At 35.8% G+C, this 57671-nt stretch carries 48 protein-coding genes (1 of these 48 running past the window's edge); 29 read left to right on the plus strand and 19 right to left on the minus strand.

Features of this window, described 5'->3' with window-relative positions; all coding sequences use genetic code 11:
• From QZ657_RS08255 to QZ657_RS08265, 3 genes are all read right to left on the minus strand, one after another.
• Nucleotides 1–381, minus strand: a 381-nt coding sequence (locus tag QZ657_RS08255) for a hypothetical protein (protein WP_291966182.1), incomplete at its 3' end; no start/stop codon positions are given.
• A gap of 10 nt (nucleotides 382–391) precedes the next feature.
• Nucleotides 392–595, minus strand: a complete 204-nt coding sequence (locus QZ657_RS08260; protein WP_291966183.1) for a hypothetical protein — start codon at nucleotides 593–595, stop codon at nucleotides 392–394.
• Between the two features lie 61 nt (nucleotides 596–656).
• Nucleotides 657–2018 (minus strand): UDP-N-acetylmuramate--L-alanine ligase, encoded by a 1362-nt coding sequence (locus QZ657_RS08265; protein WP_291966185.1) that lies wholly within the window; start codon nucleotides 2016–2018, stop codon nucleotides 657–659.
• Between the two features lie 251 nt (nucleotides 2019–2269).
• Between QZ657_RS08265 and QZ657_RS08270 the strand changes: the two genes are divergently transcribed.
• The 10 genes from QZ657_RS08270 (at nucleotide 2270) to QZ657_RS08315 (ending at nucleotide 12759) form a co-directional block, all read left to right on the plus strand.
• A complete protein-coding gene (locus tag QZ657_RS08270) occupies nucleotides 2270–5122 on the plus strand; it encodes a gliding motility-associated C-terminal domain-containing protein (RefSeq protein WP_291966187.1) in 2853 nt (950 codons plus the stop codon).
• 3 nt (nucleotides 5123–5125) lie between these two features.
• Nucleotides 5126–6079 carry a type IX secretion system membrane protein PorP/SprF gene (locus QZ657_RS08275; protein WP_291966189.1) on the plus strand — a complete coding sequence of 318 codons (954 nt, stop codon included), beginning with the start codon at nucleotides 5126–5128 and terminating at the stop codon, nucleotides 6077–6079.
• Between the two features lies 1 nt (nucleotide 6080).
• On the plus strand, nucleotides 6081–8255 hold the full coding sequence (locus QZ657_RS08280) for an OmpA family protein (RefSeq protein WP_291966191.1): 2175 nt from the start codon (nucleotides 6081–6083) through the stop codon (nucleotides 8253–8255).
• A 79-nt stretch (nucleotides 8256–8334) separates the two neighbouring features.
• Entirely contained in the window at nucleotides 8335–8652 is a 318-nt protein-coding gene (locus QZ657_RS08285) for a cupin domain-containing protein (RefSeq protein WP_291963087.1), read from the plus strand.
• 68 nt (nucleotides 8653–8720) lie between these two features.
• The gene (locus tag QZ657_RS08290) at nucleotides 8721–9506 is read left to right on the plus strand and encodes an SDR family oxidoreductase (protein WP_291963083.1); all 786 of its coding nucleotides are present in this window, start codon (nucleotides 8721–8723) and stop codon (nucleotides 9504–9506) included.
• Nucleotides 9507–9804: 298 nt separating this feature from the next.
• Entirely contained in the window at nucleotides 9805–10281 is a 477-nt protein-coding gene (locus tag QZ657_RS08295; RefSeq protein ID WP_291966193.1) for a cupin domain-containing protein, read from the plus strand.
• A 150-nt stretch (nucleotides 10282–10431) separates the two neighbouring features.
• The gene (locus QZ657_RS08300) at nucleotides 10432–10893 is read left to right on the plus strand and encodes a RidA family protein (RefSeq protein ID WP_291966195.1); all 462 of its coding nucleotides are present in this window, start codon (nucleotides 10432–10434) and stop codon (nucleotides 10891–10893) included.
• A 198-nt stretch (nucleotides 10894–11091) separates the two neighbouring features.
• Nucleotides 11092–11598: a hypothetical protein gene (locus tag QZ657_RS08305; RefSeq protein WP_291966198.1), complete on the plus strand. Its 507-nt coding sequence runs from the start codon at nucleotides 11092–11094 to the stop codon at nucleotides 11596–11598.
• Between the two features lie 106 nt (nucleotides 11599–11704).
• Nucleotides 11705–12190 (plus strand): hypothetical protein, encoded by a 486-nt coding sequence (locus tag QZ657_RS08310; RefSeq protein WP_276471636.1) that lies wholly within the window; start codon nucleotides 11705–11707, stop codon nucleotides 12188–12190.
• A 101-nt stretch (nucleotides 12191–12291) separates the two neighbouring features.
• Entirely contained in the window at nucleotides 12292–12759 is a 468-nt protein-coding gene (locus QZ657_RS08315; RefSeq protein WP_291966200.1) for a type II secretion system protein GspG, read from the plus strand.
• Between the two features lie 82 nt (nucleotides 12760–12841).
• Here the strand turns inward: QZ657_RS08315 and QZ657_RS08320 are convergent, their stop codons facing one another.
• Entirely contained in the window at nucleotides 12842–14455 is a 1614-nt protein-coding gene (locus QZ657_RS08320) for a choice-of-anchor I family protein (RefSeq protein ID WP_291966202.1), read from the minus strand.
• Between the two features lie 347 nt (nucleotides 14456–14802).
• Here QZ657_RS08320 and QZ657_RS08325 point away from each other — a divergent pair, with 347 nt between their 5' ends.
• The 4 genes from QZ657_RS08325 (at nucleotide 14803) to QZ657_RS08340 (ending at nucleotide 22292) form a co-directional block, all read left to right on the plus strand.
• Nucleotides 14803–15306 (plus strand): hypothetical protein, encoded by a 504-nt coding sequence (locus QZ657_RS08325; RefSeq protein ID WP_291966204.1) that lies wholly within the window; start codon nucleotides 14803–14805, stop codon nucleotides 15304–15306.
• Nucleotides 15296–15553, plus strand: coding sequence for a hypothetical protein (locus tag QZ657_RS08330; RefSeq protein WP_291966206.1), 258 nt, complete (start codon nucleotides 15296–15298; stop codon nucleotides 15551–15553). Before QZ657_RS08325 ends, QZ657_RS08330 begins: the two co-directional genes overlap by 11 nt.
• A gap of 12 nt (nucleotides 15554–15565) precedes the next feature.
• Nucleotides 15566–15967: a hypothetical protein gene (locus tag QZ657_RS08335; RefSeq protein WP_291966208.1), complete on the plus strand. Its 402-nt coding sequence runs from the start codon at nucleotides 15566–15568 to the stop codon at nucleotides 15965–15967.
• Between the two features lie 235 nt (nucleotides 15968–16202).
• Complete coding sequence (locus QZ657_RS08340) at nucleotides 16203–22292, plus strand: alpha-2-macroglobulin family protein (RefSeq protein ID WP_366934163.1); 6090 nt, start codon at nucleotides 16203–16205, stop codon at nucleotides 22290–22292.
• Nucleotides 22293–22462: 170 nt separating this feature from the next.
• Here the strand turns inward: QZ657_RS08340 and QZ657_RS08345 are convergent, their stop codons facing one another.
• A complete protein-coding gene (locus tag QZ657_RS08345) occupies nucleotides 22463–24511 on the minus strand; it encodes a M13 family metallopeptidase (RefSeq protein WP_291966210.1) in 2049 nt (682 codons plus the stop codon).
• A gap of 257 nt (nucleotides 24512–24768) precedes the next feature.
• Here QZ657_RS08345 and QZ657_RS08350 point away from each other — a divergent pair, with 257 nt between their 5' ends.
• Both QZ657_RS08350 and QZ657_RS08355 read left to right on the plus strand, forming a co-directional pair.
• Nucleotides 24769–25500 (plus strand): carboxypeptidase-like regulatory domain-containing protein, encoded by a 732-nt coding sequence (locus QZ657_RS08350; protein ID WP_291966213.1) that lies wholly within the window; start codon nucleotides 24769–24771, stop codon nucleotides 25498–25500.
• On the plus strand, nucleotides 25497–26504 hold the full coding sequence (locus QZ657_RS08355) for a transglutaminase domain-containing protein (RefSeq protein WP_291966216.1): 1008 nt from the start codon (nucleotides 25497–25499) through the stop codon (nucleotides 26502–26504). The genes QZ657_RS08350 and QZ657_RS08355 overlap by 4 nt, the downstream gene beginning before the upstream one ends.
• A gap of 2 nt (nucleotides 26505–26506) precedes the next feature.
• On the opposite strand, the gene QZ657_RS08360 is transcribed toward QZ657_RS08355, so the two are convergent.
• From QZ657_RS08360 to QZ657_RS08375, 4 genes are all read right to left on the minus strand, one after another.
• On the minus strand, nucleotides 26507–27028 hold the full coding sequence (locus QZ657_RS08360) for a DUF4136 domain-containing protein (RefSeq protein ID WP_291966218.1): 522 nt from the start codon (nucleotides 27026–27028) through the stop codon (nucleotides 26507–26509).
• Between the two features lie 117 nt (nucleotides 27029–27145).
• Nucleotides 27146–27856: an ion transporter gene (locus QZ657_RS08365; protein ID WP_291966220.1), complete on the minus strand. Its 711-nt coding sequence runs from the start codon at nucleotides 27854–27856 to the stop codon at nucleotides 27146–27148.
• 6 nt (nucleotides 27857–27862) lie between these two features.
• Nucleotides 27863–28867 (minus strand): GTPase ObgE, encoded by a 1005-nt coding sequence (gene obgE, locus QZ657_RS08370; protein ID WP_276471627.1) that lies wholly within the window; start codon nucleotides 28865–28867, stop codon nucleotides 27863–27865.
• 57 nt (nucleotides 28868–28924) lie between these two features.
• On the minus strand, nucleotides 28925–30034 hold the full coding sequence (locus tag QZ657_RS08375; RefSeq protein ID WP_276471626.1) for an adenylate kinase: 1110 nt from the start codon (nucleotides 30032–30034) through the stop codon (nucleotides 28925–28927).
• 135 nt (nucleotides 30035–30169) lie between these two features.
• On the opposite strand from QZ657_RS08375, the gene QZ657_RS08380 reads away from it, so the two are divergent.
• From QZ657_RS08380 to QZ657_RS08390, 3 genes are all read left to right on the plus strand, one after another.
• Complete coding sequence (locus QZ657_RS08380; protein ID WP_291966222.1) at nucleotides 30170–31324, plus strand: 5-(carboxyamino)imidazole ribonucleotide synthase; 1155 nt, start codon at nucleotides 30170–30172, stop codon at nucleotides 31322–31324.
• 5 nt (nucleotides 31325–31329) lie between these two features.
• Nucleotides 31330–31818: a 5-(carboxyamino)imidazole ribonucleotide mutase gene (gene purE / locus QZ657_RS08385; RefSeq protein ID WP_099189691.1), complete on the plus strand. Its 489-nt coding sequence runs from the start codon at nucleotides 31330–31332 to the stop codon at nucleotides 31816–31818.
• A gap of 160 nt (nucleotides 31819–31978) precedes the next feature.
• Nucleotides 31979–34003: a M3 family metallopeptidase gene (locus QZ657_RS08390; RefSeq protein WP_291966225.1), complete on the plus strand. Its 2025-nt coding sequence runs from the start codon at nucleotides 31979–31981 to the stop codon at nucleotides 34001–34003.
• An 81-nt stretch (nucleotides 34004–34084) separates the two neighbouring features.
• Here the strand turns inward: QZ657_RS08390 and QZ657_RS08395 are convergent, their stop codons facing one another.
• The gene (locus QZ657_RS08395) at nucleotides 34085–36583 is read right to left on the minus strand and encodes a toxin-antitoxin system YwqK family antitoxin (protein WP_291966227.1); all 2499 of its coding nucleotides are present in this window, start codon (nucleotides 36581–36583) and stop codon (nucleotides 34085–34087) included.
• Nucleotides 36584–36959: 376 nt separating this feature from the next.
• Here QZ657_RS08395 and QZ657_RS08400 point away from each other — a divergent pair, with 376 nt between their 5' ends.
• Nucleotides 36960–41507, plus strand: a complete 4548-nt coding sequence (locus tag QZ657_RS08400) for a PAS domain-containing protein (protein ID WP_291966229.1) — start codon at nucleotides 36960–36962, stop codon at nucleotides 41505–41507.
• Nucleotides 41508–41513: 6 nt separating this feature from the next.
• The gene (locus tag QZ657_RS08405; RefSeq protein WP_276471621.1) at nucleotides 41514–41912 is read left to right on the plus strand and encodes a response regulator; all 399 of its coding nucleotides are present in this window, start codon (nucleotides 41514–41516) and stop codon (nucleotides 41910–41912) included.
• An 11-nt stretch (nucleotides 41913–41923) separates the two neighbouring features.
• Here the strand turns inward: QZ657_RS08405 and QZ657_RS08410 are convergent, their stop codons facing one another.
• Entirely contained in the window at nucleotides 41924–42277 is a 354-nt protein-coding gene (locus tag QZ657_RS08410) for a rhodanese-like domain-containing protein (protein WP_291959970.1), read from the minus strand.
• Between the two features lie 72 nt (nucleotides 42278–42349).
• On the opposite strand from QZ657_RS08410, the gene QZ657_RS08415 reads away from it, so the two are divergent.
• Nucleotides 42350–42904, plus strand: coding sequence for a sigma-70 family RNA polymerase sigma factor (locus tag QZ657_RS08415; protein ID WP_276471619.1), 555 nt, complete (start codon nucleotides 42350–42352; stop codon nucleotides 42902–42904).
• Between the two features lie 2 nt (nucleotides 42905–42906).
• Nucleotides 42907–43137 (plus strand): hypothetical protein, encoded by a 231-nt coding sequence (locus QZ657_RS08420; RefSeq protein ID WP_338089453.1) that lies wholly within the window; start codon nucleotides 42907–42909, stop codon nucleotides 43135–43137.
• Here QZ657_RS08420 and QZ657_RS08425 read toward each other — a convergent pair.
• Nucleotides 43130–43951, minus strand: coding sequence for a hypothetical protein (locus tag QZ657_RS08425; RefSeq protein ID WP_291966232.1), 822 nt, complete (start codon nucleotides 43949–43951; stop codon nucleotides 43130–43132). The genes QZ657_RS08420 and QZ657_RS08425 overlap by 8 nt on opposite strands.
• A gap of 135 nt (nucleotides 43952–44086) precedes the next feature.
• On the opposite strand from QZ657_RS08425, the gene gcvP reads away from it, so the two are divergent.
• The 4 genes from gcvP to QZ657_RS08445 all read left to right on the plus strand — a co-directional run bounded on the left by gcvP (nucleotide 44087) and on the right by QZ657_RS08445 (nucleotide 49553).
• Nucleotides 44087–46939 (plus strand): aminomethyl-transferring glycine dehydrogenase, encoded by a 2853-nt coding sequence (gene gcvP / locus QZ657_RS08430; protein ID WP_291966234.1) that lies wholly within the window; start codon nucleotides 44087–44089, stop codon nucleotides 46937–46939.
• A 161-nt stretch (nucleotides 46940–47100) separates the two neighbouring features.
• The gene (locus QZ657_RS08435) at nucleotides 47101–48159 is read left to right on the plus strand and encodes a 3-oxoacyl-ACP synthase III family protein (protein WP_291966236.1); all 1059 of its coding nucleotides are present in this window, start codon (nucleotides 47101–47103) and stop codon (nucleotides 48157–48159) included.
• Nucleotides 48160–48161: 2 nt separating this feature from the next.
• Nucleotides 48162–48683, plus strand: coding sequence for a methyltransferase (locus tag QZ657_RS08440; RefSeq protein ID WP_291966238.1), 522 nt, complete (start codon nucleotides 48162–48164; stop codon nucleotides 48681–48683).
• A gap of 15 nt (nucleotides 48684–48698) precedes the next feature.
• Entirely contained in the window at nucleotides 48699–49553 is an 855-nt protein-coding gene (locus tag QZ657_RS08445; protein ID WP_291966240.1) for a glycosyltransferase, read from the plus strand.
• 48 nt (nucleotides 49554–49601) lie between these two features.
• Here the strand turns inward: QZ657_RS08445 and QZ657_RS08450 are convergent, their stop codons facing one another.
• The 7 genes from QZ657_RS08450 to QZ657_RS08480 all read right to left on the minus strand — a co-directional run bounded on the left by QZ657_RS08450 (nucleotide 49602) and on the right by QZ657_RS08480 (nucleotide 56811).
• Nucleotides 49602–50111, minus strand: a complete 510-nt coding sequence (locus QZ657_RS08450) for an OmpH family outer membrane protein (protein ID WP_291966242.1) — start codon at nucleotides 50109–50111, stop codon at nucleotides 49602–49604.
• Nucleotides 50112–50163: 52 nt separating this feature from the next.
• Nucleotides 50164–51018, minus strand: coding sequence for an OmpH family outer membrane protein (locus tag QZ657_RS08455; RefSeq protein WP_291966244.1), 855 nt, complete (start codon nucleotides 51016–51018; stop codon nucleotides 50164–50166).
• Between the two features lie 103 nt (nucleotides 51019–51121).
• The gene (locus tag QZ657_RS08460) at nucleotides 51122–53719 is read right to left on the minus strand and encodes an outer membrane protein assembly factor (RefSeq protein ID WP_291966275.1); all 2598 of its coding nucleotides are present in this window, start codon (nucleotides 53717–53719) and stop codon (nucleotides 51122–51124) included.
• A gap of 4 nt (nucleotides 53720–53723) precedes the next feature.
• Complete coding sequence (locus QZ657_RS08465) at nucleotides 53724–54464, minus strand: isoprenyl transferase (RefSeq protein ID WP_291966246.1); 741 nt, start codon at nucleotides 54462–54464, stop codon at nucleotides 53724–53726.
• 8 nt (nucleotides 54465–54472) lie between these two features.
• Entirely contained in the window at nucleotides 54473–55159 is a 687-nt protein-coding gene (locus QZ657_RS08470; protein ID WP_291966247.1) for a DUF6089 family protein, read from the minus strand.
• Nucleotides 55160–55271: 112 nt separating this feature from the next.
• A complete protein-coding gene (locus tag QZ657_RS08475; RefSeq protein ID WP_291966249.1) occupies nucleotides 55272–56153 on the minus strand; it encodes an NAD kinase in 882 nt (293 codons plus the stop codon).
• A gap of 1 nt (nucleotide 56154) precedes the next feature.
• Nucleotides 56155–56811: a CBS domain-containing protein gene (locus QZ657_RS08480; protein ID WP_291966251.1), complete on the minus strand. Its 657-nt coding sequence runs from the start codon at nucleotides 56809–56811 to the stop codon at nucleotides 56155–56157.
• A 92-nt stretch (nucleotides 56812–56903) separates the two neighbouring features.
• Here QZ657_RS08480 and QZ657_RS08485 point away from each other — a divergent pair, with 92 nt between their 5' ends.
• On the plus strand, nucleotides 56904–57617 hold the full coding sequence (locus tag QZ657_RS08485) for a pyridoxine 5'-phosphate synthase (protein WP_291966253.1): 714 nt from the start codon (nucleotides 56904–56906) through the stop codon (nucleotides 57615–57617).
• A protein-coding gene (locus QZ657_RS08490; RefSeq protein WP_291966255.1) for an alpha/beta fold hydrolase crosses the window boundary here: on the plus strand, nucleotides 57614–57671 show its 5' portion. The gene runs 719 nt beyond the window's last position; 58 of the gene's 777 nt are visible here — the first part of the coding sequence; it begins with the start codon at nucleotides 57614–57616; its stop codon lies off the right edge, out of view. The genes QZ657_RS08485 and QZ657_RS08490 overlap by 4 nt, the downstream gene beginning before the upstream one ends.

Genomic DNA, 57671 nt, shown 5'->3' on the forward strand with positions numbered 1-57671 from the left:
ATCATCATCATCATCACCATCATCATCATCATCATCATCATCATCATCATCATCAAGACCCTTTTTTTCTTTAGCCTTTTTACCTTTCTGCTTCATTTCTTCAGCTTTACCTTTTTGGCGATTGGCTTCGTTTTCAATAGATGCTTCTACTTCCCCTTTTTTGACCTTTCCTTTTTCTTTAATTTTATCCTGACCTTTCTGTTTCATGTTTTTGGCTTTATCTTTTTGCAACTCGGCCTCATCTTCAACAGACTTTTGAAATTTTTCTTTTTTCTCTTTACCCTTACCCTTTCCTTCAGAATTCCCCTGAGAATAACCAGCAGCTGTTGCAAGTGTAAAAATGACTAATACTAATCCTATTTTTTTTAAAATAACTTTCATACCTTTTTTATTAAATGCTATCTAATTCAGATAATGCAGATTCTACCTCTTTTGCTTTACTTTCTACTTCTATTGAAGTTTCTTTTAAATCTTCTTCAACGGCTTCTATTTTATCTAACGTTGTATCTAATTGTTCTTGTTCTTTTGCGGTATCTCTACATGAGAAAGCACATAATAAAATAAAGAATACTACTGAAATGTTTAATTTTTTCACAATTTATATGTAATGATTAGTAAAAATGAAACGAAAAACATATCAATTTATTGCATCACTATTAATTACTTACGATTATGTTTCGTAATTCTTCCAAATTTAGTCCACCATAATTTCCCGAACTCATTAGCAATAAAGTGGAATTTGAGTATTTTTTGTTTTTCACAAACTCATGAAAAGACCTGGCATCCGTAAATATGTTTAAATCCTCTCTTTGAAAGGCTTCAGATATTTGTGTTGGTGTAACGGCCTCTAATTTTTTAATGGCTACAGATTCTGGCAGAAAGAAAATAACCGCTTCATCGGCAGCAGCAAGAGCACCTTTATATTCCTTTAAGAATTCCGGATTAAAACTACTGTACGTATGCAACTCTAAACAAGCAATCAATTTTCTATTTGGGTATTGTTCCTTTACGGCTTTTGTAGTAGCGGCTACTTTACTTGGGGAGTGTGCAAAATCTTTATAAGCTATACTTGTATTCCCTTCGGCTATTTTCTCTAAACGTTTAGACGCTCCTTTAAAAGTAGCAATAGCTTCGTAAAAATCATCTTCATCAACACCCATGTTTTGGCAAATCCATTTTGCACCTGCCAAATTACTTAGATTATGCTTGCCAAAAACTTCTATAGGCATAGGGCCTTCGTTAGTCTCTAACAAAGTTTCACCATCTTCAACGTTGTATTCAGGTGTAGTATAAGGCAATTTTCTAATGGCATTTTCAGAAGCTTCAACAACTTCTTTTACTACCTCATCTTCAACATTATATGTAATAGATCCGCCATTTACAATACTATCTACAAATATTTTAAATTGCTCAACATAGTTCTCAAAAGTTGGAAAAACATTGATATGATCCCATGCTATTCCACTTAGCAAGGCAATATTTGGCTGGTATAAATGAAATTTAGGTCTACGGTCTATAGGCGAAGACAAATACTCATCGCCCTCTAAAACTATAAAATCGTTATCCTCGGTCAGGTGTACCATTCTATCAAAGCCATCTAACTGCGCACCTACCATATAATCTACTTCAATATCATGAAAATTAAGTACATGAAGAATCATAGATGTAATGGTCGTTTTACCGTGACTACCACCAATGACCACTCTAGTTTTATTTTTAGATTGCTCATATAAGAACTCTGGATAAGAATAAATGGTGATTCCCAGTTCTTGAGCTTTTAGCAATTCTGGATTATCCGCTTTGGCATGCATACCTAGAACGATTGCATCAAGTTCCTTCGTTATTTTTTCAGGAAACCAACCAAATTCTAGGGGCAATAAACCTTTTGCCGCCAATCTTGATTTAGAAGGTTCAAAAATGACGTCGTCACTACCGGTAATTACATATCCTTTATGTTCCAAGGCCAGTGCCAAATTGTGCATAGCACTCCCCCCTATTGCAATAAAATGTATTTGCATTCCTAAAATTTAGGACATAAAGATACGTATTGTGCAATTAAAACTTAGCAATTCTTACAAACCTAAGACGACATAAACATGTAAGAAAATCAGTATATTATCGATGAATTACATTAAATTTTAACACTTCCTATCATTATTAATAGTATTCACCCTACATTTTTAACATTTCACAACATATAATTTCTTACAAAGAATTTGGCAAATACTTTTAACCTTCAATATTGTTTTCAACAACCAACCCCCTATTAATGAATAAATTAAAAATTAGGTTCTTAGCCATACTGTTCTTTACGTTTGGTTTCACCAACATGGTACAAGCGCAATGTGCAGGAAATGATGCCAGTGTTGTAGTTTGCGAAAAGGATGCGGACGACACCAATAGAAACTTTGCATTATTCCCAAGATTAGGCGGCTCACCTACTGCTGGCGGCACATGGTCCACCACAAATCCAGAAAATTTCTACGCTTTAAATCAAAGTACGGGAATCGTCGATCTCTGGCGCATTAATAATTATGGCACACATTCCTTTGTATATACAAATACTGATTGTAATGAAACGGCTACCGTATCCATTACCTTAGGCGGTTACCCTGGAGAAGATAATATTGATGGTAGTGCCAATGCCTGCGGAGATGACCCTAACGTTAACCTTCATGGTTTTCTAGGCAGCAATGTAGACGGAAAAGTTCAAGATTTTAATGGTCTTTGGCAAGAAGACCCTAGCACATTTACGGGTCAGTTAGAGGATAATTTTTTCAATGCCCAACAAGCGGGTCCAGGTATTTACACTTTTACCTATACCGTACCGGACGTTGATAGCTGTTTAGGTAGAACGTCTACCGTAATTCTAGAAGTGCACCCACCGCCAAACGCAGGTTTTGCTCCTGTATTAACTTTTTGTGCCGGTGATGATCTATCAGCATATACGGCATTTGACCTTAGTGAATATTTAATAGGTGAGGACCCTAATGGAACATGGACAGAAAATGGAACCGATCAATTAAGTGACCTAAACGATTCCGTCATTAACATTCAAGAAATGTACGATAATTTTGGGTATGCCGATTTTACCTTCAATTACACCGTTTTCCCAAGTCACCCAGTGTGTGAAAAACGAATTTCAGAGGTTAGCATTAGAATATTGCCCATATTAAATGGCACAGTAGAAACCGTTGACATCTGTGTTGGGTCGGCATATGTCGTTGATCTTGAGTATGACGACACACTCCTGTTCAATGGCGATTTTTTGCTTCAATATCTCGTTAACAACTCTTTTGGGGAATCCCCAACAACACTACTAGACGGAAATGGGAGTTTTGTAATAGACCAAGGCCTAGTACCTTTAAATGAAGAGGTTACCTTAGAAGTCATTGGTATTAGAAGCGTAACACCTCCCCGAGATGTTTGCCCTAGGGTCATTGTACCAACAACCACTTTTTTAGTGACCAGTTCAGATATTACTGCCAATGATATATGTGTACAGACAGACAATACTATTCAAATAACTGATATCCTAGATGAGGAAGGCAATTTTGCAAGCGGATATTTCACAACAACATATTCCTTAACAACCCCTAGTGGTAGCATCTTAGATTCTGATCCTTTTGAGCTTGAATTTACAAATGGGAACGCTTCGTTCACGGTACCTGCAACTAATTTCAGCTTAGAAGGCGAGTACAGTATAAGACCTACAATAACAGATATTTATGAAACAAGTTGCCCATTAGTAGAGACTTTTACCGTAATTCCCTTACCAGATGCTATTCAGTTAGACCTCATTGTAGACAATAATTGCGATGCCACACAAATAGATGTTTTGGTTGATGCGCCTATTTTACCAGATGGCACCTATACCATAACATATGATGTTACAGAATTAGGTTCTAACACCGTGCTAACTACCAATACTATAAATTTCACAGGTGGTACTGCCGCTTACCAAATAGATGTAGATGCGCTACCGATCGGTAATTACACCGCAAACGTACGTAGCGTTCAAGATGACACTACACCTTGTCGTTTAGATTTTGAATTCGAGGAAAATGAAAATTTCTCGCGTGGTGGAATGCCGGAAGCTCCTGTGGCAAATGCCATACAAACCTTCTGTTTAAGTGATTTTACCATTACACCAACTTTGATGGATATTCAAGTTACCGCAGAAGGAGATGTCTTGTTTTATGATACTGCAACAGACAATGATATTTTACCTATTTCAACGCCACTTGAAAATGGTGAAGATTATTTTGTTACCAATAGTGACCCTCTTACCAATTGCGAAGGCACCGATCGCGTTCAGATCACAATTGTTTTCAGTAACACTAATGCACCGACGACTACTAATAGTAACCCAATGTTCTGTGCAGAAACGAACCCTACTATAGCCAATGTTATGGTAGATGTTGCCACAGGCAGTTCCATTACTTGGTTTAATGCAGCTACAGGTGGTAGCGAGATAGAGACATCAACAGTTTTAGTAGACGGTCAATCTTATTTTGCGGCTACCAACACCGGTGGCTGTAATAGCCAAGAACGTTTAGAAATATCACCAACTGTAATTACTGTAGCTCCAACTACCCTATCATCAGACATGTTGACCGTTTGTGGTCTGGATGACCCTACCGTTGTAGCATTAGGCACTTTAGAAAACGAAACAGAAAATGAAGTATTCTGGTTTATAACCGAAACTGGCGGTACAGCGCTAACAGATGACACTCCGTTACTTAAAGACACCGTGTATTATGCTGAAAATTATAATTCCGTTACCGGATGTTCTTCTGCAACACGTGTTCCCATAACTATAGATTTTAGCAATTGTGACCCCGAGAATTATGACTTTTTTGTCCCTGACGGATTTTCACCTAATGATGATGGCAGAAACGATACCTTTTTTATTCCGAACATAGAAACGATTTTCCCTGAATTCACCTTAGAAATATTGAACAGATACGGTACCTCATTATTTAAGGGCGACATTAACAATCCTGCTTGGGATGGTAGAAATGGTTCTGCCACGGCACCAAACGGAGTTTACTTTTATATCATCAATTATAACAAAGACAATTCAGAGCCTATTCAAGGGCGCTTATACTTAAACAGATAACCCATGCATAAAAAAATAACAAACACCACTTGGGGCATCTGCATAGTAATGCTTTTGTTCTTGATACAACTGCAAGGTCAGCAAGACCCGCAGTACACGCAATACATGTACAATATGAACGTGGTCAACCCAGCGTATACCACTAACGAACCAGGTATGCTGAATTTTGGCACGCTATATAGAACCCAATGGGAAAATGCTGTTGGCGCACCAAAAACATTGACCTTTTTCGCCCATACTCCGTTATCGGAAAAAATTGAAATGGGAGCCTCTATTATTTCAGATGATATTAGCGACGGTTCGTTAAAAGAAAATAACATTTATGTTGACTTCGCCTATATTTTAAAATTGGACGAACAAAGTAATTTAAGTTTAGGGTTAAAAGGGGGAGTCACTACTTTTGAAACTAACTTCAATGGCTTTAGGCTCCCAGAAATACAAGACGATCCTGCATTCAATGAAAATATGAACAACACCTTCCCTAATGTGGGTATTGGTGCATTCTATAACAGGGACAAATTTTATGCAGGGCTATCCATACCCAATTTACTGACATCCAAACATTTAGAAAATAGAGATGGCATAAACCGTATTGGATCAGAAGCCATTCACCTATTTGGTATGGCAGGCTATGTTTTTGATGTAAATTCAAATTTAAAGCTAAAGCCATCAGTATTGACAAAAGTGGTGTCCGGAGCGCCAATAACGGCAGATGTTTCGCTCAACGCGTTATTCAACAAACGTTTTGAAGGCGGCATATCTTACAGGTTAGATGACTCTGTCAATGCCATGTTCAATATTGCGGTACTACCGTCTTTACGTATTGGCTATGCTTATGACTACACGTTGTCTAATTTAGGTGCATTCAATAATGGATCTCATGAAATTTTTGTATTGTTCAACCTAGACCTTTGGGGACTTAAAAAGGGCTATGATAAATCACCTAGATTCTACTAAAATGAAAAAAATACAATTATACGTTATTATACTCCTAGGGGTTTTTCAATCCGCATGGTCACAACAAGATCTAAAACGTGCCAACGATTTATTTGAAAAGAAATACTATGCAGATGCCATTGCTTTATATGAAGCGGCATTGCCCAACAACAAAAGCAGTTTGGTCATTAAAAATTTAGCAGATAGCTACTACCACACCTTTGACCTTAATGCATCGGCACGTTGGTACCGTTACCTAATTTCTAATTATGGCGACACCGTAGATGAGCAGTATTATTTTAAGCTGAATCAATCTTTAAAAGCTATTGGCGAATATGAAGAAGCAAATAATGTTCTCATAGACTATTATACCAAAGAAGGTAATATGGCGCAACTACAGCAACTAAAAGAAGGGATTACATATCTAGAAAATGTAAGTGCCATAGGGAATCGTTTCGCTATTGAAAACAGTGAATTGAATACCACCACTTCAGAATTTGGGGCAATGCAGGTTGGCGATGCACTTTGGTATACCGCTTCGCATAAAAAATCGACCTCAAAAAACTATCGCTGGAACAATCAACATTATTTGGATATTTACACCCACGCCATAGATCAAATAGCATTGGGCGATAGCCTTAGCATCAGTTTATCTAAACATGTAAACACCAAATTACATGAAGGATCATTTACCATTGCACCCAACGGTACAACTATGTATTTTACAAGAAACAATTACAACAATGGTAAACGCAAAACAGATGACAAAAAGGTTTCAAACCTAAAGATTTATAGTGCAAATTTAGTGGACGGGGAATGGAAGAATGTTACGGAGCTATCTTTTAATAGCGATGACTTTTCTAATGAGCACCCTGCTTTAAATGCAGATGGTACGAAACTATATTTTTCTTCGGACCGTCCGGGAGGATTCGGGTCTTTTGATATTTATGTAACAAGCTTACAAGCAGATAATACATTTAGTACTCCCGTTAATTTAGGTGGTGTGATCAACACGGACAAGAAAGAGCAATTTCCATTTGTAGCTTCTGATAATTCACTTTACTTTTCATCTAACGGTCACCCGGGATTTGGTCTTTTAGATGTTTTTATTTCCAAAGACCAGAATGGAACATTTCAAAAACCTAATAATTTAGGCCTTCCCGTAAACAGCGGTTATGATGATTTCTCCTATGTATTGAATAGTGATAATGAATCAGGATACTTTGCAAGTAATAGACCTTCCGGTAAAGGCAGCGATGATATTTATAGTTTTAGCGTAACCAAGGATCTGACAATTGAAAATTGTGCACAATTTATTACTGGTATCATAACCGACCGTACTACTACCCTACCATTGGCAAGTGCAACGGTAACGTTATTGGATGAAAATAATGAAGTAATAGGCACATGTATAACCAAAGAAAAAGGTGCGTTCGATTTTAATATTGTCTGTGAAGCATCATACGAGGTGAAAGCTGAAAAAAATGGGTATGAGGATAATGCAAAAAACATCCGCAGTACAAAAGAAAGAAATGCCGAACATGATGCCTCTATGAGTTTATACTCCATCCAAGAAAAAGAAAAAACAGAAGCACTTGCAATGCAAAAAAAGCAAGAAGCTGAAAGACTACGCACAGAACAAATGGCTGCTAAAAAGTTGGAAGCAGATAAAAAAGCTGCACTGTTAGCAGAAAAACAACGTATTGAAGAAGCAGAACGTTTAACGCAAAAACGCATTGCAGAAAAAGCAAAAGCAGAGAAGGCATTGGCAAAGAAAATAGCCGATGCCATAGCAACAGAAGAAGCTATTGTTAAAGCGAACGATCGCACCGTTATACAGACCGAAGAAATTCATTTTGATTACAGTTTGTGGTACCTGCGCAGAGAGTCTAGGGAGCGTTTACAAACGGTCATAGATATTATGAAGAAAAACCCGGGTATGGTCATTGAAATTGGTACGCATACCGATATACGTGGCAATAGAGGATATAATAAAGACCTTTCTCAAAAACGTGCCGATTCTGCCAAAGATTACTTGGTAAAAAACGGAATTGAATCTGATAGAGTGATTTCCAAAGGATACGGAGAGTCTAAACCTATAGTGGTTTGTGCAACGGAAGACGCCTGTTCAGAGGAAGACCATGAGTGGAACCGTCGTTGTGAATTTGTAGTTCTTAGTTGGGAATACGGCAAGTAATAAGATTACGTTGTTCTGCAAACAACATTATAAATTTATGATAGATTCCTGTATCTTTAGTTCTTAAAACCAAAGAACTATGAATTACAATCTTTCTACAATTCCTTCAAAGGAAATTATGCCCGGTCTTCATGGCAAATTGGTACATTCCAAAAATATGAGCATGGCATTTTGGGAGGTAGAAAAAGGCGCTACGGTACCTGAACATGCACACATGAACGAGCAGATCATGCATGTTATGGAGGGTGATTTTGAATTTACTGTAGATGGTAATACCAAAGTCTACCATAAAGGTGATATTGTAGTGATCGCCCCGCATTTAAAACATAGCGGTGTTGCTTTGACCCCTTGTAAATTATTGGATGTCTTTAGTCCTACAAGAGAAGAGTACCGCTAATTGTCACTTGTTTGTATGTCCGTAACTTCGGTTACGCCCACTTACCGTTTTTAAAACAAATTTGAGAAATGAATATATCCCTAAAAAATAAAAAAGCATTGGTTGGCGGCAGTAGTGGCGGCATAGGCAAAGCAATTGCCGTTCAACTGGCAGCTAGCGGCGCAAGTGTAACCTTAATGTCCCATAGCGAGGAGAAATTGCACCATATCGTCAATGAACTATCTACTGACCAAGGGCAACAACATCAATATCTGGCCGTAGATTTTAATAATTTTAATGACTACCAAAAAGTGATCTCCAAGTATTTTGAAGACAACAGCGTAGATATCTTAGTGAACAACACCCAAGGTCCGTCTGCCGGTAGTGCCATAGAAAAAAAAGTAAACGACTATCAAGAAGCATTTGACCTTCTCTTTAAAACTGTTGTTTTCACTACTGAATTGGCTTTGAAATCAATGACAAAAAACAATTGGGGACGCGTTATTAATGTAGCATCCGTATCGGTAAAAGAGCCGCTTTCATATTTAGCATTATCAAATTCTATCAGAGCTGCAGTGGTAACATGGGCAAAGTCATTGGCAACGGATGTAGGCAAGCATAACATAACCGTTAACAGTGTTCTTACCGGTTATTTTGACACCGACAGAATTACCCAGCTTAATGCAAAAAAAGCCGAACAATTAGGTATTGAAGCTAGCCAGGTTAGAAAAGAAATGGAATCTAGAGTGGCAGTACAACGTATTGGCAAGCCGGAGGAATATGGGTATTTAGCAGCATTCTTGGCATCTGACAATGCAGCTTATATCACAGGAACCAATATTCCCATTGATGGAGGACTTTTAAAATCCTTGTAGTTATTTTGATTATAGCCCAATTAGTAGAATTATATATCCAAATTCTTTTCTAATTTAAATTGGCAAAGGTTAGCTTGTTTATGAAGATGGATATTTTGGGGCGTAAAAAGCAATAAAAGTAACTATAGCTACGCCAAAAGCGAACTCCAAATTTAATCAGATAGATCTGTGTACATTTACAAGGACCCTAATCTTAAAGTTTTGATCTTGCATCAAGATAAACGTAATAATGCTATTTCTGGAACGCTAATGATACACCAACATACTACAATCACAATTAAATATTTATCATAAGAGTATGAAAAATTCAATTTTGGCATTATTTATTTTAGTCTCTACATCGGTATTTTCCCAAAGTACGGATTACAATGTGTCTTCCTATTTAACCGAGGGAACAAAAGCACCTAACACCCACTACATAGGCGAAGCTTGGCTTAATGCAATTATACACGATGATGAGGAATTGGGCTATAATATTACAAAAGCGACATTTACGGCCAACTCAACACTAGATTGGCATAAACATGGTACCGCCCAAGTGCTAATAATTGTTGATGGAGAAGCTTATTATCAAGAAAAAGGAAATGACCCTATAATTTTAAAACAGGGCGATGTAATTAAGTGTAAGAAAGACATAGAACATTGGCATTCTTCTACAAAATTTAGTGACGTCACCTATTTAGCTTTATATGGGGGAGGTCAACCAACTTCATGGACCGAAGTAGTTACGCAAGAGTATTATGATATGGTAGCCCAAAAACTAAAACACAATTAAAATTGGGGATTTCTAAGCAAACACCTTATAATTTAATGAGAATTAGAATTTTGACAAAAGAAAAATAATTAGTTGTATTGCTTTTGTACGATACTTGGAATAACCATTTAAAAACCAGAACAATTGTTTTAATATATGTAATGGAAGAAGATGAACCCAAAAGAAAATCTTAAAAAATTAAACCTTGAACTTCCAGAAGTTTCAACCCCAGGAGGAAGTTATGTTTCCGTAAACATTAGAAAAAACATAGCTTATATAGCAATTCAATTTCCAATTTTAAACCAACAATACCATTATCAAGGACGGTTAGGCAAAGAAATTTCAACAGAAGAAGGCTACAAAGCAATGGAATTGTGTGCCTTAAATGTTTTAAGCCAAGTAGAAAATAAAGTTGGATTTGATAATATTATTGGGCTTAATCACGTTGATGCGTATTTTCAATCAGAACCTGATTGGGACGATTCGCCAATTGTTGTCAACGGCGCATCAGATTTGTTTTTTAAGGTATTAGGGGAAAAAGGAAAACATTCAAGAGCAATATTCGGTGTTGAGAAATTACCAAGAAATTTTAGTGTTGGGCTGACCGCTACATTTACCATTAAGGAAAAATAAAAAGTATATAATCTAGGTACTTCATCTATAAATTACAAAAACCTGCAAATTAATAGGACACCTAATAAATTTCATACAAACCTAAATAATTGGCATTGTACAGTATAGACCTTACAACAGATCTTCACCAAATAGTTCTACAATTATTAGCCGTAAAACATAAATCAATTTACCTTAGGCTTTAAGAAAACACCTTTAATGAAAAAAATAGCTATTGGTTGCGGAATATTTTTAGTATTGGTCATAGGTACGGTAACGCTATTGTTCTATATACTTACAAGACCTAAATACAGAGACGTATCAAAAGAAAAACCTTTTGTAGAGATTTTAAGCAAACCTATAATCACTAAAAGACCCACACTAATTTTAAATGAAGATTTACCGAGACATGAAGACTACAGCTATCATTTAGAAGATGGTAATGGCTTTGGCATGAACTCTGATTTAGAAATCGTAGCCGAGATACCTACCGGCACAGAAGTACACATAGATAAAATAGAGATACATACGAATTGGGTAAGTGGAACATCTAGCGTTTATCTTTTTGGAAAAGTCTTTAATAAAGAAAAACAACAAAACTATCCTTTTCAATATACATGGGGCAATTACCACCTCATCTATGAAGATAACCCATATTGGACATTTGAGCTTGCTTTTTGGCAAGATGAACCGTTAACCGAAAAGTATTATATAGATGTTCCATAAAAGCTATTTTCTTAGCTAACCTTTACCAGGAATTAATAAGAATTGCTATTGTTATTTTTGTATTAGTGCTATTATTCAACCAAACCACAGAACAATAATCATTATTATGAAAATTATTCCATCAGAAAAATTAGAATTGACCACCTCTCTTTCTATGGCGGAATTAGAAGGGCACCTAAGAGAAAACATACAAAAACACCGCAGTTATAGCATCGGATCAATAAAAAAGTCTAACAAGTATTTTGTAGGCACCGTTTTCCCTGACCATTTTAAATGCAAAAAATTTACCTACCAACGAAATTCGTTTCTACCTCAGGTAACCGGTATATTTCAGGAAGAGCCAAAAGGCACCAAAATAGTGATAACCTTAAAAGTGGACTCATTTGTTAGTATATTTTTAATCTTGTTTTACGCTTTTATTATCTGTGCACTTTTTGCCTTCGTTTATTTAGTATCATACCAACAAATTGAACCGTATTATATTCTAGTCCCTATCGCGTTATTGTTGCTTGTTTTTGGAATACCGCATTTAGGGTTTCATCTAGAAAAGGAAAGTACCATTACAGAACTAAAGAAAATATTAACCGTATAGCCAAAGACAGAACTTCCCTAAAAGCAATTAAACTACTACCAATAGTTACCTAACTACTGTATGTCGTTTACATAAACGACTTCAACTGAAAAATACAATTAATGATAGAAACCATACTTATAATTTTAGTAGATTTCGGTTTAATACGAGAAGATTATTTACACCAAAAGAGAGTACGCAAAAAGGAAAAACATGATAGCAAAAAACGCCCTATTCAGAAATATCTATTTCAACCAAGTCTAATAATATTCTATATTTTAATACTGTTAACTGGCATTGGTTCAGCTTTATTTTCTATTTATCATAGAACCACAATTATTCCAAAAAACACACAAAATGAAATTCTTGAAATAAGCGAAAGAATTGAAAATTACAAAGAGACACTTGGTTATTACCCTTATGAATTAAATGATTTAATTCGCAATAATCCTTTAAGACAAAAATGGAAGACAGATGGTTGGAATAGACCGTATTCCTATATCGTTACAGAAAATGGAAATAATTTTTTGATAACATCTTTAGGACCTGATGGTAAACTAGGTACTAAAGACGACATACAATCAAAGTAGTCTTCTCAAAACTAAAAAACGCCAAATAGTAGTATTTGGCGTTTTCATTTTTTAGATATTCTCTAAAATCAATTGTAAACATTTATTTCATCTCATAAATTGCAATGGTACTAGATACTTCATGCGTTGCGATCATTAAATAATTTCCTGTTGGACTATCGTTCTTATCTACCACTATTAAGCCCTCTGGTGAGATATCAGTGGCATCATAGATCCAAGTAACAAAAACTGGGTTATATGGATTGGTTACGTTGTAAGCCAATATTCCACTCGTTCTTTCCAGTCCTACAAATAATAACGTCTCTTCACCAACTTTTAAAGTTTTTACGGCTTCTGGCTCGGCACCTTTATCATCTGACCTACCATCTACTGCACCCTCATCTTGGTTAAATATAGCTGGAGCCACTGCCAATGTTCTTCTAGCTATTTCAGAACCGGAATCGTACACCAATTGTCCGTTCGTATCCCAAATAGAGAAAGAACGAGCACCGTATGAATAAATCTGCTCATATAACCCATCGTTATCTTCGTCCCCGTTTGCAATAGTTGTTTTTAATCTACCTAGATTTTCATCTTCTTGCAAAACTTCAAAATCAGGATAAAAAGCGGGGTCCAAATTTAGATCTTTGACCCGTACCTCTTCAGAATATCCATCATAGTCTCTTGAATCGCCCTCGTTGGCTGAAACGATAAAACCGTTTCCATTGGCCGTGAAATAGTCTATTGCATCTGGCATATAAAAACCTAAAACATTCCAATTTTTTAAATCACCTGCTATTCCGTCTTCATTAGATGCATCAATTTCATTACCTGATACATTATGATTTTTTGTTCCCAAACCTACCAAACCTGTAATGGTTTTGGTAGTAAGGTCAACTATTGCCATTCCGTTATTCTCCTGTAAACCAATATATGCAGTACTAGAATCGTCTGAAATGGTAACATATTCCGGTTCCACGTCTTGTACAAATGAGGAAGCACCGTCATTACCAAAAACTCTAAATCCGTTACCAGGATTCATCTGCCCTGCAAAAGAAATTTGCGTTGCGGTTTCGGTAGCCATTTCAATTACAGTTATTGAACCTTCTGGATCTACCGTATAATCATCATTTGGCTCACCTTCATTTGCAGCAACGATATACTCCCCATCAGGAGAGAAAGCAACCATATCAGGTAACGCACCTGCTATATAAGATTTAATCAATACTTGCGTATCCGTATCATAAGTATCAACAGTACCGTTCAATTGTTTATCGCTATTTTCAACAGCAATGGCTAAAATACCATTATGAACGGCAACAGAATTAGGACTACCGGTTAAAGGAATGGAAGCCCCTTTGATAGGGTTTGTTGCATCGGTCAAATCCAAAACAGAAATTTCATCTTCCTCTGGGTTTACTATGAACAACTTTTTGGTAACGGCATCAAAAGCAGAAATTTCTGCGTAGGCTTCGTCATTACCATTGGTAAAAGTTCCTATTTTAGTAAAACTAAGTTGATCAATAGTTATTGGGAATTCGGCATCCATACCATCGGCGCCGTCAGAGCCGTTGGCACCGTCCGTTCCATCTACTCCATCTACACCATCTTTACCGTCGATACCATCAATACCATCAATACCATCATCGGCACATGATGTAAACATTAGCGAAATTCCAAGAATTCCAATACAAAAAGGTCTTAATACATTTTTCATTTCAATACAGTTTGGTTTTAAGTATCAAAACAAATAGATCAATGTAAAGTTGGGGTTAACCGTGTTGCAAATAATTATTACGAAGGTATTAAGTTCTTGTAAACAACTGCTTAATGCGTGGTAAGACTATGAATAGAAATGGTGTTTAAAACAATTAGATTCAGCGTTGAAAATTAAAATTCGTTCCGATCCTAAAGTTATTTAAGTAAGGATTATTCATATATCCTACAGCTAACCTTTTAAATCTATTGCTTTTTTTTTACAAAAACTTAACCACAAAACATGACTAATTGACTCATAATCAATTAATTTTAGGTAATTGACTACAAGTTAAAAATCTTACTACCGTGAAAAAATTGAAGCTTTTTATATGTCTTACAACCCTGTGCACAATACAAATTTTAGCACAGGAAAAATGGAATATAAATTATGATGGAGATATTAAAATCTACACGCCCAAAGATTTAAAGAGCAATAAAACGTTTGACGTTTACACCTACGGACCTATAGAAACTTTAAACCAAGATTTAAAAAATTGGGTGTCTGAAACTGCAAAAGATAAACAAAAGGAATTAGGCCAACCTCTTAAAAAATGGGTAGTAAAATCTGAAAAAGAAGATTACGCTATTACCAATAGTTACGTTGACGGCAATGGTGTAACCATGCAAGTTGCCTACCAAGGTGGCAAATTAGAAGATGGTCGTAATTTCTTTATAAGACTTATAACATCTACCGACCTTGTGATTGTTTTAAAATACGGTACCAGATTTGACGATTTAGTGAAAAATATAAAAGCAGACATGTTGACTAAAAAAAACTACCAAGGCAGCTACAAAGAGTATGGCATCTAACCTAACAGCTACCACGCCAACTGTTACTACCGCTGTTGAGACATCTAATGAGGCTTTATCGCCGGGTAATGCTCCCAAAGGTTTTTTGGAACTTAGAGGTGTGCTAAAAAGAGGTTTTTCAAATGGTATGCTCACTACCACCAGCGGTGTCATTGCCCTTTTTAAAGATGGTACCTATACTAGCGATATAGGACGCACTTTTTCTAAAGGTATTGCGGCATCTAAAAGTGAAAAACCAAATAGATAGGGACATTGGCGTATGCGAAACAATGAGCTAGAATTAAAAGCACATGGCAAAACAGAGTATAAAGATGCAAGAGACTGGCTTACGGAGCCAGCTAAAGAAAATTTAAAACTTAACAGTTGCTACGGCAATATTACATCAAGAAGTACCGAAGGCTATGGTGGCGGCAGCACCGTAGGTAATGCCAGTTCATGGTGCTTTAAGAACAACGGTCGTTTTGCCCATTCTAAAACAGGTTTTGCTAACGCAACCGGTGGAGTAAGGGGATCAACATCTTCCAGTAACAAAACGGGCGGTAGATATTACCTTTCAGATTATGTAGCTAAGTTTGTTTACGATGATGGTACCGAAGTTACTACCTATTTCTGTTTTCTGAATGAAAAGAAACGCATATTGCCATTAACGGAAAGCGATTAATGGGCAAGTAAAAAATAGCTTTAAAATTTAAAAACACATCCACACAACAATTAAATTTCCTCTCTCTATAACCGACTATACTACCCAAATACTTCTACAATACTAGTTGCTTGGTCCAGTAATTATCTTCGCCATTAACTTAGAACAATCATAATTACTAACCGAAAAGTAAGTTTCACTCATTTTTGATTGTATATAAAATTACCTTGGCACAGTTTTGTATTGTAATTTTACTATGATGAAAAAGCTACATTTAATTCTTATTCTGTTTATGTCCGTACACTTTGGTAATGCCCAAGAGCCTGATTCATATGATTTATTATGGAATGAAGTTATCGATTTAGAGAAGGAAAACTTAAGTAAATCTGCTTTAAAGCAGACCAAAGCCATCTTTACAAAAGCTAAAAAAGAAGGTAATAAAATACAACTGATCAAAGCCCTGCTCTATAAGTCCAGTTTCATCAAATTACTTGAAGAAGATGCTGAATTAGCCATCGTTAAAGATTTTAAATCTGAAATTGAAGTAGCAGATGAACCAACCAAACAAATACTACACAGTCATTTAGCAACCTTATATTGGCAGTATTTTCAACATAATAGATTTCGTTTTTACAATAGAACTAGAACAGGTAAAAAAATAGACCCAGTAGACTTTAGAACTTGGGATCTTGACACTCTTTTAGAAGAAATTGACTACCATTTTACCGCCTCTTTACAAAACGCTAGCGCTACGCAGAAATTACCTATTTCCAATTTTGATGATATTTTATATGAAGATAAAACGAATAGAAATTTTAGACCTACGTTATTTGATCTTTTAGCACATACGGCACTTAAATTTTACACCACCAGTGAGCATAGCATCAACCAACCTGCAACAGTTTTTGAAATCGATGATAAAGCTGTTTTATGCGAAGCTTACACCGCCAACTTTTTAAATATTGATCATAACAAGAACATATCCTTTAAATCTAAAGCCCTTACTATATACCAGCAACTAGTAGCATTTCATTTTACCAATCCAGATATTAGCCCACTTGTTCTGATCGATATTGAACGCTTACGCTTTATTCACAAGAACGCCATATTTGACAATAAGGACGATTTGTATTTAGAAGTACTTAAAAATTCTGCAGAGCATATTAAGCATAGCCCACTTTCTGGCCTATACACCTATGAAATAGCCTTGCAACACCAACAAGAAGGACGTACTTATACATCTGAAGGCAATGCAGAAGAACAATGGGAACTAGTAAAGACCGTCTCTTTATGTGACGATATCATAGCCAGGTTTCCAAAAAGTTTGGCCGCAAAAAAATGCGAAGTCCTAAAGAAAGAGATTCAAGATTACAACGTTCAGTTGACAGCTGAGAAGTACATTCCAAAAAATACTATCAGCAGACTTTTGGTAACCTATAAAAATGTTGAGCGTTTACACTTAAAAGCCTATAAAATAAACCGGAATCAACTTTTAAAACTAGAAAAAACTTATCCGGACATTGAAAGAAAAACGATTATTAAAAAATTACCCATTGCTAAAACGTGGTCCGTAGATTTAAAGAACGAAAAAGATTATCAGCGTCATAATACCGAAGTTATAGTGCCTGCACTAGAAAACGGAAATTATATTTTAACCGCAGAATCAAGTGATGAAAAAAAAGATGTGTTCAGCTATACCACTATACAGGTAACGAATATTGCCGTAGTAGAATCTAATATGAACTCACAGCAGCAATACCAAATTATAGACCGAAACAACGGTAATCCAATTTCTGATGCAGAGGTCAATTTAAATTATCGTATAAATTATAAAGACGGTCAAAAACAATCCACGTATAGAACAAACAAAACTGGTTTTGTAACTGTTCAAAATAAGAAAGAAAATTGGAACAACATTAATATAACCGTTAAGACCAAAAATGATAAAGCTAATTTTGGCGAATACTACGTAGACCGGAATTATTCCCAAAACGATAAAGGAATTAATTATACTTGCTTTCTATTTACAGACCGTAGCATCTATAGACCGGGGCAGCCTGTTTATTTTAAAGGTATTGCCATTAGTCAAGAAAATGATGTATCCAACGTCTTAACGAATACCTCTATCAATGTAATCTTACGAGATGTAAACGGACAACAAATTGAAACACTTACATTGGTATCAAACGAATACGGTTCGGTATCAGGTGAATTTATACTGCCAAATTCTGGACTAACAGGGCAATTTTCCATTCACGCAACTTCAGATACATATGCTTTAAACGGATACGCTTCAATCTCGGTAGAAGAATATAAAAGACCCAAGTTCGAAACAAATTTTGAACCTATAACAGATACATACAAGGTAAACGATAGTGTAACGGTAACCGGTACAGCAACTGCATATGCCGGTAGTAACATTTCTAATGCCAAGGTAGTGTACCGTGTAAAAAGAATGGTAAGCGTACCAAGATGGCATTATTGGATCAAACCATATTTTAATGGTTCATCACAAGAAATTGTTCATGGAGAAACAGAAACGGATGCAACAGGGAATTATAAAATTTCCTTTAAGGCCATTCCTGACCATACTGTTGATAAAGAGAACATGCCCACTTTTACCTATGAAGTTACGGCAGATGTGACCGATATTAATGGAGAAACACACAGTACCACTACCACGGTCAAGGTTGGCTATCACGCATTAAATGTAAGATTGTTAGTACCAGAGATCTTGGACAAATCATTGAAAAACACAAGCTTTAATATTATTAGCAATAATTTAAACGGGCAGTCTGTTGCCGCCACGGGAGACGTAAAATTATACAAACTACAAGCACCGGACTATGTTATTAGACCAAGGCCATGGGCAGCACCAGATTATGCCGGTTTTTCTAAAGAAGAATTCAAAAAAGTATATCCGCATGATGCTTATGAAAATGAAGACAATTCTTCTAATTGGAAAAAGGGTAAAATGGTTTGGCAATCTACGTTTGATACTGAAAAATCTAATGAATTCGGTTTTGGCAAAACAAAAAATTGGGCATCCGGCAAATACCGGATGGAACTCTTTTCTAAAGATAAATTTGGACAAGAAGTAAAAGATATTGCCATTTTTTCAATTACGGGCAATGAGCGTAGCTTAGCCGATAACCAATTGTTCCATGTAAAAACGGACAAGGAACAGTACGCAATTGGAGACATGGCCAAGATAACCTTTTTTTCAAGTGCAAAAAATTTAAACATTACCGTACATATTGAAAAAAACCATAAGATTTTTGAAGAGAGAATTATTACGTTAAATAACAATTCCCAAGCAATTACAGTACCTATAACCAAAAATGATTTGGGTGGTTTTGCTATTACGTACAGTTATTCATTCGCCAATCATTTTAAGGAGAGTACACTTAATTTAATGGTACCCTACCCGTCAAACAAGTTACAAATAGAGACAACAACGTTCAGGGATAAAATAGCACCTGGTATTGATGAAACCTGGTCTTTTAAAGTCAAAGGACCTGCAGGTGATAAAGTGAGTGCAGAGCTATTGGCAAGCATGTATGATGCCTCTTTAGATCAATTTAAACCACACTCATGGTATTTTAATCCTATCAACCAGCATTACTATTATTCTCGTAGAAGAACTAGCGCATATAAAAGTTTTGCTACGGTTGATTTTAGAACATTTTCTCACAATATCAATTTGGACTACCCAAGCCTTGGCTTCGACATTTTTAATTTATTTAATCTAGATTTTAATTCACCTGCATGGCGTCAATCTCGATCTAGGTATCAAAAATCAAGTACATTAATGAGCAATGCCATGGTGGCAGATGATGCTCTTTTAGAAGAAGTAGTTACGGTTGGTTATGGAACTACCAAAAAAGAAAATGAGTTATCCGGTGCTGTTGCAGATGTTGAAACTAACGAAACGTTACCTGAACCCGATACAGATAAGCTAGATTTTGGGTCGGTCACTATACGCAAGAACCTACAGGAAACAGCATTTTTCTTCCCTACGCTAAAAACAGATAAAGAAGGAAACGTTTCTTTCAACTTCACTACACCCGAGGCTTTGACCAGATGGAATGTACAGCTCCTGGCACATACCAAAGAATTGGAGAGCACAATTACCGATTTAACTACGACAACCCAGAAAGAGTTGATGGTAACACCAAATGCACCACGCTTCTTAAGACAAGGAGATGAAATAACCATAAGTAGCAAAATTGCCAACCTTACAGAAAAACTACTTTCCGGGCATGCAAAATTAGAACTGACCGATGCGGTAACAGGTAAGGATATTTCAAAACAGCTATTGATGGCTGCCGATACAGTAGGCACCAATTCTTTTGAAGTTGATGCTATGGGGAATACACAAGTATCCTGGGCACTAAAAATTCCTGACGGCTTACAATCCGTTCAGTACAAAATTATTGCAAAAGCCGGTGATTTCTCCGATGGCGAACAGAATATGTTACCGATTTTATCTAACAGGTCTTTGGTAACGGAAACATTACCCATGTGGATTGGTAGTAACCAGACCAAAACCTTTACGTTAGACAAATTGAAGAACACCTCATCGTCAACGTTAAATCATCATAAGTTAACTTTAGAGATGACTTCTAACCCTGCTTGGTATGCAGTACAGGCGCTACCCTATTTAATGGAGTATCCGTATGATTGTAACGAACAGACCTTCTCTAGATATTACGCGAATACATTGGCAAGCCACATTGCCAACAGTACTCCAAGAATTCGTGAAGTATTCGATCAATGGGCAAATTCAGATGCTTTGATGAGCAATTTAGAAAAGAACGAAGAACTGAAATCCCTATTAATTCAAGAAACACCTTGGTTGAGAGACGCCCAGTCAGAAACCGAACAAAAGAAAAGAATTGGTATATTGTTCAATTTGAACAAGATGAAAAATGAGCAGCAATCAGCATTGAACAAACTTGTGCAAAATCAGAATGCAAACGGAGCTTGGTCATGGTTCAATGGCGGACCGGACAACCGTTTCATTACCCAACACATTATTACTGGAATGGGACATTTGAACAAATTAACAGATTCAGAAGATAGTGACCCTAATGATATATCAATTTTATTCAACTCCAAATCTGTAGCGATTGAGAATGCCATTGATTTTTTGGATAGGGAATTTGTAGCTGAATACGAACAAATGAAGAAATACACTTCTAATATCAATAATGATAATTTAAGTACTCATCAAGTACACTACCTATACATGCGCAGCTTTTTTAAGGATATTAAAACCTCTAAAAAAGTAGATGAGATAACCGCGTATTATATAAAGCAAGCGCAGAAATATTGGACAAAGAGAAGCTTGTATACTCAAGGAATGTTAGCATTGGTTCTACATAGAAACAATGATGCAAACACATCTACCAAGATTCTACGTGCTTTAGAAGAAAATAGTATTACTAGTGATGAATTGGGCATGTACTGGAAAGGCAATACCAGCTCATGGTTTTGGTACCAAGCGCCCATTGAAACACAAGCGCTGTTAATTGAAGCATTTTCCGAAATTCGCCCTACGGATGTTGAAACCATAGACAACCTTAAAATTTGGTTGCTTAAAAACAAACAGACCAACCAATGGAGCACTACTAAAGCTACCACAGAAGCAGTATATGCGTTACTACTTCAGGGTAGTGAATGGCTATCCGTTACAGATGCTGTAGATGTTCTAATTGGAGGAGAAAAGATAGACCATTCCAGTTTAGAGGATGTAAAGGTCGAAGCTGGTACAGGTTACTTTAAAACGTCATGGAATACTGCTGAGATTTCTCCTAAAATGGGTGATGTGCAAATCAGTAAAAAAGGCAACGGTATTGCCTGGGGAGCTTTGTACTGGCAGTATTTTGAGGACTTAGACAAAATTACAAGCGCTGAGACCCCATTAAATCTAAAGAAGAAAATCTTCTTAAAAAAGAATACCGATAGTGGCGAGGAAATTTCTGAAATAACGGATAAAACTACTTTAAAGGTGGGAGATTTGGTTAAAATAAGAATAGAATTAAGAGCGGATAGAGACATGGAGTTTGTACATATGAAAGATATGCGAGCTGCCGGTTTTGAGCCAGTAAACATAATTTCCAGATACAAATGGCAAGACGGACTTGGGTATTACGAAAGCACAAAAGATGCTAGCACCAATTTCTTCTTTGACTATTTACGTAAAGGAGTTTATGTATTTGAATATGATGTTCGTGTAAATAATGCTGGCGATTTTAGCAATGGTATTACTACAATTGAAAGTATGTATGCACCGGAGTTTAGTAGTCATAGCGATGGAGTTCGTGTTTCGGTGAACAACTAATTTAATTACGAACAGTGTGAAGTAATCTGTTTATGAACTGACTAAAACTTACTCGTAACCAACAACAGACAGTTTGCTACGTCGCGAAAAATGCTCCTCGTAAGGACGAAATAGCACAAAAAAAAGGCGCTACAATGTAGCGCCTTTTCCGTCTTTTACTAAAATATAGCTTACCAAATATGAACTCTCTTTTCAGGAGCTAGGTACATGTCATCACCTTCTTTGATATCAAAAGCATCATAAAACGCTTGAATGTTCAATAAAGGTTGTGTAGCCCTAACCATACCAGGAGAATGCGGATCGGTTTTGATCTGTGTTCTTAAAGCCTCATCTCTACTTTTGGTTCTCCAAACCGTAGCCCAAGACATAAAGAAACGCTGCTCTGCCGTAAAACCATCAATATCTTCAGGACGTCCATTTTCAGCATAGTATTTCTGTAATCCGTCATAAGCACCTAGCAATCCGCCTAAGTCACCGATGTTTTCACCTAAGGTGAATTTACCATTTACATATACTTCTGGTAATACCATTACACTATCATATTGAACGGCCAAAGCATCTGCTCTTTCTGTAAAAGCGGCCAAATCAGCATCTGTCCACCAATTCTTAAGATTTCCGTCGGCATCAAAACGAGAACCGCTATCATCAAAAGCATGGGAAATCTCGTGTCCTATAACTGCACCAATACCACCATAATTAACAGCTTCATCAGCAGTATAGTTATAAAAAGGAGGTTGTAATATAGCTGCAGGAAAAACGATTTCATTGTTCAACGGATTAAAATATGCATTCACAGTCTGTGGAGACATTCCCCATTCCGTTTTGTCTACAGGCTCACCAATTTCAGAATAGTTCTTTAACTCTCCCCATTTGTTAACCGCAGTCATATTATCAAAATAAGACTTTTCGGCAGAAACTTCCATGGTAGAATAATCTTCCCATTTGTCCGGGTACGCAATCTTAACGGTGAACTTGTCCAACTTTTCTATCGCCTTTGTTTTTGTAGAATCGCTCATCCAATCTAAAACAGAAATACGCTCTTTAAAAGCATCTATAACATTGGCTATCATTAGCTCCGCTTTCGCCTTGGCTTCTGGCGGGAATTTGGCGTCTACGTATAGCTGCCCTAAAGCTTCACCAACAGTACCGTTTACGGTTGCCAATGCACGCTCGTCCGCTGGGCGTTGTTCTTTAGCCCCTCTAAGGTATTTACTGTAAAATTCCCAGTTTGCGGTTTCAATTTCGGTAGTCAATTTACCCGCGGCACTATTGAAAGTATCCCATCTAACCAAAGTTTTGATATCCTCTATGGGTGTAGTTTTCAAGAACTTGTCCAAGGCCTCCGTATATCTTAATTGAGTAACCAACAGGGTGTCAAATTTTTTAGTAATACCTAAATCAGCTATAAGTTTTTTCATATCTATAGTAGACATCATCTTATCAACCTCATCAATCGTCCTAGGGTTGTTATAATTTCTAGCATCCCTACGTTCCACTTTGTTCAAACGAGGTTCCGCCAATTGAGTTTCCAAAGCCAAAATTTTGTCAGCAGCCTTTGTTGCATCAGCTTCGGAATCACCTAATTTCTGCAACATTTTAGAAATATGCTTCTTGTATTCTTCACGTATTTCAATAGACTTTTCATCTTCCTCCAAATAGAAATCACGATCCGGCAATCCCAATCCGTTTGCACCTAAATACACGGCATTCATGCTGCTGTTATTCAAATCTGCACCGGCACCAATATTAAGAAAAGGAGAAGACACAGCTGCATTTGTAGCCAATACCGTTTGTAGATCATTTAGATTCTTTACACCTGCTATAGCTTCAAAAGCTGAATTTAAAGGCGTAATACCAGCTTTGTTCCTAGCAGTAGTATCTAATTTTGAATCAAAAATTGCCAAAGCTTTCGCTTGGTCCGTATCTGACGCGTAGTTTCCGCTTTCTTTGGCAGTTGCCAATATTTTCAACACATCGTCATCGGTAGACTTACGAAGTACGCTGAAACCGCCCCAACTGGTTCTATCATCAGGTATTTCGGTAAACTTCATCCAGTTACCGTTTACATAGTTATAGAAATCTGACTTAGGGTTTTGGGTAGTATCCATATTCGCAAGAACAATACCGGGAATTTTTTCTACTTCAGCAGTAGGTTTAGCCTCTTCTTTACATGAAGCCAGGGCTACCAAACCGGCAGCGAATAAATAAACTTTTTTCATTTGTGAGTTAGTTTTAAACGTATTGCCCTATAGGACGCCCGCTTTGAGATTTGTTACAAAAATAACAGGATTTTATTTTCAATAGGTTTATTTCACTATCAATTTACAAGATTAACATTTGACAATAAGCTATTTACAAGAACTAAAATCATAACAAAATCTTGTTAACTCATTGAAAGTAGTACTTTACTCATTCTCTATTTTATACAACTGGTATCCGTAATACTTTAGAACCATAGATATAAAACCATAACAATATGAGAAGCACATTAACAATTTCCGTAAAAGAACCTTGCAAAGAAAAATTTAGTAATTTTAGTAAAACCGAAAAGGGAGGTTTTTGCAAAAGTTGTGAAAAGGAAGTAATTGATTTTACCAATTTCTCTGATAAGGAGCTTATCAATTATTTAAACCATGGTAACAAAAAAGCCTGCGGTATGTTCAAGGCATCACAATTAAAAACATATGAAACCAATTCTTTACACACTATGAACAATTCTATATTACCCAAAGGAATGGCAATGATGGGTTTTTCTTTGTTGGCACTTTGTGCCACTGACGTAAAGGGTCAAGAAACCGCAAGTTTAGACCCACCAATTGAATTAGTGTCTTCATTGGAAGGTGTTGTAGGCAAAATACAAGTAGTACAAGAAAAATACACATTAACAGGCACCATTGTTGATGAGGCAAATGAACCTTTACCTGGCGTAAACGTAGTTTTAAAAGGCACTACCATTGGTACACAAACAGATTTTGATGGTAAATTTGAATTTCCACAACAACTAGAAGTAAATGATATTTTGGTGTTTAGCTTTATAGGATATGAAACCAAAACCTACCAAGTAGCGGCAAGCACAAATTCTAACATAGACATTAGCCTAGCATTTGACACTTATGATGTTGAACTAATGGGCGAAATTGTAATCGTTGGTGCTTATAAAAGCAAAAGAAACATCTTTCAGAAAATAGGGGACATCTTTAAAAAATGAGAATTTCCTTTTTTACGATTTTGTTCTTTTTTTATATAACAAGCTTCGCCCAACGTGAAGATTTTCAAGAAATAGATTTTATACAGGCCGATAGCATTGCTGATTATTATAAAGATGCAAGCCTTAAAAATTTACCGGTGCTCACCCATAATTTAACAGTCTCATTAAAGACCGATGTTGAAAAATTCAGGGCAATTTATACCTGGATCTGCGCTAACATTGCCAATGATTATTCTTCATACTTAAAAATTAGCAACAAAAGAAAAAGACTTGCCAAAGATCGAGACGCTTTTTTAGATTGGAATATGAGCGTTACACCAAAAATGTTCAAAAGCTTATTAAAAGACCGAAAAACGGCTTGTACGGGCTATGCCTACTTGGTAAAAGAAATGGCAAACCTTGCAGGGTTTGAATGTGATATTATTGATGGCTATGGACGTACACCTACTTTAGTATTAAAAGAAGATAGTACACCAAATCATTCTTGGAATAGGATAAAAATAAATGACAAATGGTATCTGTGCGATGCTACTTGGTCTGCAGGAGAAACTATTGTTGTAAACGGCACACCCTACTTTCAACCAGACTATTTCGATGGTTATTTTTTAGCTGACCCAGAGTTATTTGCAAAAAATCATTTCCCTTTGAAAAAAGAAAATGAACAATATCTAAAAACTGAAGCATTTAAGACCTACTTGGCAGGACCGGTGGTTTATAAAGAAGCATTTTTAGCTCCTATAATTCCCATTTCACCAACTAAAATGCTTCATAATATAGAAAAAGGAACATCATTAACATTTACCATTAAAGTACCAACAGAATTTTACGGAGAAGTTCAGTTATTATTCAATAGAGGAGGTAATCAAAGAAAAGCTGATCCAGTTGTGCAAAGGAAAGCAAATGAAATAAGTCTGGTACAACTCTTTGAAAAGAAAGGTTTATACGATGTTCATTTTTCGGTCAACGAACAACTGATCGCTACCTATGTGATTAAGGTAAAATAAAATTATTGTGGCGGATACTTGCTAAATATCTTATCAACAACTGCCTGTAGCTTTTCCGATTTTTCTTGAGGTGTATCTCCTTCACGAAACGGACTCTCGCTAATGGCTTGCCAGATAAGCATATCTTTGTTACTGTCAACAAAATCTATCTGTAGCTGCCTTGTCATTTTTGGACCGCCTACGGGAATACCAATGGACACTCCCCCACCAATACCACGGTTACCACCACCAAGTCCTACACCAACATTACTGCCACTAGCCTGATCTCTGTAAACAGTGCTTTTAATATTAATGAACATATCTGGTTCTTCTGCGAACATAAAACCTTTTTCACCTAAGGTAGCATCTAAAGCATCCATCAATCTTTTTTCGTCCAATTCACTTAGCCCGGTCTCCATATCACTAAAATAGTTATATGTAGCATAAGACGTAAAATCGGTTTGGTCATCATAATCATAATTGACCCTTGCCGCACCGCAAGAAGCCAAAACGACCAAGACCATACTAAGAAGAAAAGTTCTCATATAAATGTATTTTCTTAAAATTAAAGAAATTAAAAGATTATTATATGATTTTATAAAGGTATTCGACTAAATGTGAACCCAAAAAAGGCCTTAGTGACCTTATCTCTGCAAAAAATGTTATTCATCTTCCTTTTTATCTACGGATTTTGTTAAGGCAGAAGAAATAATTCCTGTAGGAATAGCTACGATACCTAGACCGATCATGAGAATAAAGAACGTAAATACCTTACCGCCTACCGTAATAGGGTAAACATCTCCATACCCCACAGTTGTAAGTGTTATTATTGCCCACCAAAGACTGTCAAAAATTGAAGAAAAATTTTCTGGTTGCACTTCATTTTCAAAATAGTAGATACCAACGGCAGAAAAGTAAATTAAAATCAGCGTGACTATTAGGAACAGTAATATCTCTTCTTTTGCTAATGCTATAGCCTTTGTAAAATGGTTAATGGCCCTATTGTACCGCATTAATTTTAAAATACGGAACAATCTTAAAAACCTAAGTGCCCTTAATGATCTTAAATCTATACCCAATGCCAAATAAAAAGGGAGTATGGCCAATAAATCAATAATACCATAAAAGCTGAAAACAAATTTTAATTTGTGATCGGCCACATAAATTCTCAGTAAATATTCTATTGAAAAAACGAGTACACAAAAAACCTCTATTATTCTTAATATTTTTCGGGTTGAGGTATCTAAATCTGGAATAGTCTCATAAGAAAAGGAGATAATGGAAATAAATATTAAAGCTTGTATAAAATAGGCAAATACCCTGCTCTCTCTATTATCATTAATTTCAACAATATTTTTGAGATACTGTTTCATTAACCATTATTCTGCATTAAGCATTGCCCAAAGCTTATCCTTTAATTCTTGGATTCCCATTTGCGCAACAGAGGATATAAACATGAACGGAGTTCCGTTTAACTCTTTGTTGAGTTCTTCTCGCATTTCATCCATTAATTCGTCATCTAGCATATCGCTTTTAGAAATGCAGATAAGACGTTCCTTATCTAACAGCTCTGGATTGTAACGGCGCAATTCATCCAATAAAATCTCATATTCCTTGCTAATATCCTTACTATCTGCCGGAATTAAAAACAACAAATTGGCATTACGCTCTATATGTCTTAAAAAGTAGTGGCCCAAACCTTTACCTTCTGCAGCACCTTCTATAATACCAGGTATATCTGCCATTACAAAACTCTTAAAGTCCCTGTACTCAACAATACCCAAATTCGGTTTCAAGGTTGTAAACTCGTAATCTGCAATTTTGGGTTTTGCAGAAGTAATAACGGATAATAAAGTAGACTTCCCAGCATTTGGGAAACCAACCAGACCAACATCTGCCAAAACTTTAAGCTCTAACAAAAACTCACCCTCAAGACCGTCCATACCAGGTTGTGCATATCTTGGTGTTTGATTGGTAGATGTTCTAAAATGCCAATTACCACGACCACCCATACCACCTTTAAGTAGAATTCTTTCTTCACCATGCTCGGTAATTTCAAAAAGAACCTCTTTGGTCTCAAAATCTTTAACTACAGTACCTAACGGCACATCTAAATACACATCTTCACCATCTGCCCCGGTACTACGGCTTTTACTACCGTGAGCACCATGACCAGCTTTAAAATGCTTTTTGTATTTAAAATTGATCAAGGTCCACAAGTTTTCGTTTCCACGAACAATTATATGTCCGCCACGACCACCATCACCACCATCAGGACCACCTTTGGTAATAAATTTTTCACGATGCAAATGCACAGATCCCTTGCCCCCTTTACCAGAAGTCAAACCCACTTTTACGTAGTCTACAAAATTACCTTCGGTCATTTTAATTCTTTCAGTTCAACCAATTACATCAAACAAATTGATATAAAAAAATCGATGTTATTTTAAGCCTTCGATTACATCGGTAAGGCGTTCGGTAATTTCCGCAATAGTACCAATACCGTTAACACTATGAAACTTGTTTTGCGCCTCATAAAATTCCTTTACAGGCGTAGTTTTAGCATTATACTCGTCAAAACGATTTCTAATCTTGGCCACATCTTGATCATCTGTTCTTCCACTAACCTTACCTCTCTCTAAAAGACGATCAATTAAAATTTCGTCATTGGCCTCTAAAGCAATAGTTGCGTTGATACCCATGTCTTTGGACTCCAAGAAATTATCCAAAGCTTCTGCTTGTGCAGCCGTTCTTGGAAATCCGTCAAAAATAAAGCCGTCTGCATCTGCATTTTTCTCTACCTCTTCTTGCAACATTTTAATAGTTACCTCATCTGGCACTAACTCTCCCTTATCAATATATGATTTGGCCAAAGTACCTAACTCGGTTCCGTTTTTGATATTGAATCTAAAAACATCTCCCGTAGAAATATGCTTTAAATTATATTTCTCTTTTAAGAATTGTGCTTGTGTGCCCTTGCCGGCTCCTGGCTTACCAAAGAGTACAAGATTAATCATATGTTTCTGGTTTAATTGGTATACTTCTTTTAAATTTCTTCCCTGTTCCTTATAATCCAGACCGTAACCGACAATAAAATTATCAGGAATGGCCAAGCCAAAATAATCTATGGCATATTCGCCCTTGTACACATCTGGTTTATAAAAAAGACTGGCTATTTTAAATTCTTTGACCTTTGTTTTTGAAAATAAATGCACCAATTTCTGCAAGGTACGCCCTGTATCAATAATATCTTCTAAAATAATGACGCTGCGCCCCTCAATATTTTCAGGTACATCCAACAATGTTTCAACGATACCCGTAGATGTTAGACCTTGGTAAGAACTAAGCCTAACAAATGAAACTTCGCACGGGTGCTGGTAGGCTTTCATTAAGTCTGACACAAACATAAAAGACCCGTTCAACACACCAACAAAAATGGGTGTTTCATCTTTATAATCTACAGCAATCTTATCGGCAACCGTTTTTACCGCCTGCAAAATTTCAGATTCGCTGAGATAAGGTTTAAAAAACTTGTCGTGAATTTGTATCAATTTTCATAAATTATCAAGGTTTGCAAAGATAAGCTATTGCCTTGTGTTTTTGAATAGAAAGGAATTGGTTTCTAAGATTTAACCGTATTTTTGTAGTACTTAAGGCATTTTTCATCTGCCAAAAGCAATAATTATATGGATTATTTTTCTTCAGGTTTTAAATTAGGCATTTTAGGTGGTGGGCAACTAGGTAAAATGATGTTGTACGAAACCCGTAAATGGGATATTTACACTAAAGTTTTAGACGGTTCTTCTGAAGCACCAAGTAGAATGGCCTGTAACGAGTTTGTTCAAGGAAGCCTATTGGATTTTGATACCGTTTACAATTTTGGTAAAGATGTAGATGTGTTGACCATTGAAATTGAAAACGTAAACCTTGATGCGCTAGAGAAGTTAGAGGATGAAGGCGTAAAAGTATTTCCACAGCCAAAAGCCTTGCGTATCATACAGAACAAAGCGAAACAAAAGTTATTCTACGTAGACAATGAAATACCTACCGCAGATTTTAATCGTTTTGCCTACTCAAGCGAAATAAAGGATAGTATAACCAATGGCGGATTAGAATTTCCTTTTGTTTGGAAAGTAGCACAGTTTGGTTATGACGGTCAAGGGGTTAAAGTAATCAGAAGCATGGCCGACCTTGAAGGGTTGCCGGCCGGTGAATGCATTGCCGAAAGCATGATTCCATTTAAAAATGAGTTGGCGGTAATCGTATCTAGAAATGCAAAAGGGGAAATTAAGACCTACCCTGTGGTAGAGATGGAATTTCACCCAGAGGCCAATCAGGTAGAATATGTAATCTGCCCCGCTCGTATTAAAGATGAAGTAGCTGAAAAAGCAAGGGCCTTAGCGTTAAAAGTAGCGGATAAAATAGGACTTACCGGGTTGTTGGCCGTAGAAATGTTCCAAACTGAAGATGATGATATATTGGTAAACGAAGTAGCACCAAGACCGCATAACAGCGGCCACTATAGCATAGAAGCTAGTTACACCAACCAATTTGAGCAACATATTAGAAGTATTTTAGGGCTACCGCTAGGTAACACTGACAGCAAAGTTGCGGGTGTCATGGTAAATTTAGTTGGTGCAGAAAATCACATAGGTGATGTGGTTTATAAAAATATAGAGGAAATTTTAGCGATGGAAAATGTTACTCCACATATATACGGAAAGGCACAAACAAGGCCATTTCGAAAAATGGGCCATGTTACCATTGTAAATAATGATTTGGGCAAAGCGAGAGCGATAGCCGAAAAGGTAAAGTTAACAATTCAAGTGATTTCAAAATAATAAACATGAGTAAAGTAGCCGTAGTAATGGGTAGCACTAGTGATATGCCCGTAATGCAAGACGCCATAGATATTTTAAAAGGTTTTGATATAGAGGTAGATGTAGATATCGTCTCTGCGCATAGAACACCGGAAAAATTATTCGATTTCAGTAAGAATGCACATACTAACGGATATTCTGTAATTATTGCAGGTGCAGGTGGTGCAGCACATTTACCTGGTATGGTAGCTTCAATGTCACCCTTACCAGTTATCGGCGTGCCCGTAAAAAGTAGTAATTCAATAGATGGATGGGATTCTGTTCTTTCTATTCTTCAAATGCCAGGTGGCGTACCAGTTGCTACCGTTGCACTTAATGGAGCAAAAAATGCCGGAATTTTGGCAGCACAAATTATAGGCAGTTCAGACAAATGTGTTTTAGACAAGATTATTTTATACAAAGAAGGTTTAAAGCAAAAAGTAATAGATGGCGCAAAGGCTGTAAACGGTAAATAGTTAGTAAACAACCTGGGAACAAGCCGTGAAGCATTGAATTGAAAATTTTATTTAGATTTCGACTGAAACGTCGGAGCATTTAAATCTCGATTATCGAGTTAAACTAATTTTAATTTATTTGAGTGGTCTTGAATTTGACACTTGAAATTGAACTTGACATATGAATCCATTATTATCTCCATTTGATACTGCTCCTTTTTCCCAGATTAAAAATGAGCATTTTAAACCTGCATTTTTACAATCAATAGAAGATGCAAGAGCAGAAATAGACACCATTACAGAAAATACAGATGCCCCAACATTTGAAAATACCATTGAAGCCTTAGAATTTTCGGGTCAGCAATTAGACCGAATTTCAAGTGTTTTTTTCAATTTGAATTCCGCTGAAACCAATGAGGAAATTCAGAAAATAGCACAGGAAATTTCTCCGTTACTTTCAGAATTTGGTAATGACATAACATTGAACGAAGCACTTTTTAAAAGAGTAAAAGCAGTTTATGACCAAAAGGATGATTTGGACCTTACGGTTGAGCAAAACACTCTTTTAGATAAGAAATACAAGAGTTTTAGCCGAAACGGAGCTAATTTATCCGAAGAAAAAAAGAAACGATTACGTGAAATAGATACAAAACTGGCTAAATTGAAATTGACTTTTGGCGAAAACGTACTTGCCGAAACCAATAAATACCAATTGCATCTTACAGATGAGTCCGACTTGGACGGTTTACCAGAAGGAGCAAAAGAAGCTGCCGCACAGCTAGCACTATCTAAAGGAAAAGAAGATGGCTGGATGATTACTTTAGATTACCCCAGTTATATTCCGTTTATGAAGTATGCCAAAAACCGTGCGTTACGCAAAGAGCTTTCATTGGCTTTTGGTAGCAAAGGTTTTCATAATGATGAATTGGACAATCAAGAAAACGTACTGGAAATTGCCAAATTACGCTTTGAGAGAGCCAACTTATTAGGTTATAAAACGCATGCCAATTTTGTTTTGGAAGAGCGCATGGCAGAAACTCCTGAAAAAGTACATTCCTTTCTAAACGAATTACTTGAAAAAGCGAAACCAGCTGCAGAACGTGAGTTCAAGCAATTAGAAGACTTCGCTAAAAAATTAGATGGTATAGACCGACTTGAAAAATGGGACAGCAGCTACTATTCCGAAAAACTAAAGCAAGAGTTATTCAACTTAGATGATGAAAAACTGAAACCCTATTTCAAATTGGAAAATGTTATAAACGGTGTTTTTAAAGTAGCGGAAAACTTATTCGATTTACAGTTTGAAGAAGTAAACAACATTGAGAAGTATCATGACGAAGTAAAAACATATAAGGTTTATGATGCAAACAAAAACTTCATTTCATTGTTCTATGCAGATTTTCACCCTAGAGCAGGAAAAAGAGGTGGCGCTTGGATGACTTCCTTTAAAAGCCAATGGAAGCGAAATGGAGAAAATGTGCGTCCGCACATATCCAACGTATGCAACTTTACTCCGTCAACTAAAAGCAAACCATCTTTATTGACTTTTAATGAGGTTACTACTTTGTTCCATGAATTTGGACACGGTTTGCACGGTATGTTGGCAAATACTACCTACCCTAGCCTGTCTGGTACATCTGTATTTTGGGATTTTGTAGAATTACCTAGTCAGGTTTTAGAAAATTGGTGTTATGAAAAAGAAGCATTAGAACTGTTTGCAAAGCATTACGAAACCGGAGAAACCATACCAATGGAACTGGTTGAAAAAATAAAGGAATCGGCAACCTTTCAAGAAGGTATGCAGACACTGCGACAGTTAAGTTTTGGGTTATTGGATATGTCTTGGCACGGTATTGACCCAACAAGCATTACCAATGTAAAAGCACACGAAGACGAAGCATTTAAAGACACCAGTCTTTACCCTGCAACTCCAGAAACTTGTATGAGCACCGCATTCTCACACATATTTCAAGGTGGATATTCATCTGGCTACTACAGCTACAAATGGGCTGAAGTGTTAGATGCAGATGCCTTTGCCTACTTTAAAGAAGAAGGAATTTTCAATAAGGAAGTCGCCACGAAATTTAAGGACAATGTACTTTCTCAAGGCGGTACAGAAAACCCAATGACACTTTACAAAAGGTTTAGAGGAGCAGAACCAAAAGTAGAAGCATTATTAGAGAGAGCGGGCTTATTACAATCTTAATATTTTACTTATAAACTAAAAAAGGGAGTCGATTTACATCGACTCCCTTTTTAATTATTAGTAGTAGTTGTGTATATAAAATCAATACAGATAATTGCTATCAATAAACTTCGTAACAAGATTTAAACGTTCTAAATATTCTGGTCTAGAACCTAATATTATTTTTTCTTTGGCCTCAAAAATAACTATGCCGTCAATATCGAATACTTCTGTTTTTACATATTCATTGTCTTTGGTAAGTTTAACATACTTTACCCTGTTATTATAATCATTTGTAGTTAACAAAATAGTGCCCGATAATAATTTTCCCATTTTTAAATTGGCCTTAAACTCTTGGTTCCCTTTTTCATCATATCTAATTACATCACCATCTATATAGTTGTTTTTTGACCGGTACTTAAGCCTTATAAAATCTGATTCAGGATAAAAAGAAACAGTCTCATCTTCTATTCCATTTACATATGTAGTTGCATTTTTACCATTTTCACCATAGGTTATACGTTTTACCAAGACACCTTTTTCGTAAGACTCTTCGTTAGCACCACGTTTAGAGTATGTATTTAGAAGTATTGTACCATTGTAAGGATTGCCATTCTTGTATTCAACTTTAGAAATCAATTTACCTTCGTCATTATAGTAAACTACATCTCCATCTAATATGTCATTTTTATAATTTTCAGTTTTCTTTAAAGCTTCATTATAACTATAATAATTAAACACACCTTCTCTTTTATCATTTACGAATTTACCCTGTTCTTTTATTTTGCCGGAATAATCATATTTAACATATTCACCATTGCGTTTACCTTGATTTATTACATACTTGGTTCTATCTGCGGTATTATAAGCTGTTCCTTTCCAAGGTTTGTTGTTTACATATTCAACACGGCCAAGTAACTCTCCTGTTTCATCGCTATAAAACGATTCACAACAAGTAATATCAAAATCATGTATTAAAATAGGTCTGCTTATGTTATAATCTACATTTCTCTGCATCTCATATCTTTTTGATGCTACCAGTCTGCCATTCTCATAACTTTTTATTAATTGTATTTCATTGGTATCAACAAAGAATTTATACATTTTACCTTCTTTGCTTTCATAATCAAAAACACCTAATTGTTCACCTTGGTCATTAAAAAACACACCTTTCACCTCCTTGTATTTAGAAAAAGTTATATCACTTTGCATTTTTCCATTACTATAAAAACGAACCTCCCTTATTTTATCATAACCGTTGTCACCGTATTCTTCAATTTTCTTAAAGGTCTTGTAAGTATCTTTGTCCACAAGACGTTTTCTATAATCTGTTCGCTTAACCAACACCCCTTCTTTATACTCACTTATACCTAAAACCTCACCCTTTTCTGCGCCTAAGGTAAACCGTTGTCCCTCCCAAGGAGTGCTATATCCGTTTTCAAACTTAATGTTTAGCTCGCCCAAAATATTGCCGTCAAAGTCATAATAAACCTCTTTAGTCTTATTCAACTTCTTTTGAGGCTTCTTGGTATCTCGGTAAAAAAAGACCTCTTCTACCAAATCTCCATTTTCATAAACTATAGTATGATAATTAGTAGTCTCTACACCATGAAAAGGTAAACCGTTTTTAAAGACCATTCTATGTATTTCCTTCCCGTTATCGTCAAAATTTACTTGCAAGGACTTGACGCCGTTTATAAATTGGGCAGACCTAGTTTTTTTATTAACGGCATTAAAAATTTCTTCTAGTTGAATTTCCCCATCAGTATAGGTAGTTATAGAACCTATTGCCCCACTGTAATCTTTAGTTTCACTTAATTGAAATTTTATAAGCGTACCATTCATTGGGCGTAAATAATCACCGTCTAGAGTATATTCTATTTTACCCAATAATGCCCCTTTTTTAGAATAATACTCTTTTGACCATTTATCATTGGTATTTACCTTTTCGCGTATTTGACCGTTACCATAATATGTTGCAGATGCTAGTTCTCGACCATATGGCAAATATCTTATTTGCCGAACTCTCATAGGATCGTAATAATAAAACACCTCAATCCCTTTAACATAACCATTTGATAGTAGCGTACGGTCACCAATTAACACCCCATCATCACCATAATACCTAGAATAGTAATTTCCTTTTATTGAAGTGCTAAAATTCTCATACCTAATTCCTTTTCTATCATTATCATAATACACTTGCAGCAATGAGTCTCCTTTTTTTTCTTGATAAAAATAGCCTTCACCATAATCAGAAACTATTGCACCTGAATTGAAATACCCGTTTACATAATTGGCAACCAATTTTTCATTTTCACTATAGCTTATAAACTTACCATGCAACCTACTATTTACATATGTTCCCTGCCTATAAGGTGTACCATCTTCATTATACCAAATAACCTCGCCTTCCCAAATATCTTTTTCTGCGCTTGAGGACATACCCCGCATTTGAACATTACCATTTATGTAATAATCTTCAATTTTATACAAAGCACCCACCTTTTTGACTTTGGGCCTAAAAAAAGAAGCATCCTCTTTGGGAACCACCTTCCACTTAGCGTTAAAGAAAATAGTATCGTTTTGTGAATAAGCCAAGTGTAAATTGCTGATTAAAAAAACACTTAATAGCAGTAGATGTTTAGAATTTAGAATTGAAAAAACACTTAGAACCCTTTTAAATTTATACATGGAATAGTTTAGAGAAAATTAATTGAACAACATGAAGACTAAATTAATTGTTTGTACTAGAATACAAAGTACAACCTATATAATAGTTACAGCAATTAAAGTTACAACCACATAAATCATAAAAAATTTAAAAAAGTAATGTTATTTTAATTCCAAAAAATTAAAAACTTACTGTGTCCCAAAAATTTAATAATTATCTTGTAGTCATATAGCTACAAATCTATTCTTTTTCGATTATTGCTTTTATTAGAGATTTTGTAGACAATCACCTAATACTTTAATAATGAGTAGAGAGGACGCTCTTTCGCCTGCAATACAAATTACAGAAACTTCCCGGAAAGTATCTCAACCAGGTATGTTCCAAATCAATTTAAAAACCAACACGGTTGATTGGAACAGCACCTTAAAGGAACTTCATGAAGTTTCTATAGATCACATTCCAAATATTACAAACTGCTATGGCAAGTGTAAAGCTGTTGATTCAAAAAATAAAATCTTACAATTACATAAACAAGCTATAGAAAACGGCACTCCGTTTGAACTGGATTACGAAATTATAACTGCCAAAGGAAATTCTCGCCCTTTACACCTATCTGCACAACCGGTATTAATTGATGGAGAATGCACCAGTGTATATGGAGTGGTTGAAGATAGGAGCGAGAATGACCATACAGACAGTAAAAATTTGCAAATAAAACTTCAACTGAACTATGCTGAAAAATTAGCAAAATCCGGATCTTGGAATTTGAATGTCGTTACCGGTGAATTGACTTGGTCAGATAATTTTTACGCTATTTTCAACCATAACAAAAACAACCCCATTTCTTATGAGATATACATTGGTTATGTTCATGAAGACGATAAACAGGCAGTAAGGGCTAAGTTTGATTTAGCGCTGAAAACCAATCAATTTCCAGAATTAAATTATAGAATTCAGTTAAAAGATGGTACCGTTAAAACATTATGCTCTACCGGTAAAGTTATTTGCAATGAAAAAGGAGAGGTTATCTCCATGCTGGGAACTTGCCAAGACATTTCAGAAAAGATTGCCATAAAGGAAAAAATTTCACAGACCAGCCATCAATTAAAATTAACGGAAAATATAAACGAAGCAGGTTCTTGGCAGTTAGATTTAAAAAAAGAAGAATTCAGTTGGACCGATAATCTCTATAGAATTTTTGAAATAGAGATCGGTACAAAAATGACTTTTGAGACATTACAAAACTATACTCATCCGGATGACTTAGAGCATCTCAAAGAAAAGTTCAATGAAATTCTGCTCAACAAAAAATCTCACAAGTTCTTACATAGAATTATTTTAGAAAATGGTTCGGTAAAAACGGTTCAGGTAGTGTCAGATGCGGTTACCGATACCAGCGGGCAGGTCATACAACTTATTGGTACTACCCAAGACATTTCCCATAAAGTCAACAAAGACCTAGAGTTGATACAAACACACCATCAACTAAGCCTAACGGAAGAAACCTCAAAAGCCGGCACATGGTCATGGAACCCATCTTCAGGTAAGTTTAAATGGTCAGAAAATCTATATGAAATTATGGATTTTGACAAAAACACCCCCATGAATTTCGATGTTTTGTATACACGCATACATCCTGAAGACAAGGACATTGTTAAAAAATCAATGCAATTTGTACAGGACACAAATACAAAATGTAAGTTCGTTCATAGAATTATAATCAAAGACGGTAGTGTAAGAACGCTAGAAATAGTTGCCGATATTATCTCTAATGACTTAAACAAGGAGAGGGAATTGATCGGTACTACTCGTGATATTACCAATACTATAGATATAGAACATGAATTAGTTCAAAAAGACCAATTGCTAGATTTTGCAGAGCACCTGACAACTATGGGTTATTGGAGATATAAACCTAGTGAAAACAGTGTTTTTTGGTCAAAGAATTTGTTTCAGATCTTTGAACAACCCATCATAGATAATCTGACGTTTGAAACATATTTTAACAAAGTCCACCCAAAAGATAAAGCCTTTGTCAAGAAAAAAGTAGCTCAATCTATAAATGACAACAAATTCTACAACTTTACCCATAGAATCCTGCTTAAAAACGGGACAACAAAAGTAATTCAGATTATTGGAAAGGTAACCGTTAACAAAACAGATGGCACACAAGAATTGTTGGGTACATGCTTAGATATTACAGAAGGTAACACAAAAGATTTAGAACTATCAGAAAAGAATTATCGTTTAAACGTTGCCGAAAAAATGGCTATGATCGGTTATTGGCAATGGAACACGCCAATCAACGAGGTTATTTGGTCAAATAACTTACATTCCATTTACGGACACAAAAAAGATGCCCCGCTAACTTTTGAGACTTATATCAATTATATTCATGAAGAAGATCGAGAGCAGATCGTCTCTAAACTGACGAGTGCCATGAAAGGGGGTGAATTTCCAAATTCAACATATAGAATTCAATTAAATGACGGCACCATTAAAATCATAAAATCATTAGGGAAAATTATACGTGATAGTGAAGGCCAAGTTTTGGAAATGACCGGTGTTTGTCAAGATATTACAGAAACAAAAACCAAAGAGTTAGAGTTATTGCAAAAAAACCAACAATTGAACATGGCGGAGCAAATGGCAATGCTTGGTTCTTGGGAATGGAAACCAAAAAAGAATATATACAAATGGTCAGATAACCTTTATAGAATATATGGGTTTGAATTAGGGTCAGAAATCAACATTGAACGTGCATTGGCCAGTGTTTATCCTCCAGACCTGGAAGATGTTAAAACATTGATCAAAGAAATTTTTGAAGGCAAAGAACACAAACATAGCTACTACCGTATTTTGCTACATACCGGAGAAATAAAAACTTTGGAAGTTAGACGGGAAATTTCAAAAGATAATGAAGGCAATATAGAAATTATTGGTTCTACACAGGACATCACCGATCAAATCAAGGCAAAACAACTTATTCAAGAAAAAAATCATCTATTATCGGTATCTGAAGAAATGGCAACAATGGGCTCTTGGAAGTGGAACCCTACTACCGGCGTTTCCACTTGGTCAGATTACCTTTATAAAATTTATGGCTTTGAACTGAACACCCCAATGACTTTCGAAAAGTTTTTATCTAAAGTACATCCAGAAGATATAGATAGAACATATCAACATATTAACAACATTCTTGAAACGCATGAAAGCGGAAAAATTTTGTCATTTCGTATTATAAAAAATGATAATACAGTACGTTCTTTAGAATTGGTATCTGAAATCATAGAAAATCAAAACGGAGATATTGCCGAATTAATTGGTACAACACGTGATGTTACCGAAAAAATTGAGGCCAAGGAGAAAATTAAAGAAAAAAACCAATTACTATCTTATGCAGAAGAAATTGCCAAAATGGGTTCTTGGCATTTTGATCTACGTACAAATGAATTAAAATGGTCAGATAATCTTTATAAGATTTATAATCTGGAGGTGAGCTCACCAATGGATATGAATATTTTCTATTCTAAAATACATCCAGACGATTTGGAATATGTAAAAGACCGGGTTAAAAGATATACAGAGGGAGACGAAAGTACAAAACCAATCCTTTTTCGCATAGTCTTACATAATGGCAACGTTCTTTCTATAGAATCAATAGCCGGTATTACCAAAAACCATAGCGGAGAAGTAGTCGTAATAGCAGGAACTGCACAAGACATTACAGAACGTTTAAAAATAGAAAAAGATTTACTAGAAAAAAATCAACTGTTGAATTTTGCCGAACAATTATCTAGTATAGGTCATTGGAAATGGGATATTGTAAAAGATGTAATGAACAAATCTGAAAATTTATTGAAAATTTTAGATTTTGAACAGGGGACAAAACCAGATTTTAGTACGTATTTACAGAAAGTGCATCCCGCCGATCGCGAGAAGGTTATTGAAATGAGTCAAAAAATTATTGAGACCAAAAAGTTCAATACCTTCCATCACAGAATTATAAAAAACGACAACTCTATAAGAACCATTAAAATAATTGGTGAGGTTATACTAGATGTTGATGATAATGTTATTGAGCTAATAGGATCAAGCCAAGATATAACGGAACAGATTGAGGCACAACAAAAAATACTGGACACGAATAGAAGTTTAGAAAAATCCACTATCATCTTAACTTCAAAAAACAAGCAGCTTGCCGAATTCAACCATATTACTTCACATAACCTGCGTTCACCGGTAAGCAATTTAAATGCCCTATTGGCATTGTACAAAAAAACCAAGAACGAGCAAACAAAACAAGAGGTCTTTGAAAAGTTTGAAATTGTAATTGAACATTTGTCAGAAACATTAAATGCGCTAATAGAGACAATTACCATTAAGCATAATGCAGCAGCAGTAACAGAAGAAATCTCATTTGAACAAATGCTACTTAAAACCAAAAATGTTTTAGCGGCAGAAATGATAGAAACAGGTGCCAAAATTACAAGTGATTTTACAAATGCCGAAAATGTAAAATACAATCCTATCTATTTAGAAAGTATTTTTCTTAATTTAGTTAGTAATTCTTTAAAGTACAGATCACTAGAAAGAGTTCCCGAAATTTTTATATCATCAAAAAAAGTGAATGGAAGAGTACTTTTAGAGTTTAAGGATAATGGATCAGGTATAGATATGAACATGCACGGGAGCAAAATTTTTGGACTCAATAAAGTTTTTCATAAACATCCGGAAGCAAAAGGTGTAGGTCTATTTTTGACAAAAGCACAGATAACATCTATGGGAGGTTCTATCTCTGTAGATAGTAAGGTAAATATTGGAACAACATTTTATATCACTTTAAACTAAACTAAAATGGATCATAGTATTAAGGTATGCGTAATAGATGATGATGAAGTTTTTCAATACACTATATTTCATACGTTGAACGCACACAGGTCAGTAAGTGAGATCATACCATTTACGGATGGTGCAGAAGCAATGAGTTTTTTCTCCAAAAACATAAATAACCATAACCAATTGCCCGATGTTGTTTTTTTGGATGTTAATATGCCGGTTATGGACGGTTATCGGTTTATGGACGAGTACATAAAATTACTACCTAAAACCAGTAAAAAAATTACCATTTACATCTTGTCATCTTCTGTAGACCTGGTAGATTTTGAAAAAACAAAAAATATAAAAGAAGTAACGGACTACATCGTTAAACCGATAAGGGACAACCAATTGACTAAAATTTTAGCAGAGTTGTAGTTTTTCCCAACCTACTCTTCTTGCAAATAAGCATCGTAACCACCTTCTAGATTAATTACGTTTTTAAAGCCTAACTCCTCTAACCTGGCTTGAGCTTTCAAACTTCTACCACCTTTTTTACAATACACATAAATTGTTTTGTTTTTATCTATGGATTGTACTTGCTGATTAAAGTCAGGGAAAAACCAATCAATATTTATAGCACCTTCTATTGCCCCCTCTTCAAATTCTACAGGAGTCCTAACATCTATTAAAACTTCTGAAGATTGTTGATAACCTGCAAATTCCATAATTGGCTTAGACGCTATCTGACCGATCACAAATTGGGCGCTCATCAACAATACACAAAACAGTAAAATCCTCATAATAACAGTGTTTATACCCAAAAGTAAATATAATAACCAAAATTCAATTACTTTTGAAGTGCAGAATATAAAATGGAAACAAACAACCTAAATCCAGACAAGTGGGTAGATCTCTATGCAGATTACCTATTTAATTATGCCATTACAAGGGTAAGCGATGCCGAAATTGCTAAAGATCTTGTTCAAGATACTTTTATCGCAGGTCTAAAATCGGCTAAAAATTTTAAGGGTGATGCAGCCGAACGTACTTGGTTAATAGCAATTCTAAAACGCAAGGTCATAGACCACTACCGCAAAATAAATTCAAAAAAAGGCAAAGCGGAAGTACGTATGAGCTATAGTTCACAGACCGATGCAGAAGGTGATTGGTTAGAAGAACGTATTGCGGACCCCAACAGTAATTTTGAAAACGATGCTATTGAAAACGAAGAATTAGGCCTGGCCATACAACTTTGTATTTCTAAATTACCAAAAAAGCAAGCCCAGGTTTTTACCATGAAAACTATTGAAGGAATGGAAACTGAAGATATTTGTAATGCTTTAGGTATTAATGCGTCTAACCTTTGGGTAATGATACATAGAGCCAGAACGGGCTTAATGGGTTGTTTAAATCAAAATTGGTTTTAGTTATGATGATTTCATGTGAAAAGGCGGCAAATATTTGCGACAAAGCTCAATACGAAGAAGCTTCGGGTTGGGATAAATTAAAATTAAAGTTTCACTTACTTATTTGTAAAACCTGTGCCAAGCACAGCAAAGACAATACAAAATTAACTTCTCTATGTAATCAGGCAAGATTAGCTGTTTTAACAGATGAAGAGAAAAAGAAGATGAAAGAAAATTTTACGAAAGCTAAATAATATACTTCTTGCTAAGTAAAAAAACCAACCACCAAAATAATGGAATTGCTTCTACCCAAAAAGATGAAAAATATCTTTTTTGATCTAATTCTGTTTTATACAGCATTACCATTAAAATAATAAATACAATCGTTTTAACCGCTATGTAATTTAAATCTACATCTAATTTTAAGAATGTAAGGGTATAGAAGAAAATTGCCCACAAATATCCGATTACTATTGTTCTTTTAAACCCTACCCTTTGGGGCAATGTTTTAAGTGCCACATTATCATACTTTAGATCCCTAATTTCAAAAGGCACCAGTAACACCAATACAAAGAAAAATCGTTGTAACGTTTCTACTTTTATATTCCAAGAAATTTCATTTAACACAGAAATACTTGGCAAAACTACTGTAGCACCAGCCCAAACTGCCGCAACTATTAATATTTTTAATCCACTAAAGCTTCTAAAATTTTTATGCCTGGGCAGTACGGGCAACGCATAAAGACCAGTAATCGCAGCCAAAACAAATAATGAAATTAAAACCTTTTCCGACAGAAAAAATAATTGATACGCTGCTACCAAAAGGCATCCTAGACTAAAAAATTGAATATTTTTTTGATACGTATTGGAAACAAGAATATACTTTTCTGCCTCTACACCAAATTTTATAAAATTATAACAGCTAATAGACCCAAAAAAGATAAAACAGTAAAGTTCAAAAGGTACGTTAATGTTTAAGGTAAGGGCCGTAACATGAACCAAGCTAAATATCGCCAAAGCGACATGAATACTAGCGTCAAGGTAAAAATCAAAAATCTTTTTGATCATGGTCATTAAACAAAAGTAGTTAAAGTGTTTATAACCTTTTGTTTTGGTTAAAAACTTTCAGAATATGGCCTTCTTACGACACTAAATTAAACACATAAAAGTGGTAATTTTACAAGATATATAACAATAGTATCTATGAAGACTGACGTGTTTGCTTTGCGCCATATCGGCATTAGGGAAGAAGATTTAAATACCATGTACAACACGGTTGGTGTTGAAAATCTGGAACAACTTATTTTTGAGACCATACCAGAACATATAAGACTTAAAGAACCCCTAAAATTAGACCCACCAATGAGTGAGCATAAATTTCTTGCTCATACAGAAGCTTTATCCAAAAAAAATAAAGTTTTTAGAACCTATATTGGATTAGGGTATCATGAAAGCTTAACACCGTCAGTAATAAAAAGGAACATTCTTGAAAACCCAGGATGGTATACTGCATATACGCCTTACCAAGCTGAAATAGCCCAGGGTAGATTAGAAGCTTTATTAAATTTTCAAACTATTGTTTCCGACCTAACTGGCATGACTTTGGCCAACGCTTCTTTACTTGATGAAAGTACGGCAGCCGCAGAAGCCATGACCATGTTATTTGATGTTAGAAGTCGTGAACAAAAAAAGAATTCTATTGCTAAATTCTTTGTTTCAGAAGAAATATTACCACAGACGTTGTCACTACTAAAAACACGTTCTATTCCATTAGGAATTGAATTGGTAATAGGAGACCATGAGGAATTCAATTTCAGCTCTGATTTTTATGGTGCACTTTTACAATATCCCGGTAAACATGGTCAAGTTTACGACTATGCCGCATTTGTAGCTAAAGCAAAAGACAATGATATTAAGGTAGCCGTAGCCGCGGATATTATGAGCTTAGTTTTATTGACACCACCTGGCGAATTTGGAGTGGATGTTGTTGTGGGTACAACACAACGTTTTGGTATTCCACTTGGCTATGGTGGGCCCCATGCTGCATTCTTTGCTACCAAAGAAGAGTTTAAAAGAAACATACCCGGCAGAATTATAGGGGTAACCAAGGATACCGATGGCAAGCCCGCTTTAAGAATGGCCTTACAGACCAGAGAGCAACATATTAAAAGGGACAAAGCAACTTCTAATATTTGTACCGCACAGGTATTGCTTGCCGTAATGGCAGGAATGTACGGTGTATACCATGGTCCTAAGGGATTAAAATACATAGCATCAAAAATTCATGCTACCGCAGTTACTTTGGTAGATGCCCTTGAAAATTTAGGTATTTACCAAACAAACTCAGCCTATTTCGATACCATAACGGTAAAAGCAGATGCTAAAAAAGTTCGCCCAATTGCAGAAGCAAATGAAGTGAATTTCTATTTTGTTGACAATGATACTATTTCTATTGCGGTCAATGAAGCTACTTCATTAAACGACCTAAACCAGATTGTATCCATATTCGCTGAAGCACTTGATAAAACCTCGTCAGAAATAACAAGTTTATTAAGCGCTACTTCAATTCCAAGTAATGTGCAGCGCACAAGTTCTTTTATGGAAAACAAGGTATTTAATTCATATCATTCAGAGACTGAATTAATGCGTTACATCAAGAAACTTGAACGTAAAGATCTAGCCTTAAACCACAGTATGATTTCTTTGGGAAGTTGTACTATGAAATTAAATGCCGCCAGTGAAATGCTTCCACTAAGTTCATCTAACTGGGGCAATATTCACCCATTTGTACCAGTAGAACAAGCTGAAGGGTACCAAACAATATTAAGAGAACTTGCAAAAGACCTTTCGGTCATTACAGGTTTTGCAGATACTTCATTGCAACCTAACTCTGGTGCACAAGGTGAATATGCAGGGTTGATGGTTATTAGAGCATACCACGAATCTAGAGGAGACTCAGAAAGAAACATATGCTTGATCCCTTCTTCTGCGCATGGTACCAATCCCGCTTCCGCTGTAATGGCAGGAATGAAAGTTGTTGTAACCAAAACAGATGAAAAAGGAAATATAGATGTTGCAGATCTTGAGGAAAAAGCAAAATTACACTCAGATAAATTAGCTGCTTTGATGGTAACATACCCATCTACACATGGTGTATTTGAATCATCGATCAAACAGATTACAAAATTAATCCATGACCACGGCGGACAAGTCTATATGGATGGCGCAAATATGAACGCACAAGTAGGTTTAACAAACCCTGCAACTATTGGTGCAGACGTTTGTCACCTAAACCTTCACAAGACATTTGCCATTCCACACGGTGGTGGTGGCCCTGGGGTTGGCCCAATATGTGTTGCACCACAACTAGTACCGTTCTTACCAAGCAACCCGGTAATAAAAACAGGGGGAACCAATGCTATCACGGGCATATCAGCAGCACCTTGGGGAAGCTCATTGGTCTGCCTAATTTCTTATGGGTATATTAAGATGCTAGGAGAACAAGGTCTAACCCAATCTACCAAGATTGCAATTTTGAACGCCAATTACATTAAACATAAATTAGAAGGCAAGTTCGATGTTCTTTATACCGGTGAAAAAGGAAGAGCTGCCCATGAAATGATTCTGGACTGCAGACCATTCAAGAAAAATGGAATTGAAGTTACGGACATTGCAAAACGACTAATGGATTATGGTTTTCACGCACCAACAGTTTCTTTTCCCGTAGCAGGGACCGTTATGATAGAACCTACAGAAAGTGAAAATCTTGCAGAATTAGACAGGTTCTGTGAAGCAATGATCTCTATTAGGGAAGAAATAGATGAATCTAATACAGACGAGCCAAACAATGTTCTAAAAAACGCTCCACATACTTTAGAAATGGCCACTACAGATGATTGGCAATTTCCATACTCAAGACAAAAAGCCACTTTTCCGTTGCCGTACATAGCAGAAAACAAATTTTGGCCTTCTGTCCGTAGAGTTGATGATGCATATGGAGACCGTAATTTAATTTGTACTTGCGCACCTATTGAAGCGTATATAGAAACAGAATAATGGCACAAACCCCATATATCAAAGCCTTTTCGACATTTCGAAAAGGCTTTTTTCATTTCTCCCTTTAAAATAAAATAGCTTGACCATCGTAAAATTTATTATGCATGCATAGAATATTTTTACAATTTGATTAAATTTCGGTTACAATTCAAAATTTAAAAATGAGCATTTCAATTACAGGAACAGGAAGTTATATTCCTGATTTAAAAATTTCTAACAAAGATTTTAATAAGCATAATTTTTTAAATTTAGACGGCACTTCTTTCAAACATAATAATGAGGTTATAATTGAGAAATTTAAGGCCATTACAGGTATTGAGGAAAGGAGATATGCCCCCAAAGAACATACGACTTCTAATTTGGCTTTTTTTGCCGCAGAGAAGGCTATCAAAAATGCTAATGTAGATAAAGAAACTATAGACTATATTATTGTAGCCCATAATTTTGGAGACCTAAAAGATGGCTATATACAAGGAGACACTTTACCAAGCCTGGCTACCAGGGTAAAACACCAATTACAGATAAAGAATCCTAAATGTGTTGCTTATGATTTAATTTTTGGCTGCCCAGGTTGGTTAGAAGGCATGATCCAGGCCAACGCGTTTATAAAAAGTGGCATAGCTAAAAAATGTTTGGTAATAGGCGCCGAAACCTTATCAAGAATCGTAGATGATTTTGACCGTGATTCTATGATCTATTCAGATGGCGCAGGCGCGGCAATTGTAGAAGAATCAAGTGACGGAGGCGAAATTATAGCACACGAGTCTGCTACGTTTGCGAACGACGAAGCAAACTTTCTGTTTTTTGGTGAATCCTATAACAAAGAGGACGACAAAAAAGCGTATTACATAAAAATGTTCGGTAGAAAAATATATGAATTTGCCGTTACCAATGTACCGCCCGCTATGGCTTCATGCCTAGATAAAAGTGGCGTTAAAATTGATGAAGTAAAGAAAATATTTATTCACCAAGCAAATGAAAAGATGGATGAGGCGATAGTAAAACGCTTCTACAAAATATATGGTAAAGAAATGCCCAAAGGCGTTATGCCAATGAGTATATCCAAGTTGGGCAACAGCTCTGTTGCAACCATACCTACATTATTTGACCTAGTGAAGGAAGGTAAATTGGAAAATCAGGAAGTTAAAAAGGGAGATGTTGTTATCTTTGCTAGTGTTGGCGCCGGAATGAACGTCAATGCAATGGTATACAGAATCTAAACATGTACGAGAACACTTTTCCGAGCAAACGCTATAAGAATACATTACAATTTTTACGTAAACATATAAACACTAATGAGTCTATTTTAGATTTAGGAGTGGAAAATCCGTTTACAAAAATAATGCGGCAAGATGGTTACCAAGTAACCAATACCAACGGAGAAGATTTGGATTTTGATTTTAGTGCCGTAACAAATACGGACGCAGAAGTAATAACGGCATTTGAAATATTTGAACATCTATTAGCTCCGCTTCACCTTTTATCCAACACAAAATCTAAAAAGCTTGTAGCAAGTATTCCATTGAAACTTTGGTTTTCGCCTGCTTACAGAAGCAAAACCGATAAGTGGGATAGGCACTATCATGAATTTGAAGATTGGCAATTTAATTGGCTTCTGGAGAAAGCTGGTTGGGAGATACAAGATTCAATGAAATGGACGAATCCCGTAAAGCAAATTGGCTTTAGACCAATTTTAAGATTATTTACCCCTAGATATTATATTGTTTACGCGACCAGAAAATAAGAGACTATATTCAAAATGGATTACTACATAGTTATTCCTATACACAACGAAGAGGCTTTTTTAAAAAGTACTTTAGACTCTATTTTACAACAGACATTAGCCCCTAAAAAAGTTGTTCTAGTTAATGATAATTCTACAGACGACACTGAAAACATCATAAACTACTACTGTACAACAAACAGTCTGTTTCAAAAGCTGAACACAACTTCGTCTACACAACACATGCCGGGTAGCAAAGTCATTAATGCGTTTAATAAGGGATTAGAGTTATTAGATGAGCATTATGATGTTATCGTAAAACTAGATGCAGATGTTATTTTACCTTCTAATTATTTTAAAGTAATATGTTCGCATTATCAACAAAATAAGAATTTAGGTATTTGTGGCGGATTCATTTATGAGCAAAATAATGCTGGAGAATGGATATTGAACCACCCAATGGATAAAGACCATGTACGAGGAGCCATTAAAGCCTATTCTAAAGCTTGTTTTAAAGCCATAGGAGGATTGAAGAACGCAATGGGATGGGATACTGTAGATGAGCTCTTAGCAAGGTTTCATGGCTTTTCTACATATACCGAAGAAAACCTTCATGTAAAGCATTTAAGACCTACTGGAAAAGGATATAACGCAAGAGCAAAAAAACTACAAGGAAAGGCAATGTATACTATGCGATATGGATTTGCAATTACATGTATAGCTTCCTTAAAAATGGCGATGAAAAATAAATCCATAAAGTCTTTTTGGAACAATATGCTTGGTTATACACAGGCCGTATTGAACGGCAAAGCATATTTAGTTACTAAAGAAGAGGGTAAATTTATAAGAAACCTACGATGGACGAATATTAAGAGAAAAATAATAGCATAAAAAAAAGCCATCTGATAGATGGCTTTTTTTTATAATATGAGGCATCTATTAGAAACCTAATTGTTTTTTAACATCTGCCAAAAGGTCTTTTCCTTTCGCAACGATCAAACCGCCACCAGCTTGCGCATCGATAACGTAATCAAATCCTTGTGCTGCTGCAACTTGTTCTATTGCCGCCTTAGCTTTTTCAGAAATTGGAGCGAACAACTCAGCTTGTTTCTTTTGAAATTCTTGTTGTGCTCTTTGCTGGGCCTCACCAATATTCTTCTCGTAACCTTGTAACTCTATCGATCTTTTTTCGTTTTCTTCCTTAGATTTCGTAGCAGCTTCATTTGAGTATTGTGTATACTTATTACGCAATTCCGTCATTGAACCTTCGATATCCGCATTGTACGTTTCTTGTAACTTTTTAAGCTCTGCTTCTGCAGCTTTCATCTCTGGCATTGCAGATAATAATTGAGTAACATCTATATGAGCTACTTTACTTTGGGCATTTACAAAACTTGTCGTTGCTACGAACAACAATAAGGCTACCACAATTTGTTTTACTTGTTTCATGAGTGTAATTTTAATTCAATTTTAAGTGTTAATTTACGGTCTATAGACCTATTTAAATAGTACCGTTATCATCTTTTTCGGTATCGCTATTTTCTTCTTTTTTATTTTCGCTTCTGTCTTTTAACTTTTCCTGTCTCTTGGCTTCTCTTTCCTCCAATAACTTTTTTCTTCTTTCTTCGTAAGCCTTCTTTCTTTCCTCGCGCAACTTTAGTTGCTCCGCTTTGGCATCAGCTGCACTTTTCTCCCTTGTCTCAGCAGCTTGTGCCGCTTTATCCAAACGCTCTTGTAAAGCCTCACTTACCACTTCTTCTTCCTCTTCACCTTCAAAATCATCTAATCTACTACGATCATCCGACTTTTTGGTGGGTTTACTAATTTTTCTTGTTCTAGCAATACCTCTTAGCACCAAATCACTAATATCGTGTCTTTTTTCGGAATACAACATTACAACATCCGCAGATTTATCAAAAATAAAATCATACTTTTTATTCGTGCCAATTTTCTGAACCTCATTGAACACTTGATCTTGTATAGGCTGTATCAACCTTCTTTTTTGCAACACTAAATCTCCTTGTGGTCCAAAACGATCTTGTTGGTATTCGATCATCTCACGTTCCAAAATTTGAATCTCCTCTTCGCGCTCCGCTATAAGTTCTGGAGTTAACAGTACTTTCTCTGCCATCAAATCTTTCTTCATCTGCTCTACCACACTTTGCTTCTGCTCCACTTCAATCTTCCAACGTTGTACTTTAGTTTCTAATTGCTGCGTAGCTTCTCTATACTCATCTACATTCTGTAATATGTACTCCATATCTACATATGCCATTCTTACCCCTCTTTGGGCAAAACCCTGAACAGTCATGAAGATGACCGAAACTATAAATAGAACTCTTGTTTTTGTACTCATTGTTAATGTCGTTTAATCCTATAGAAAATATCGTGCCAAAATTACTAAATCTATCATAATTAAAGGATTAGCATAAAGCACGAGTATAATAATTCAATGAAAATTAAAACTGTTGACCAATAATGAAGTGAGTTTGCCATCCGCTAGGTCCTTGTCCTATAGACTGTGGTCTAAGATCCTCATCGAACCCATAACCAAAATCAATACCCAACAAACCAAATGCCGGCATAAAGATTCGCAGCCCCACACCGGCCGATCGTTTTAATTCAAACGGATTAAAGTTCTGAAAATTGTTGAAAGAATTACCACCTTCTAAAAATGCAAGACCGTAGATAGATGCAGAAGGCTTTAATGTTAATGGATATCTTAGCTCTAAAGAGAATTTATTATAAATTAATGCACCATCTACAGAACCATCATCGGAGTAAGGAGTAATAGCTTGGTTTTCATAACCTCTTAGCTGAACAACGTCCCTACCATCTAATGTGAAGTTACCTAAACCATCACCACCTACATAGAACCTTTCAAAAGGAACATCACCAACAGCACTATTATAGTTCCCTAAAAAGCCAAATTCGGCGTTACTACGTAATACTAGTTTATCAACAAGAGTAGTATACCAATCACCTTTGAACTTTACTTTATAATACTCTAACCATCTAAAACGTTCTTGATCAATTTCTTCAAGCTGTGACTGTTCCACACTAGTTCTATTGGCCGTTGCAATATCCTCAATTTCATTTGCCTGGTTTTGCAATGACCTATAATCCTTATCACTGAACAATGACCATGGCGGAGTAAACTTAGCACTAATTTCAAAGTTAGATCCACCTCTTGGGAATATACGACCACCTTGTGTAGCATTCCTAGAAATACCAAAAGTATACGCCAATGAATTTGCCCTACCGTCACCAAAGTTAAAAAGACCTATATTATAATTTCTGAAATCATACAATTGGTAACTGAGGGAGTGAGAAATGGTAAAGAAATCATCTGGCCATTGTACACGTTTTGCCAGACCCGCAGTTATACCTGTAATAGAAAACTGTTGATCTTTTCTTACATCAATATCACCGCTATTATCAAAAGAAGCTGCAAACTGTTGCGTTCTGGACATACTTAAATTAAAACGTACCGGCTTTTTACCTCCTAACCATGGCTCTGCAAAATTTAAGCTATAAACCCGGTAAGTTTGACTGGCCTGCAAACGTAATGCAAAGGTTTGACCGTCTCCCATTGGCACGGGCTTATATTTTTCACCCTTAAACAAGTTCTGAATAGAGAAGTTACTAAATGACAACCCTAATGTACCAATGAAGCCACCGCCACCATAACCACCTTGCAACTCTATTTGACTAGAACCAGACTCAACTAAATTCCATGCCAAATCCACAGTTCCTTCATTTGGGTTTGCGTTCAATACATCTGGAGTTATTTGTTCCGCATCAAAAAAGCCAAGTTGACCTAATTCACGAATGGTTCTGATAATATCGGCCTTGTTATACTTTTGACCAGGTCTAGTACGTAGCTCACGATAGATTACGTGATCATTCGTTTTATCGTTACCGGAAACGGTAACATGATCCAAGAAAGTCTCTTTACCTTCTATAATCCTAATTTCAAAATCAATAGTGTCATTTGCAGCTGATATCTCAACAGGGTTAATGGTAGAAAACAAGTATCCATTATTTTGATATAAACTGGTAACATCACTTGGATCAGGCTTAGAATTGTCCGCTATTCTTTCACGTAACAAAACACCGTTGTAGGTATCACCCTTTTTAATACCTAAGACTTGATTTAATTGACGATCGGTATACACCGTATTACCAACAAAATCAATATTACCAAAGTAATACTTATCTCCCTCTTCAACTTTTATCTTTAAATCAATATTATTTTCATCGACCTTTATAATAGAGTCTGATAATACACGTGCATCACGGTATCCATTTTCAGCAAACTTATCTATTAACAGACCTAGGTCCTCCTCGTAATCCTCTTCAATATATTTTGACTTTTTCCAGAAACGACCTAATTTCTTCTTTTTAGTGTTCTTTAAGGCTTTACGTAACTTTTTGTCTGACAACTGTTCGTTACCTTCAAATATGATATCTCTAATTTTTACTTTATCACCTTTATTAACATTTACAACCATGTTACGGGTGTTAGTATCAAGCGTATCTTTAGAAGTGGCAATAGTAACATCGGCATTTAGATAGCCTTGTTTTTTATACTTATTGGCAATATAATTTTTAGAATTTGAGATTAAACTTTCGGTAATTTTCTTTCCTTTTTTAAGATCTGTATCCTTAATTAAACCTTCAACTTTCCCTTTTTTAACTCCGTAAAACTTAACATTGGATAAGGTTGGACGCTCAATTATGTTCAATTCCAGAAAGACCGTGTTCTCTTCTATGTTGGTTATAAAGATATCTATCTCGCTAAAAAGCTCTAGACCCCATAATTTTTTAATGACTTCACTAATCTGCTCCCCGGGTAATGTTATAGGCTGACCAACCCTTAGACCGGTATACGTTTTTACGGTTTGCTCATTATAACTTTGCAGTCCCGTAACATCTAAACCTCCTAAAATATAACTTTTACCATCCTCATAGGAAGGATCCTGTGCGGCGGCAATAAAAGTGATCAAAAATAAAAGGGTAGTTAAAAAGTGGTTCAATGATATGAACCTGGCCATATCTTTAAGTGAGTTGTTCGCTTGTTTTTCCAAATCTTCGTTCTCTGTTCTGGTAATTTTTTATGGCCTCAACTAAATGATGCTCTCTAAAATCAGGCCAATATACATCAATAAAATATAACTCTGCATACGCTATTTGCCATAATAAAAAATTGCTGATCCGATGTTCTCCACTAGTACGGATTAGCAAGTCTACGTCTGGCAAATCATGCGTGTAAAGATGGTTATTTATAATTTCTTGGTCAATGTTTTCAACTGAAATTATATTATTTTTAACTTTGGTACTTATCTCTTTCACCATAGATTGCAACTCTTCACGAGCTCCATAGCTCAACGCCAAAGTCAACGTCATGCCTGTATTTTGTTTGGTTTGATCCATAACCTCTACCAACTCTTTATAAGCTTTTGCGGGTAGTGCATCTATGTTGCCTATAGTATTTAGGCGCACATTATTTTTGTTAAAAGTTTTAAGTTCTTTCTTTAATGAAGACACCAATAAGCGCATAAGCGTCTGCACTTCTATCTTTGGCCTGTTCCAATTTTCTGTAGAAAAAGTATACAAGGTTAGATATTCAACTTTTAGCTGAACACATTGTTCCACAACAATTCTAACGGTTTTTACCCCATGTTCGTGACCAAAAACTCTTAGTTTACCACGTTCTTTTGCCCATCTACCATTACCATCCATAATAATAGCAAGATGCTTAGGAACATTCAGTTTATCTATATCGCTTATATCACTCATCGTATAATTTACTCAAAACAATCCATACAAGGTTTCCTTCCAAAAGTGTAGGTTAAAGTTAAACCAGAAAACACATACCAGTCATCACTAAATATATTACCAAATTGGAATTCTTCAAAGTTAGAACCTTCAGGGTTACTACCATCCAAGTTATCCGTAAAAGTGTACCTAGCACCAATTTCGCCCCCAAAAATAAGAAACTGATTGATACGATACTTAAAACCTACGGTCATTGGCACAGCAAAACTTCCTTCTTTTTGGTTTATATCCTGTAATACACCACCATTAAAATACTGATAATCATACCTAAAATAGGTAAGTCCAGTATATAAATAAGGTGTAAAAGCAGGTCCAAGTTTATGTAAATTATATTCTACGAAATTAAATTCCAAACCTACAGAACCCTCAAAGATCGAGTTATCCATTACATAACCTCTTTGCTGTCTTGCCGTGGAACTAGATTTAGTATCATCTGCGGTAAACTTACCATAGGTTAAACTACCACGCCATGCATATCTTTTACTGATATTCCATTTAAACAAGCCGCCAAAAGCAATATTAGAAGGCAGCAAATAATCTGTTCTACCAACATCACTAATTGTATTGGCACCACCTGCAAAAATACCCACCTCATAAGTCTGCGCATGCAAACCTGACAATGAAAAAAGTAATATTAATAACGTTATATAACGCATAAAATAAATTTTACGATTATTGCAGATTTAATAATTAATACTGAAAATGCAATAAGTTTAAGTTCTCAAAAGATAAACAGCGATTAAGGACAATTATTGTTTAAATGTTTGGTCAATTTCGCCTATCCTCGCCCCATAGAAGCTTATTCCTTAAGGTCTTTAAAAAACTTTCTGAAGTATATTCTATCATTTTTATTGTGTAAGGAGCTTTACTAATAGTAATCTCCTCCCCATTTTCCAATGAAGCTATTCTTGAATCTAAAGAAACCAAGTGGTTCTCTTCCCTACCGGACACTTTTAAACGTATTACGGTATCATCTGAAATGACCAAAGGCCGCGCATTTAAATTATGTGGAGCAATTGGTGTCAACACCAAAGATTTAGCTGTAGGCACTATTACAGGACCACCACAACTTAAAGAATACCCAGTAGATCCCGTTGGGGTAGAAATAATTAAACCGTCTGCCCAATAAGATGTCAAATACTCATTATTTAAATAGGTCTCGACCGTTATCATAGAAGTAGTTTCTTTTCTACTTACGGTAATTTCGTTCAATGCAAAATTTAAGTCACCAAACTCGGCATCCAATTTTTCAGTATTCAACTGAACCAAACTACGTTCTACTACCGTATATGCGCCTTGCTTGAATTCTTGAACAACTTTTCTAACATCTTCTTTTTTAAAGGTAGAAAGGAAACCTAGCCTCCCTGTATTGACACCTACAATAGGAATACCAAGGTCTTTTACAAAAGTAGTAGCTCTTAATATAGTACCGTCACCTCCAAAACTAACGAACATGTCAAAAGAAGCATTTAAACCTTCTGTAATTGTAAATACTGGAAAGTCTTGCGCATTACCCTTGGATTTATACAAATCATAGAATTCCTTTTCTATATGAACATCTGCAGAAACCGTTTGTAACTCATCTAAAAGCTCTACGAGATATTCAATGGCATTATCTTGATAAGTTTGACCGTAAACTGCTACTTTCATATTATACATTAAGGTATTTATCCAAGTAATCCGATCTATTTTTTAAGTCCTCTAAAAACTCATCATCACTGTTGCCAAAAATAATATGATAATTGTAACGCCTAAAGGTCTGCACCACTTTATTGTAATTATTGGCGGTAATTTTCAAGGTTACCTGAATAACGTCATTTTGCGTATCTGTTATGAAACCACCATAAAGCTTAGCGTTGTTACTTTCTACTATCTGAGCAATTTCACTGAACGAATAATCCTTAAAACCTTTTGCAACCACCAAAATACTACCGGGATCGGTAAAGAAAGGCGTATCAATAAACTCGGCAACAACATGTGTTAAGCAATAGTAACCGGCTACCTCTTGCTTTTCATTAAGAACAGGAAGCAAATTGGCCTCGTTTCTAGCAAAAACCTCTAACACATCTAACCAATTGGTATCTCTACGGGCAAAAAAGTTTTGCAACTCATACCTGAACTCGTCAATTTTAGCATTAGCTAATAATCCATCGGCATCTATTTCAGAAAAAAGGCCCAAGAACCTCCCGTCTTCCAGAATAGCAATATGTGAATACGTTGTATCATGAAAAAACTCCAAGAGTTTCTCAACGGTATCGTTAATATCGAATACCGGTAAATTCGTAATGATATGTTCTTGAATATTCATAGACCTTTATATAACGCAAAATAACAATTAATAATATCAAAAGGCGTGCCTTATTTGTATTTTTGATACTCTTAAAAGGTAAATAAGACATAATGACAAAACTTAGCGTTAACGTAAACAAAATTGCAACTCTTAGAAATGCCCGTGGCGGCAATGTTCCAGATTTACTTAAGGTCTCTAAAGATTTAGAAAGTTTTGGAGCCCAAGGCATCACCATTCATCCCAGACCGGACGAACGCCATATTAGATACCAAGACGCCAGAGATTTAAAAAAAACCGTAACTACAGAATTCAATATTGAAGGCAATCCGGTTCCTAAATTCATTGAATTGGTTTTAGAGGTAAAACCAGAACAGGTTACACTAGTACCTGATGCTGTAGACGCCATTACTTCTAATGCTGGCTGGGACACGGTTAAAAACAAAGCATTTTTGACCGACGTTATCAAAACCTTCAAAGATGCAGGTATTCGCACTTCGATCTTTGTTGATCCAGACCCAAAAATGATAGAGGGCGCAAAAGCGGTTAGCACAGATAGAATAGAATTATACACAGAAAGTTACGCAACAGATTACGATAACAATAAAGAAGAAGCTATAAAACCATTCATTGAAGCCGCCATACGTGCCAACGAACTAGACCTGGGCATTAACGCAGGCCATGACCTTAGCCTGAACAATATTCAATATTTTGCCAAAAATATTCCTAACTTACTAGAAGTATCTATTGGCCACGCTCTTATAAGCGAAGCACTGTATTTAGGCTTGGACAACGTAGTAAACATGTACTTACATAGGTTAAAATGAAACAGATATTACATTCGGTAATTTTAGGAGAAGGAAAACCACTGTGCATACTAC

The organism is Maribacter sp. (assembly GCA_020629415.1).
GTDB lineage: Bacteria > Bacteroidota > Bacteroidia > Flavobacteriales > Flavobacteriaceae > Maribacter > Maribacter huludaoensis.

Coding starts and splice junctions, on each gene's coding strand:
- QZ657_RS08265 (WP_291966185.1), bottom strand. CDS start 2,018: ATGCAAATACATTTTATTGCAATAGGGGGGAGTGCTATGCACAATTTG.
- QZ657_RS08270 (WP_291966187.1), top strand. CDS start 2,270: ATGAATAAATTAAAAATTAGGTTCTTAGCCATACTGTTCTTTACGTTT.
- QZ657_RS08275 (WP_291966189.1), top strand. CDS start 5,126: ATGCATAAAAAAATAACAAACACCACTTGGGGCATCTGCATAGTAATG.
- QZ657_RS08280 (WP_291966191.1), top strand. CDS start 6,081: ATGAAAAAAATACAATTATACGTTATTATACTCCTAGGGGTTTTTCAA.
- QZ657_RS08285 (WP_291963087.1), top strand. CDS start 8,335: ATGAATTACAATCTTTCTACAATTCCTTCAAAGGAAATTATGCCCGGT.
- QZ657_RS08290 (WP_291963083.1), top strand. CDS start 8,721: ATGAATATATCCCTAAAAAATAAAAAAGCATTGGTTGGCGGCAGTAGT.
- QZ657_RS08295 (WP_291966193.1), top strand. CDS start 9,805: ATGAAAAATTCAATTTTGGCATTATTTATTTTAGTCTCTACATCGGTA.
- QZ657_RS08300 (WP_291966195.1), top strand. CDS start 10,432: ATGAACCCAAAAGAAAATCTTAAAAAATTAAACCTTGAACTTCCAGAA.
- QZ657_RS08305 (WP_291966198.1), top strand. CDS start 11,092: ATGAAAAAAATAGCTATTGGTTGCGGAATATTTTTAGTATTGGTCATA.
- QZ657_RS08310 (WP_276471636.1), top strand. CDS start 11,705: ATGAAAATTATTCCATCAGAAAAATTAGAATTGACCACCTCTCTTTCT.
- QZ657_RS08315 (WP_291966200.1), top strand. CDS start 12,292: ATGATAGAAACCATACTTATAATTTTAGTAGATTTCGGTTTAATACGA.
- QZ657_RS08320 (WP_291966202.1), bottom strand. CDS start 14,455: ATGAAAAATGTATTAAGACCTTTTTGTATTGGAATTCTTGGAATTTCG.
- QZ657_RS08330 (WP_291966206.1), top strand. CDS start 15,296: ATGGCATCTAACCTAACAGCTACCACGCCAACTGTTACTACCGCTGTT.
- QZ657_RS08335 (WP_291966208.1), top strand. CDS start 15,566: ATGCGAAACAATGAGCTAGAATTAAAAGCACATGGCAAAACAGAGTAT.
- QZ657_RS08340 (WP_366934163.1), top strand. CDS start 16,203: ATGATGAAAAAGCTACATTTAATTCTTATTCTGTTTATGTCCGTACAC.
- QZ657_RS08345 (WP_291966210.1), bottom strand. CDS start 24,511: ATGAAAAAAGTTTATTTATTCGCTGCCGGTTTGGTAGCCCTGGCTTCA.
- QZ657_RS08350 (WP_291966213.1), top strand. CDS start 24,769: ATGAGAAGCACATTAACAATTTCCGTAAAAGAACCTTGCAAAGAAAAA.
- QZ657_RS08355 (WP_291966216.1), top strand. CDS start 25,497: ATGAGAATTTCCTTTTTTACGATTTTGTTCTTTTTTTATATAACAAGC.
- QZ657_RS08360 (WP_291966218.1), bottom strand. CDS start 27,028: ATGAGAACTTTTCTTCTTAGTATGGTCTTGGTCGTTTTGGCTTCTTGC.
- QZ657_RS08365 (WP_291966220.1), bottom strand. CDS start 27,856: ATGAAACAGTATCTCAAAAATATTGTTGAAATTAATGATAATAGAGAG.
- obgE (WP_276471627.1), bottom strand. CDS start 28,867: ATGACCGAAGGTAATTTTGTAGACTACGTAAAAGTGGGTTTGACTTCT.
- QZ657_RS08380 (WP_291966222.1), top strand. CDS start 30,170: ATGGATTATTTTTCTTCAGGTTTTAAATTAGGCATTTTAGGTGGTGGG.
- purE (WP_099189691.1), top strand. CDS start 31,330: ATGAGTAAAGTAGCCGTAGTAATGGGTAGCACTAGTGATATGCCCGTA.
- QZ657_RS08390 (WP_291966225.1), top strand. CDS start 31,979: ATGAATCCATTATTATCTCCATTTGATACTGCTCCTTTTTCCCAGATT.
- QZ657_RS08400 (WP_291966229.1), top strand. CDS start 36,960: ATGAGTAGAGAGGACGCTCTTTCGCCTGCAATACAAATTACAGAAACT.
- QZ657_RS08405 (WP_276471621.1), top strand. CDS start 41,514: ATGGATCATAGTATTAAGGTATGCGTAATAGATGATGATGAAGTTTTT.
- QZ657_RS08410 (WP_291959970.1), bottom strand. CDS start 42,277: ATGAGGATTTTACTGTTTTGTGTATTGTTGATGAGCGCCCAATTTGTG.
- QZ657_RS08415 (WP_276471619.1), top strand. CDS start 42,350: ATGGAAACAAACAACCTAAATCCAGACAAGTGGGTAGATCTCTATGCA.
- QZ657_RS08420 (WP_338089453.1), top strand. CDS start 42,907: ATGATGATTTCATGTGAAAAGGCGGCAAATATTTGCGACAAAGCTCAA.
- QZ657_RS08425 (WP_291966232.1), bottom strand. CDS start 43,951: ATGATCAAAAAGATTTTTGATTTTTACCTTGACGCTAGTATTCATGTC.
- gcvP (WP_291966234.1), top strand. CDS start 44,087: ATGAAGACTGACGTGTTTGCTTTGCGCCATATCGGCATTAGGGAAGAA.
- QZ657_RS08435 (WP_291966236.1), top strand. CDS start 47,101: ATGAGCATTTCAATTACAGGAACAGGAAGTTATATTCCTGATTTAAAA.
- QZ657_RS08440 (WP_291966238.1), top strand. CDS start 48,162: ATGTACGAGAACACTTTTCCGAGCAAACGCTATAAGAATACATTACAA.
- QZ657_RS08445 (WP_291966240.1), top strand. CDS start 48,699: ATGGATTACTACATAGTTATTCCTATACACAACGAAGAGGCTTTTTTA.
- QZ657_RS08450 (WP_291966242.1), bottom strand. CDS start 50,111: ATGAAACAAGTAAAACAAATTGTGGTAGCCTTATTGTTGTTCGTAGCA.
- QZ657_RS08455 (WP_291966244.1), bottom strand. CDS start 51,018: ATGAGTACAAAAACAAGAGTTCTATTTATAGTTTCGGTCATCTTCATG.
- QZ657_RS08460 (WP_291966275.1), bottom strand. CDS start 53,719: ATGGCCAGGTTCATATCATTGAACCACTTTTTAACTACCCTTTTATTT.
- QZ657_RS08465 (WP_291966246.1), bottom strand. CDS start 54,464: ATGAGTGATATAAGCGATATAGATAAACTGAATGTTCCTAAGCATCTT.
- QZ657_RS08470 (WP_291966247.1), bottom strand. CDS start 55,159: ATGCGTTATATAACGTTATTAATATTACTTTTTTCATTGTCAGGTTTG.
- QZ657_RS08475 (WP_291966249.1), bottom strand. CDS start 56,153: ATGAAAGTAGCAGTTTACGGTCAAACTTATCAAGATAATGCCATTGAA.
- QZ657_RS08480 (WP_291966251.1), bottom strand. CDS start 56,811: ATGAATATTCAAGAACATATCATTACGAATTTACCGGTATTCGATATT.
- QZ657_RS08485 (WP_291966253.1), top strand. CDS start 56,904: ATGACAAAACTTAGCGTTAACGTAAACAAAATTGCAACTCTTAGAAAT.